Source organism: Arthrobacter sp. M4, assembly GCF_020251205.1.
Lineage (GTDB): Bacteria > Actinomycetota > Actinomycetes > Actinomycetales > Micrococcaceae > Arthrobacter.
In genome coordinates this window covers 1-56383 of sequence record NZ_JAIWYX010000011.1, presented here as the reverse complement: position 1 = coordinate 56383, position 56383 = coordinate 1, and the positions used below count along the sequence as shown (strand labels likewise).

56 protein-coding genes (1 of these 56 cut by a window edge) are annotated in these 56383 nt (G+C 64.4%); 11 read left to right on the top strand and 45 right to left on the bottom strand.

Annotation, left to right across the window (positions count from 1 at the left end; translation table 11 throughout):
• Positions 1–1054 carry the 5' portion of a histidinol-phosphate transaminase gene (locus LD110_RS17775; RefSeq protein WP_225500621.1) on the bottom strand. The gene continues 65 nt to the left of window position 1, outside the view, so the window shows 1054 of its 1119 coding nt (coding positions 1–1054); its start codon is at positions 1052–1054; its stop codon lies beyond the left edge, outside the window.
• A 75-nt stretch (positions 1055–1129) separates the two neighbouring features.
• Entirely contained in the window at positions 1130–1483 is a 354-nt protein-coding gene (locus LD110_RS17770; protein WP_225500711.1) for a LysM peptidoglycan-binding domain-containing protein, read from the bottom strand.
• 425 nt (positions 1484–1908) lie between these two features.
• On the opposite strand from LD110_RS17770, the gene lexA reads away from it, so the two are divergent.
• Positions 1909–2658, top strand: a complete 750-nt coding sequence (gene lexA, locus LD110_RS17765; RefSeq protein ID WP_225500619.1) for a transcriptional repressor LexA — start codon at positions 1909–1911, stop codon at positions 2656–2658.
• On the opposite strand, the gene LD110_RS17760 is transcribed toward lexA, so the two are convergent.
• Together LD110_RS17760 and hflX are read right to left on the bottom strand one after the other, a co-directional pair.
• Positions 2655–4715 carry an ATP-dependent DNA helicase gene (locus tag LD110_RS17760; RefSeq protein WP_225500709.1) on the bottom strand — a complete coding sequence of 687 codons (2061 nt, stop codon included), beginning with the start codon at positions 4713–4715 and terminating at the stop codon, positions 2655–2657. The genes lexA and LD110_RS17760 overlap by 4 nt on opposite strands.
• A gap of 10 nt (positions 4716–4725) precedes the next feature.
• Positions 4726–6282, bottom strand: a complete 1557-nt coding sequence (gene hflX / locus LD110_RS17755; RefSeq protein WP_225500617.1) for a GTPase HflX — start codon at positions 6280–6282, stop codon at positions 4726–4728.
• A gap of 559 nt (positions 6283–6841) precedes the next feature.
• Between hflX and LD110_RS17750 the strand changes: the two genes are divergently transcribed.
• On the top strand, positions 6842–7456 hold the full coding sequence (locus tag LD110_RS17750) for a class I SAM-dependent methyltransferase (RefSeq protein WP_225500615.1): 615 nt from the start codon (positions 6842–6844) through the stop codon (positions 7454–7456).
• Here the strand turns inward: LD110_RS17750 and dapF are convergent.
• From dapF to LD110_RS17720, 6 genes are all read right to left on the bottom strand, one after another.
• Positions 7437–8417: a diaminopimelate epimerase gene (gene dapF, locus LD110_RS17745; protein WP_225500613.1), complete on the bottom strand. Its 981-nt coding sequence runs from the start codon at positions 8415–8417 to the stop codon at positions 7437–7439. The two genes, LD110_RS17750 and dapF, sit on opposite strands and share 20 nt — an antisense overlap.
• A gap of 82 nt (positions 8418–8499) precedes the next feature.
• Complete coding sequence (miaA, locus tag LD110_RS17740; protein WP_225500707.1) at positions 8500–9408, bottom strand: tRNA (adenosine(37)-N6)-dimethylallyltransferase MiaA; 909 nt, start codon at positions 9406–9408, stop codon at positions 8500–8502.
• A 22-nt stretch (positions 9409–9430) separates the two neighbouring features.
• Positions 9431–10975, bottom strand: coding sequence for a tRNA (N6-isopentenyl adenosine(37)-C2)-methylthiotransferase MiaB (gene miaB, locus LD110_RS17735; RefSeq protein ID WP_225500610.1), 1545 nt, complete (start codon positions 10973–10975; stop codon positions 9431–9433).
• A complete protein-coding gene (locus tag LD110_RS17730; protein ID WP_225500608.1) occupies positions 10972–11538 on the bottom strand; it encodes a regulatory protein RecX in 567 nt (188 codons plus the stop codon). Before LD110_RS17730 ends, miaB begins: the two co-directional genes overlap by 4 nt.
• Positions 11539–11581: 43 nt before the next feature.
• Complete coding sequence (gene recA, locus LD110_RS17725; protein ID WP_225500606.1) at positions 11582–12628, bottom strand: recombinase RecA; 1047 nt, start codon at positions 12626–12628, stop codon at positions 11582–11584.
• Positions 12629–12894: 266 nt separating this feature from the next.
• Positions 12895–13128: a DUF3046 domain-containing protein gene (locus tag LD110_RS17720; RefSeq protein WP_225500604.1), complete on the bottom strand. Its 234-nt coding sequence runs from the start codon at positions 13126–13128 to the stop codon at positions 12895–12897.
• A gap of 73 nt (positions 13129–13201) precedes the next feature.
• Here LD110_RS17720 and LD110_RS17715 point away from each other — a divergent pair, with 73 nt between their 5' ends.
• Positions 13202–13723, top strand: coding sequence for a MarR family winged helix-turn-helix transcriptional regulator (locus LD110_RS17715; RefSeq protein ID WP_374200362.1), 522 nt, complete (start codon positions 13202–13204; stop codon positions 13721–13723).
• Between the two features lie 89 nt (positions 13724–13812).
• Here the strand turns inward: LD110_RS17715 and LD110_RS17710 are convergent, their stop codons facing one another.
• From LD110_RS17710 to LD110_RS17680, 7 genes are all read right to left on the bottom strand, one after another.
• The gene (locus tag LD110_RS17710) at positions 13813–14265 is read right to left on the bottom strand and encodes a helix-turn-helix transcriptional regulator (protein ID WP_308012455.1); all 453 of its coding nucleotides are present in this window, start codon (positions 14263–14265) and stop codon (positions 13813–13815) included.
• A gap of 136 nt (positions 14266–14401) precedes the next feature.
• Positions 14402–14899 (bottom strand): CinA family protein, encoded by a 498-nt coding sequence (locus LD110_RS17705; RefSeq protein WP_225500602.1) that lies wholly within the window; start codon positions 14897–14899, stop codon positions 14402–14404.
• Positions 14896–15489, bottom strand: a complete 594-nt coding sequence (pgsA, locus tag LD110_RS17700; protein ID WP_225500600.1) for a CDP-diacylglycerol--glycerol-3-phosphate 3-phosphatidyltransferase — start codon at positions 15487–15489, stop codon at positions 14896–14898. Before pgsA ends, LD110_RS17705 begins: the two co-directional genes overlap by 4 nt.
• Positions 15490–15562: 73 nt before the next feature.
• Complete coding sequence (locus tag LD110_RS17695; protein WP_225500598.1) at positions 15563–18415, bottom strand: DNA translocase FtsK; 2853 nt, start codon at positions 18413–18415, stop codon at positions 15563–15565.
• 81 nt (positions 18416–18496) lie between these two features.
• Positions 18497–20188 (bottom strand): ribonuclease J, encoded by a 1692-nt coding sequence (locus tag LD110_RS17690; protein WP_225500596.1) that lies wholly within the window; start codon positions 20186–20188, stop codon positions 18497–18499.
• A 28-nt stretch (positions 20189–20216) separates the two neighbouring features.
• Positions 20217–21128, bottom strand: coding sequence for a 4-hydroxy-tetrahydrodipicolinate synthase (gene dapA, locus LD110_RS17685; protein WP_225500594.1), 912 nt, complete (start codon positions 21126–21128; stop codon positions 20217–20219).
• A 58-nt stretch (positions 21129–21186) separates the two neighbouring features.
• A complete protein-coding gene (locus tag LD110_RS17680) occupies positions 21187–21567 on the bottom strand; it encodes a hypothetical protein (RefSeq protein WP_225500592.1) in 381 nt (126 codons plus the stop codon).
• Positions 21568–21660: 93 nt separating this feature from the next.
• On the opposite strand from LD110_RS17680, the gene LD110_RS17675 reads away from it, so the two are divergent.
• Positions 21661–22896 (top strand): heparan-alpha-glucosaminide N-acetyltransferase domain-containing protein, encoded by a 1236-nt coding sequence (locus LD110_RS17675; RefSeq protein ID WP_225500590.1) that lies wholly within the window; start codon positions 21661–21663, stop codon positions 22894–22896.
• 10 nt (positions 22897–22906) lie between these two features.
• On the opposite strand, the gene LD110_RS17670 is transcribed toward LD110_RS17675, so the two are convergent.
• From LD110_RS17670 to LD110_RS17630, 9 genes are all read right to left on the bottom strand, one after another.
• On the bottom strand, positions 22907–23404 hold the full coding sequence (locus LD110_RS17670; protein ID WP_374200361.1) for a hypothetical protein: 498 nt from the start codon (positions 23402–23404) through the stop codon (positions 22907–22909).
• Positions 23397–24155 carry a 4-hydroxy-tetrahydrodipicolinate reductase gene (gene dapB, locus LD110_RS17665; protein WP_225500588.1) on the bottom strand — a complete coding sequence of 253 codons (759 nt, stop codon included), beginning with the start codon at positions 24153–24155 and terminating at the stop codon, positions 23397–23399. The genes LD110_RS17670 and dapB overlap by 8 nt, the downstream gene beginning before the upstream one ends.
• A gap of 76 nt (positions 24156–24231) precedes the next feature.
• Positions 24232–24687, bottom strand: a complete 456-nt coding sequence (locus LD110_RS17660) for a molybdenum cofactor biosynthesis protein MoaE (RefSeq protein ID WP_225500586.1) — start codon at positions 24685–24687, stop codon at positions 24232–24234.
• Positions 24671–25177, bottom strand: coding sequence for a MogA/MoaB family molybdenum cofactor biosynthesis protein (locus tag LD110_RS17655; protein ID WP_225500584.1), 507 nt, complete (start codon positions 25175–25177; stop codon positions 24671–24673). The genes LD110_RS17660 and LD110_RS17655 overlap by 17 nt, the downstream gene beginning before the upstream one ends.
• The gene (moaC, locus tag LD110_RS17650; RefSeq protein ID WP_225500582.1) at positions 25174–25701 is read right to left on the bottom strand and encodes a cyclic pyranopterin monophosphate synthase MoaC; all 528 of its coding nucleotides are present in this window, start codon (positions 25699–25701) and stop codon (positions 25174–25176) included. Before moaC ends, LD110_RS17655 begins: the two co-directional genes overlap by 4 nt.
• Positions 25689–26897 carry a gephyrin-like molybdotransferase Glp gene (gene glp / locus LD110_RS17645; protein ID WP_225500581.1) on the bottom strand — a complete coding sequence of 403 codons (1209 nt, stop codon included), beginning with the start codon at positions 26895–26897 and terminating at the stop codon, positions 25689–25691. The genes moaC and glp overlap by 13 nt, the downstream gene beginning before the upstream one ends.
• An 80-nt stretch (positions 26898–26977) precedes the next feature.
• Positions 26978–28591, bottom strand: coding sequence for a molybdopterin-dependent oxidoreductase (locus tag LD110_RS17640; protein WP_225500699.1), 1614 nt, complete (start codon positions 28589–28591; stop codon positions 26978–26980).
• 23 nt (positions 28592–28614) lie between these two features.
• A complete protein-coding gene (locus LD110_RS17635; RefSeq protein WP_225500579.1) occupies positions 28615–29769 on the bottom strand; it encodes a sensor histidine kinase KdpD in 1155 nt (384 codons plus the stop codon).
• Entirely contained in the window at positions 29756–30505 is a 750-nt protein-coding gene (locus LD110_RS17630) for a response regulator transcription factor (protein ID WP_225500577.1), read from the bottom strand. The genes LD110_RS17635 and LD110_RS17630 overlap by 14 nt, the downstream gene beginning before the upstream one ends.
• A gap of 151 nt (positions 30506–30656) precedes the next feature.
• Here LD110_RS17630 and moaA point away from each other — a divergent pair, with 151 nt between their 5' ends.
• Both moaA and LD110_RS17620 read left to right on the top strand, forming a co-directional pair.
• On the top strand, positions 30657–31778 hold the full coding sequence (moaA, locus tag LD110_RS17625) for a GTP 3',8-cyclase MoaA (RefSeq protein WP_225500575.1): 1122 nt from the start codon (positions 30657–30659) through the stop codon (positions 31776–31778).
• A 6-nt stretch (positions 31779–31784) separates the two neighbouring features.
• On the top strand, positions 31785–32051 hold the full coding sequence (locus tag LD110_RS17620) for a MoaD/ThiS family protein (RefSeq protein WP_225500574.1): 267 nt from the start codon (positions 31785–31787) through the stop codon (positions 32049–32051).
• 26 nt (positions 32052–32077) lie between these two features.
• On the opposite strand, the gene LD110_RS17615 is transcribed toward LD110_RS17620, so the two are convergent.
• From LD110_RS17615 to truB, 9 genes are all read right to left on the bottom strand, one after another.
• On the bottom strand, positions 32078–32560 hold the full coding sequence (locus tag LD110_RS17615; RefSeq protein WP_308012457.1) for a DUF1579 family protein: 483 nt from the start codon (positions 32558–32560) through the stop codon (positions 32078–32080).
• A 2-nt stretch (positions 32561–32562) separates the two neighbouring features.
• On the bottom strand, positions 32563–33906 hold the full coding sequence (locus LD110_RS17610) for a pitrilysin family protein (RefSeq protein ID WP_225500573.1): 1344 nt from the start codon (positions 33904–33906) through the stop codon (positions 32563–32565).
• Between the two features lie 157 nt (positions 33907–34063).
• The gene (locus LD110_RS17605; protein ID WP_225500572.1) at positions 34064–36322 is read right to left on the bottom strand and encodes a polyribonucleotide nucleotidyltransferase; all 2259 of its coding nucleotides are present in this window, start codon (positions 36320–36322) and stop codon (positions 34064–34066) included.
• 253 nt (positions 36323–36575) lie between these two features.
• A complete protein-coding gene (rpsO, locus tag LD110_RS17600) occupies positions 36576–36845 on the bottom strand; it encodes a 30S ribosomal protein S15 (protein WP_225500571.1) in 270 nt (89 codons plus the stop codon).
• 259 nt (positions 36846–37104) lie between these two features.
• Positions 37105–37959 carry a tryptophan 2,3-dioxygenase gene (gene kynA / locus LD110_RS17595; RefSeq protein ID WP_225500569.1) on the bottom strand — a complete coding sequence of 285 codons (855 nt, stop codon included), beginning with the start codon at positions 37957–37959 and terminating at the stop codon, positions 37105–37107.
• 51 nt (positions 37960–38010) lie between these two features.
• A complete protein-coding gene (locus LD110_RS17590) occupies positions 38011–39042 on the bottom strand; it encodes a bifunctional riboflavin kinase/FAD synthetase (RefSeq protein WP_225500567.1) in 1032 nt (343 codons plus the stop codon).
• Between the two features lie 118 nt (positions 39043–39160).
• Positions 39161–39583, bottom strand: coding sequence for a hypothetical protein (locus LD110_RS17585; protein ID WP_225500565.1), 423 nt, complete (start codon positions 39581–39583; stop codon positions 39161–39163).
• A gap of 19 nt (positions 39584–39602) precedes the next feature.
• The gene (locus LD110_RS17580) at positions 39603–39956 is read right to left on the bottom strand and encodes a hypothetical protein (RefSeq protein WP_225500695.1); all 354 of its coding nucleotides are present in this window, start codon (positions 39954–39956) and stop codon (positions 39603–39605) included.
• A gap of 2 nt (positions 39957–39958) precedes the next feature.
• Complete coding sequence (truB, locus tag LD110_RS17575) at positions 39959–40915, bottom strand: tRNA pseudouridine(55) synthase TruB (RefSeq protein ID WP_225500563.1); 957 nt, start codon at positions 40913–40915, stop codon at positions 39959–39961.
• Positions 40916–40966: 51 nt separating this feature from the next.
• Between truB and LD110_RS17570 the strand changes: the two genes are divergently transcribed.
• Positions 40967–42127 carry a pyridoxal phosphate-dependent aminotransferase gene (locus LD110_RS17570; protein WP_225500561.1) on the top strand — a complete coding sequence of 387 codons (1161 nt, stop codon included), beginning with the start codon at positions 40967–40969 and terminating at the stop codon, positions 42125–42127.
• Between the two features lie 18 nt (positions 42128–42145).
• Here the strand turns inward: LD110_RS17570 and LD110_RS17565 are convergent, their stop codons facing one another.
• From LD110_RS17565 to LD110_RS17550, 4 genes are all read right to left on the bottom strand, one after another.
• Entirely contained in the window at positions 42146–42640 is a 495-nt protein-coding gene (locus tag LD110_RS17565; RefSeq protein WP_225500559.1) for a nucleoside deaminase, read from the bottom strand.
• 133 nt (positions 42641–42773) lie between these two features.
• Positions 42774–43274 carry a 30S ribosome-binding factor RbfA gene (rbfA, locus tag LD110_RS17560; protein WP_225500557.1) on the bottom strand — a complete coding sequence of 167 codons (501 nt, stop codon included), beginning with the start codon at positions 43272–43274 and terminating at the stop codon, positions 42774–42776.
• 82 nt (positions 43275–43356) lie between these two features.
• On the bottom strand, positions 43357–46248 hold the full coding sequence (infB, locus tag LD110_RS17555) for a translation initiation factor IF-2 (protein WP_225500555.1): 2892 nt from the start codon (positions 46246–46248) through the stop codon (positions 43357–43359).
• A 152-nt stretch (positions 46249–46400) separates the two neighbouring features.
• The gene (locus LD110_RS17550) at positions 46401–46667 is read right to left on the bottom strand and encodes a YlxR family protein (RefSeq protein WP_225500693.1); all 267 of its coding nucleotides are present in this window, start codon (positions 46665–46667) and stop codon (positions 46401–46403) included.
• Between LD110_RS17550 and LD110_RS23940 the strand changes: the two genes are divergently transcribed.
• A complete protein-coding gene (locus LD110_RS23940; protein WP_225500720.1) occupies positions 46575–46856 on the top strand; it encodes a hypothetical protein in 282 nt (93 codons plus the stop codon). The genes LD110_RS17550 and LD110_RS23940 overlap by 93 nt on opposite strands.
• Positions 46857–46937: 81 nt before the next feature.
• Here the strand turns inward: LD110_RS23940 and nusA are convergent, their stop codons facing one another.
• Positions 46938–47915, bottom strand: coding sequence for a transcription termination factor NusA (gene nusA, locus LD110_RS17540; protein ID WP_225500553.1), 978 nt, complete (start codon positions 47913–47915; stop codon positions 46938–46940).
• Positions 47915–48529 carry a ribosome maturation factor RimP gene (gene rimP / locus LD110_RS17535; RefSeq protein ID WP_225500551.1) on the bottom strand — a complete coding sequence of 205 codons (615 nt, stop codon included), beginning with the start codon at positions 48527–48529 and terminating at the stop codon, positions 47915–47917. Before rimP ends, nusA begins: the two co-directional genes overlap by 1 nt.
• A 108-nt stretch (positions 48530–48637) precedes the next feature.
• Here rimP and LD110_RS17530 point away from each other — a divergent pair, with 108 nt between their 5' ends.
• From LD110_RS17530 to LD110_RS17520, 3 genes are read left to right on the top strand one after another with little or no spacing between them, the layout of a single operon-like run.
• Positions 48638–49858 carry a DUF4439 domain-containing protein gene (locus LD110_RS17530; protein WP_225500549.1) on the top strand — a complete coding sequence of 407 codons (1221 nt, stop codon included), beginning with the start codon at positions 48638–48640 and terminating at the stop codon, positions 49856–49858.
• A 51-nt stretch (positions 49859–49909) separates the two neighbouring features.
• The gene (locus LD110_RS17525) at positions 49910–50638 is read left to right on the top strand and encodes a VIT family protein (RefSeq protein WP_225500546.1); all 729 of its coding nucleotides are present in this window, start codon (positions 49910–49912) and stop codon (positions 50636–50638) included.
• Positions 50639–50659: 21 nt separating this feature from the next.
• Entirely contained in the window at positions 50660–51688 is a 1029-nt protein-coding gene (locus LD110_RS17520) for an aminoglycoside phosphotransferase family protein (RefSeq protein WP_225500544.1), read from the top strand.
• Here the strand turns inward: LD110_RS17520 and LD110_RS17515 are convergent.
• The 4 genes from LD110_RS17515 to LD110_RS17500 form a co-directional block, all read right to left on the bottom strand.
• The gene (locus tag LD110_RS17515; RefSeq protein ID WP_225500542.1) at positions 51685–53070 is read right to left on the bottom strand and encodes a pyridoxal-dependent decarboxylase; all 1386 of its coding nucleotides are present in this window, start codon (positions 53068–53070) and stop codon (positions 51685–51687) included. The two genes, LD110_RS17520 and LD110_RS17515, sit on opposite strands and share 4 nt — an antisense overlap.
• 82 nt (positions 53071–53152) lie before the next feature.
• Positions 53153–53968: a TSUP family transporter gene (locus LD110_RS17510; RefSeq protein ID WP_225500540.1), complete on the bottom strand. Its 816-nt coding sequence runs from the start codon at positions 53966–53968 to the stop codon at positions 53153–53155.
• On the bottom strand, positions 53965–55776 hold the full coding sequence (locus LD110_RS17505) for a proline--tRNA ligase (RefSeq protein WP_225500538.1): 1812 nt from the start codon (positions 55774–55776) through the stop codon (positions 53965–53967). The genes LD110_RS17510 and LD110_RS17505 overlap by 4 nt, the downstream gene beginning before the upstream one ends.
• A 220-nt stretch (positions 55777–55996) precedes the next feature.
• Entirely contained in the window at positions 55997–56221 is a 225-nt protein-coding gene (locus LD110_RS17500; protein WP_225500536.1) for a hypothetical protein, read from the bottom strand.
• Positions 56222–56383 lie beyond the last annotated feature (162 nt).

Sequence of the window (56383 nt, the reverse complement as noted above, 5' to 3'; positions counted from 1 at the left end):
CGGCCTCGGTTCCGGCGGTGACACGCAGGTGGCCGGGGATTCCAACGTCCCTGATCAGGACCCCGGCGTCCAGCAGGCCACGCCAGATTTCGTGCGGGTTTTCGAGCCCGCCAAAGAACACGTAGTTCGAGTCCGAAGCAGCGGGCTTCAGGCCTAGGCGCGTCAGCCCGTCGACAATGCGGTCGCGCTGGACTTTGATGTCCTCGACATCAGCCATCAAGGCTTCCCGGTGCCGGAGGGCGGCCAGTGCTGTTGCCTGGGTTATGGCTGACAGGTGATAAGGCAGACGGACCAGGCGGATGGCATCGGTGACTTCCGGCGCTGCCGCCATGTAGCCGAGGCGCGCGCCTGCCAGGGCGAACGCCTTGCTCATGGTGCGGGAAACAATGAGCCTTTCACGACCGGGCAGCAAGGTGAGGGCACTCGGAGTGCCGTCGTGCGCGAATTCGTGGTACGCCTCATCAACGATCACTACAGTCTGGCTGTCCTCACCCGCCTCATAGACGGCTTCCACCACGTCGAGGCCCAGGCCTGTTCCCGTTGGATTGTTGGGCGAGCAGAGGAACACAATGTTGGGCTGCAGCTCACGGACTTGCGCTGCCGCGGATTCCGCGCTCAAGCCGTAGTCGCCTGCACGCACGCCGCGCAGGTACTCGGTGTCGGTGCCGCTGGCCAGCAGTGGATACATGGAATAGGTGGGAGGGAAACCAAGGGCAGTGCGTCCGGGGCCACCGAAAGCCTGGAGGATCTGCTGCAAAACTTCATTGGAACCGTTTGCTGCCCAGATGTTGTCTGCCGTCAACCCGTGACCCAGGTACTCCGCCAAAGCTTCCCGCAACTCAGTGAATTCGCGGTCAGGGTAGCGGTTCAAGCCCACTGCGGCTTCTGCAACGGCCTGGGTGATGGCAGCCTGCACATCGGCAGGCACCCCATGAGTGTTCTCATTGACGTTGAGCTGGATAGGGACGTCAATCTGCGGCGCACCGTAGGGCGTCAGGCCACGCAGGTTGTCCCTCAGGGGCAGTCGATTTAGTCGCTCAAGCTGATCACTCACCATGACAGTTTAAAGGTGCCTGTGGGATGCCCTGAAACTGTGACGGATTGGCCAGGGTGTCCACGGCGGGCGGCGCTATTTCTCCCTGGGCACAAAGAGCTGCTGACCGGGAAGGACGCGGCCGCCGTCGAGGTTGTTCAGGGCCGCAATGTCCGCCACTACATCCCTAACGTCCCGGTGCGGGACGGCCTCAGCCGCGATGGACCACAGAGTGTCCCCGGCCTGCACTGTAACGCTCACGGTAGGCGACTGATGCAGCTCGGAAGCGATGTCAGCAGCCTTGGCAGGAGAATTCAGGAAGCCCGCCATACCCAGCAGCACGGCAGCCAAGAGGATCACAGGAACACCGAAGAAGACCACGCGCCCACGCCGCGTCAATTTGAGGGGCGGCTGGCTGGCTCGACTTCCCGACACGGTGCAGTGCCGCATCCCATGTTGGCGCAGCCCACCGCTGTGTCCGGTTGCGAAGGCGGAAATTGTTGTCGCCATGTGCTGAACCTTTCCTACTAGCGCTCCTACAGGCGCTGTCCTCAAGCTGATGTGCGGTCCCGAAGTGGACGCATGTTCGAAGGAATCCCCAAGAGCAGCATCCATACCAAACAGTTTTCGAACAGATATTCGAACGAGCAGTTCCATTTTTAGCACCTATCACCGAACGGTGTCGAGACTCGCTAGAACAAATGTTTGATAAACGTTGGCGGCTGGCCTAGGTTGGAGTGAAGAACAAGCACTGAAAACAGGCATCTGAATCAAGACCGAAGCAAGCATGGAGACAGTGCATCAGGAGGGTCTGACATTTTCAGGCCCGGGCGCCGCCGGCTGGTGCCGCGGTGAAAGAAAGGGCGTTGGATCACATGGCAGCGAAGGCGACCGGAGGCAGGCCAACCCAGCGGGCGCAGTCGTCGCAAAAGGCCCCCAAGAGCCTGACCCTGCGCCAAAAGAAGATCCTGGAAACAATCCAAAGGTCGGTCAACGAGAACGGCTATCCGCCATCCATGCGTGAAATCGGTGACGTGGTGGGCTTGGCCAGCCTGTCCAGCGTCACCCATCAGTTGTCGCAGTTGGAAAAGCTGGGTTACCTCCGCCGCGATCCCAAGCGTCCGCGCGCCATGGAAGTGCTCATGCCCCTCACGTTGGACGAGGGGGAACTAAATATTCCAGGCCTTGAAGCACCCGCAGCACTCCGCAGCACGGGCGGACTCTCGGTAACAGAGTTGGCCAGTGCCAGCGACACCGCCATGGTGCCCCTCGTGGGCCGCATCGCAGCCGGTGGGCCAATCCTCGCCGATCAATCGGTTGAAGACGTTCTTCCGCTGCCGCGCCAGCTCGTGGGGCATGGCGAACTCTTTATGCTCAAGGTGGCGGGTGATTCCATGATCGACGCCGCCATCTGCGACGGCGACTGGGTGGTTGTACGACGCCAGAACGACGCCGTCAACGGCGACATCGTGGCTGCGCTCCTCGACGACGAGGCTACAGTCAAGACGTTCCGCCAACGCGACGGCCACACATGGCTGCTCCCCCAAAACACGCAGTACGAGCCGATACTTGGCGACCATGCCGTGATCATGGGCAAGGTAGTTTCCGTCCTGCGCTCGCTCTAGCTACGATGCCCGGCGGCGAGGCGTTGCAGCGCGGACCGCACTACCTTGCCGTCCTCGGTGGTCCAGAATGGCGGCAGGGCCGCCCGAAGGAACGAGCTGTAGCGTTCCGTTGCCAGGCGTGAATCCAGCACCGCGACTACACCCTTGTCTCCGGTGGACCTGATGAGCCTTCCCGCCCCCTGTGCCAGGCGAATCGCCGCATGGGTGGCTGACACCGACATAAATCCGTTGCCGCCGGCCTGCGCAACGGCGCGGGAGCGTGCGGTCATCAGGGGGTCGTCGGGACGTGGGAACGGGATTCGGTCGATGACAACCAAACGGCAAGAACCACCGGGAACATCGACGCCTTGCCACAGCGACATCGTCCCGAACAAGCAGGTGTCCGGTTCATCAGCGAACTGCTTCACCAGGGCCGCCATGGTGGATTCGCCCTGGCACAGAATAGTCACTTCGAGTCGTTCCCGCATGGCCTCGGCGGCTTCCTCGGCAGCGCGGCGCGAAGAGAACAGGCACAGTGCCCCACCTGCTGAGGACTTGATGAGTCCGTACAGTTCATCCAGGGCTTCCGGGGAAGTGCCACGGCCCGGTTTCGGCAGGTGGCGGGCCACGTACAACATACCCTGTTTCGGGTAGTCGAAGGGCGAGCCGACGTCGACGCCGGTCCAGCTGGGCGCACCGTCGCCCAGCAGCCCAAGGCCCCCGGCCGCCGGTTCGAACGCCGATCCGATAGCCAGCGTTGCCGACGTCAGGATGACCGTATGACCGTCGAACAGGCCATCCCGGAGCTTTCCGGCCACGCTGAGCGGAGCGATATTAACCAGGGCGGGAGCTGCGTCATCCGGCTGGCTGTACCCCTGCTGGGGGTCAAAGGAACCAGTGCGGGAAAACCACACCACCTCCCGGTTCTCCCGGGCGGCCAGCAGCCGTTCGCAGAGTTCCAAGATCAACATGGTGCGTGACCGCGCAAGCTGCCGCCCGCCGTCGGCCGCGTTGGAGGAATCACCCTTCGAATCGGACAGCGCGGCCCGGCAGGCTTCACGGAGCTGGTCGACGGCGTCAAGCTGTTCTTCATTGAGGCCGTTCGGTTGAAGGCCCGAGGGAACAGCCGTCAAAGCCAGTTCAAGGGCGGCGGCCGCCGCGTTGAGCGCGTCAACTGTGATCGCAGTACGTTTGCGCATGCTGGACGCCGCAGCGTGGACCATGGCGACGGACAGCTGGCCGGAGACCGCGCCGGTTACACGGTCCTGCAGTTCGTGCGCCTCGTCCACCACAACCACGTCGTACTCCGGAAGCACGGCCAGGCCCTCAAAAGCGCTGACTGCCAGCATGGCGTGGTTGGTGACTACAACGTCTGCCTCGGCAGCGTGCTGGCGGGCGCGTTCACTGAAACACTCCTCCGCCACAGGACATTTCTGCGCACCCAGGCATTCCATCGCAGTGACGGATACCTGCCGCCAGGCGCGGTCCGTCACGCCGGGCATTAGCTCGTCCCGGTCCCCCGTTGGACTGGTCTTGGCCCATTCCCGTAGCCGCAGGACCTCCTTGCCGAGCTGGGACGACGGTCCGCCCATGGCAGCAGCCAGATGGGGAACACTAGTGTCCTCACCCAGTGAGAAGAGCTGGCCCTCGGAGGGCTCCTCACTGGGGAACCCGCCGTCGAGCTTGTGCAGGCAAACGTAGTTCGCCCGGCCTTTGACCAGGGCAACGTCAATCGGCCTGTCGAGCGATGGATTGATCGTTTTCAGCAGCCGGGGCAGGTCACGGCCAACAATCTGCGTCTGCAGTGCCAGGGTGGCCGTGGAAACCAGCGCCGGCTTGTTGCTGTTGAGGGAGTGGGCAATGAGCGGAATCAGGTACGCGAGCGATTTCCCCGTTCCCGTTCCAGCCTGAACCAGCAGGTGGTTCCCGCTTTCGATAGCGCGAACCACCTGCCTGGTCATCTCGTGCTGGCCTGTTCGGCTTTGGCCACCCATGCCCTCTACCGCCTTGTCCAGGAGATCGAGGGCAAACTCCTCAGGATCAGGCTCGCTGGCAGGCCCGCTTTCCTGGGTGGCCATGGTTTGCGATTCAGCCATGATTCGCGAACGACTCGAGTTCCGCGGCAAGTCCTTCACGGACCTTTGCCACAACCCGCGTTCCGTGCTCCTCGTGTTCCAGGCTGAGGATCTCCGAATCGGAGTCGTGCAGCTTGCTGATGAGGTCGCCGCGGTTGTACGGAATGAGGAGCTCGAGCTTCACTCCTGGCCGCGGGATGGAAGCGCTGATTTGCGCCAGCAGTTCGCCGATTCCAAGCCCCGTCCGGGTGGAGACGACAGCATGGCGCGGCTCCCGCTGCTTCAGGCGTTCAACAACGTACGGGTCCGCAACGTCAACCTTGTTGAGGACGATGATCTCCGGGATCTTTCGCGCATCAACTTCGCTGAGCACGGTCCGCACGGCAGCGATCTGGCCCTCTGGGTCCGGGTGCGAGGCATCCACCACGTGCAGGATCAGGTCCGAGTCCGCCACTTCCTCCAAAGTGGACCGGAAGGCCTCCACCAGCTGCGTTGGCAGCGAACGGACGAAACCAACAGTGTCCGCAAGAGTGTAGGTGATTCCGTCGGGGGTTTCGGCCCGCCGGACTGTGGGATCCAGTGTGGCGAACAGGGCGTTCTCCACCAGCACACGCGCGTCGGTCAAGCGGTTCAGCAGCGACGACTTTCCAGCGTTGGTGTACCCGGTAATCGCCACTGAGGGGATTTCATTACGACGGCGATTGGCCCGCTTGGTCTCGCGGGCCGGCTTCATCGCGGCGATCTCACGCCGCAGCTTGGCCATGCGTGTGCGGATCCTGCGTCGGTCCAGTTCGATCTTTGTTTCACCGGGACCACGCGAACCCATGCCAGCTCCGGCGCCACCCACCTGGCCACCGGCCTGGCGGGACATCGACTCACCCCAACCACGCAGGCGCGGCAACAGGTACTCCAGCTGTGCCAGTTCCACCTGGGCTTTACCTTCGCGGCTCTTTGCGTGCTGGGCGAAGATGTCCAGGATCAGGGTGGTCCGATCGATGACCTTGACCTTGACGATGTCTTCAAGGCCACGGCGTTGGGAGGGAGAAAGCTCGGTGTCCACAACTACGGTGTCGGCGCCGGTGGACATCACGATCTCCTTGAGTTCCAGCGCTTTGCCGGATCCGAGGAACGTGCCGGGGTCCGGCTTCATGCGCCGCTGGACCATGCCATCCAGAACCTCCGAGCCGGCAGTCTCCGCGAGGGCCGCCAGCTCCCGGAGGGAGTTTTCGGCATCTGCCAGCGTTCCTTCAGTCCAGAGGCCCGCAAGCACTACGCGCTCCAGGCGCAGCTGCCGGTATTCAACCTCGGTGATGTCTTCGAGTTCTGTGGACAGGCCCGCGACACGACGCAGCGCACGGCGCTCGGCCAGGTCTTCCTGCTCGCCGTCGTAGATGCTGTGTTCTTCGTCCAGGCTGGAGATAGCCTGCGCCCTGCCCAACACACCGCGGGCGCCGTCGCCGTCGGGGTTCGACGGCTCCTTCGAAAGAATCCGGTCAATGACAGCCTGAATCTCTTCAGGACTCAGGTCCTGGGCTGGAGATTCGGCTCCGGTCTTCTTTTGCGTGGTCATGGTCTCCTTTGAATATTCGGCATTTCCAGAATAGTGCCGATTCGTTGACAATGGGGCGGTATTCGCGCTGGGCTGATCCGCTCCGATTGGGTCGGCGGAAGCGCTCGGTTGATTTCGTGCTGTGGGTTGGCTATGGGCAGTCAAGGGACACTCCTGGGCTGAAGAAAGCGAAGGCTGGGATGGATGAGAACCCTTCGGCCAGCTCGCACCGGGTCCCTGCGTCCGGTTACCGCGGAAAGTGGAGAGCCACTGCAGACCACGCAGATCCTGTGCGCCGGGGACATTGTCCCGGCGGAAAAGGACACTGACGGGGATTCAGGGGATGACCTTGGGAAGCAGTGACGCGCGCGGAAAGGCACCGGGATGACAGGGCCTGCGTCGCTGACGGCGTCGGCGGAAGGGCCTGCTACTCAAAGATCAAGAACATGCCCATCACCCTAGCATGCGTGTCAAATCGCCCCCGCACCTGTGGCTGCTGCCACGTCCCCCGCGCCATTGCCTTGTGCGCGGGAAGACCGCGGTTTCCCAAGCCGTCCACCGCCAACTACGCTGGCAAACTATGGAGTCTGCACACTATTTCAGCGCCCAGCCGGCCGGGCCGTTCACCCGCAAACCGCTTACTGTGGAGCTGGTTGGCAGGACTCGTCAGCTGCAGACGTCTTCCGGCATTTTTAGCCCCGACGGCATCGACAAAGGAACGGCAATCCTGCTTGCGGAAGTTCCGCCGCCCTCGCCCCAAGGGAACCTGCTGGACATCGGATGCGGCTGGGGTCCTCTGGCCCTAACGATGGCCTTGCGGGCCCCGCACGCGCATGTCTATGCCGTCGATGTCAACGAGCGTTGCGTGGCCCTCACCAACGAAAATGCCGCCCTGCTGGGCGCAAACAACGTCAAAGCCAGCCTGCCAGAGGAGGTGGACCCGGATCTGCGATTCGACACCATCTGGTCCAATCCGCCCATCCGCATCGGCAAGAATGAACTGCATTCACTCCTATTGCTGTGGTTGCCGAGGCTCGCGCCGGGCGGCTCAGCCTGGCTGGTGGTGCAGAAAAACCTGGGATCGGATTCGCTTCAGCGCTGGTTGGCGGAAGTGCTGGACAACACCTTCACGGTCACCCGGGAAAGCACATCCAAGTCCTTCCGGATCCTGCGGGTCAGGAAAGCGTTCCAGTAGCGACGACGACGGCCGGCCCACTGAGTTCGACATGCTCACGGCCGCCTTGTCCCGGGAAGAAACGGACGCCAACCACACCGCCTGGGACGTTGACGTGCCAGGAATTCGGTGCCCCCTGGCCTGCCCAGTGCCGGATGGCGACTGCCGCAGCACACGCTCCAGTGCCGCAGGACTGGGTTTCGCCCACTCCGCGTTCGTGGACGCGCATGGTGATGGTTCCGACGCCTTCGTGGACCAATGGCTCGGCGGGCACTACAAACTCCACGTTGGTCCCGTTGACAGGCTTGGGGTCAACGATGGGCGCCGTGAACAACTGCATTGCCGAGAGTTCGCCCAGTTCGGCCAGGGCGACCACGGTGTGGGGGTTGCCCATGCTGACGGACAAACCAGGCCGGGGAACATCAAGGCCGGTGGCGCTGACCAGCGAATCCATGGCTTTGGCTGTGGCGTCCTCCGGGAAGATGAACTCCCACGGACCCATGTCCACTGCATAGCCCCTAGGCGTGCGGGACACTTTCTTGATGCCGCCCCGAGTGCCGATAGTCAGGGTCTCCCCAGGCCCGAGGGCTACGAGACCTTGCGTGATGAGGAAGTGGACAAATACACGCACGCCGTTGCCGCACATCTCGGACAAGGAACCGTCGCCGTTGCGGTAGTCCATGAACCATTCAGCTTCGGGGTCCATTTCCAGCAACTCGCGGCCTTCTGGCAGGTAACGGGACGGCACAGCCCGGATCAGGCCATCAGCCCCAATGCCCAAGTGGCGGTCGCACAGGAAAGCGACCTGCTCGGCACCTACTTTGTGCAGATCTTCGGGATCGGCGATCAACACAAAGTCGTTGCCGGTTCCGTGGCCTTTTGAGAACGGCAGCCCTGCGAGGCCGGCCGGCACACCTGGTAGCGGGGCGCTGGGCACTGTTGAGGGGGCTTGGGCAGACGGTCCGGCAGAGGTCTCAACCATGCGTCAAAATGCTACCGGGCATGGTTCGTCCGCCGGAAATCCTGTCCCGGGTTCTAAGCAGAGCGTTCATAGCAGAGCGTTCTCAGCAGAGTTTTGCAGCGCGGGCCACCAACTGGCGGTCATCCCACGGAAGCCAGTTGATCCGCGGGTCAGCGCGGAACCATGTGAGTTGGCGCCGGGCGAACTGCCGTGTGGCCACGATGGTTTCCTCCGCGGCGGCGTCGACGTCGGATGCACCATCCAGGACCCGGAGGAACTGGGCGTAGCCGAGGGCCCTTGAGGCCGTCTTTCCCCGCCTCAGCCCGCGGGCGTCGAGCGCTCGGACTTCGTCCAGCAGGCCGGCGTCCACCATGGCGTGAACCCGGGTGGCGAGCCGCTGGTGGAGGACATCGCGCGGAACGTCCAGGCCTATCTGCACCGCCGGCTGGAAGTACTCGCGGCTGGGCATGAAGGAACTGAACGGCCGGCCCGTGAGTTCGTGGACTTCCAAAGCCCTGACTACCCGGCGGGCGTCACCGAGTCGCCCCGCGCTCACGGGGTCGACTGCCCGCAGGCGGGCCTGCATGCCTGTCAGGCCAACAGCAACGAGTTCCTTCTCCAGCCTGCGGCGGAGGGCAGGATCGGTTCCAGGGAATTCGAGGACATCCAGGGCCGCCCGCACGTAGAGTCCGGATCCGCCCACCACGATTGCCCGCTTACCGCGGCCGTGGATGTCCGCAATGATTTGGCGGCACTCAGCCTGGAACCTGGAGACGCTGGCTTCTTCAGCCACATCCAGGATGTCCAGCAGGTGGTGAGGCACCCCCCGCCGCTCGGATTCGCTGATCTTGGCCGTACCGATGTCCATGCCGCGGTAGAACTGCATGGAGTCGGCGTTTATGACTTCCCCTTGCAGTGCCAGCGCTAGTTCTACGCCAAGGTCCGACTTGCCTGAACCAGTAGGACCAACGACGGCAATGACGGGCAGTTCAGCGTCCGAACCCGTCGCCATATCAGCGTGGGAGGCCACGGCCCTAGGCGCGCCGAACCGGAAGCGACGGCATACCGAGCGATACGCCCTTGCTTGTGCCCTTGCCGCCGACGGCAGGAACGCCACAGGAGTCTGCCTGTGAACGATCCCACGCGTCCCCGGCCCGGGAACGGCGCAGAACGTAGTGGTCCACCGTGGCGGGATCCGCGATGAGGTGGAAGGCTGCGGCTTCCGTGATGGGGACCGTCACGAAATCACCGGGACGTGGAGTCGGCGCTCCCCCAGGCACGGAGAAGTGCACCAGGCGCTGGTCAGGTCCCCGTCCGGAAAGCCTGTGGGTCTCCTCGGCTTTGCGGCCGGACTGTGCAGTCACGAGGACTTCAACGCGGCGGCCGACCTGTTTGGCGTTCTCCTCCGAAGCGATTCGGTCCTGGAGGGCCACCAGCCTCTCGAAGCGTTCCTGCACCACCGCCTTGGGGAGTTGTTCCGGCAGTTCGGCAGCGGGCGTGCCCGGCCGCTTTGAATACTGGAAGGTGAAAGCATTGGCGAACCGGGACTTCTCAACAACGTCCAACGTGGCCTGGAAGTCTTCTTCAGTTTCGCCCGGGAAGCCCACGATGATGTCCGTGGAGATGGCAGCGTGCGGGATGCGTTCGCGGACCTTATCCAGGATGCCAAGGAATTTGGTGGAACGGTACGAACGCTTCATGTCCCGCAGGACCTTGTCCGAACCCGACTGCAGCGGCATGTGCAATTGCGGCATGACGTTCGGTGTTTCCGCCATCGCCTCAATCACATCGTCAGTGAAAGCAGCCGGGTGCGGGCTCGTGAAGCGAACACGCTCCAGCCCGTCGATCTCTCCGCAGGCCCGCAGCAACTTGGAGAAAGCCTGGCGGTCCCCGAACTCGACTCCGTACGAATTGACGTTCTGGCCGAGCAGCGTGACTTCCACGGCACCGTCATCCACCAGAGCCTGAATCTCGGCAAGGATCTCACCCGGACGGCGATCTTTTTCCTTGCCACGCAGGGAGGGAACGATGCAAAAAGTGCAGGTGTTGTTGCAGCCGACGGAGATGGATACCCACCCCGAGTAAACGGAATCACGCTTGGTGGGAAGCGTCGACGGGAAAACGTCCAGCGATTCCAAAATCTCGAGCTGGGCCTCATGGTTGTGCCGGGCGCGGTCCAGGAGTGCAGGAAGCGCTCCAACATTGTGCGTGCCGAAGACAGCATCCACCCACGGAGCCTTCCGCAGGATGGTGTCGCGGTCTTTCTGGGCCAAACAGCCGCCTACCGCGATCTGCATACCGGGGTTGGCGGCCTTGATAGGCGCCAACTGCCCCAGGTTTCCGTAGAGTTTGTTGTCCGCATTTTCCCGTACGGCGCACGTATTGAACACGACGACGTCTGCGTGGCCGTCCGCAGCAGGGACGTAACCGGCCTCTTCCAGTAGCCCGGCCATGCGCTCGGAATCGTGCACGTTCATCTGGCAGCCGAACGTGCGCACCTGATAGGTCCGTGGAGAAGCGTCAACAGATTCTGCGGCCGCGTCAGCCGCGCTGGCAGAAGAGGAAATGGTCAAACTCACTCATTAAGGGTACCGGCTTGGTCCAGCACCTCACTGACCACCCGGAAAGCAAGGGAGGGCTGGTACCCCTTGCGTGCGAGCATCGCTGCAAGCCTTCGTGTGTGCTTGTCCCGCGCTTCCCGCTCCGAGAGGTCCATCCCGGGCCGAATCTTGCGTTGGACCAGGCTCCGTGCAGCGCTCTCCTCATCGTCGGCGCTGATCTGGGCCAGCGCCGATTCTGCTGTTTCAGGATCAATTCCCTTGTCTGCCAGCTCCCGCCGCAGGGCGGCGGGAGCAAGTTTTCGGGACTCGGAGCGGCTGCGCACCCACATGCTGGCGAACTCGGAGTCGTCAATGAGCTGGACTTCCTCAAATCTGTCCAGTACGTGCTGCGCGATGTCTTCCGGCACGTTTCGCTCGGCCAATTTTCGGGCGAGCTGATGGCGGCTCTTAGGCGACTGGGTCAGCTGGCGAAGCACAATCGCCCGAGCCACGGACTCCGGATCAGCCTCCCGATCCTGTTCGGGTTGCCCGTGCGGGCCGGAAGGCTGCTTAGTGACGGCGAGGTCGACGTCAGGAACCATATCTTCCAGACCTGAGCGATCCCACCGGTGCTGACCGCCCCGCCTAGCCGTCAACGGCCTTCAGCTTAGGGGTTCCGTCACCGTCTTCCGGCTTTACGCCAACACCGAGCTTCTCCTTGATCAGCCGCTCGAGTTCGGCCGCGAGCTCAGGGTTGTCCCGAAGGAAGCGGCGAGAGTTTTCCATGCCCTGACCCAGTTGATCGCCGTCATAGGTGAACCACGAGCCCGACTTCTTGATGATGCCGTGTTCGACGCCCATGTCGATAATGCCGCCCTCACGGGATATTCCCTGGCCATAGATGATGTCGAATTCGGCCGTCTTGAAGGGCGGGGCCATCTTGTTCTTGACGATCTTGGCCTTGGTCCGGTTGCCGACGGAATCGGCACCTTCCTTCAATGTCTGAATCCGGCGGACGTCGATGCGGACGGATGCGTAGAACTTCAGCGCCTTACCACCAGTAGTGGTTTCCGGAGAGCCGAAGAACACACCGATCTTTTCACGGAGCTGGTTGATGAAGATTGCGGTGGTCTTGGTCTGGCTGAGGCGGCCGGTGATCTTGCGGAGTGCCTGGCTCATGAGTCGTGCCTGCAGACCGACGTGCGAGTCGCCCATTTCGCCCTCGATTTCGGCACGCGGCACAAGGGCAGCCACCGAGTCGATGACGATGATGTCCAGGGAGCCGGAGCCCACCAACATGTCCATGATTTCGAGGGCCTGTTCACCGGTGTCCGGCTGGGAAACCAGCAGTGCGTCGGTGTCCACGCCCAGTTTGGCGGCGTAGTCCGGGTCCAAGGCGTGTTCGGCGTCGATGAATGCCGCGATCCCGCCGTTTCGCTGGGCATTGGCCACCGCGTGCAGGGCAACCGTAGTTTTACCGGACGATTCAGGTCCGTAGATTTCCACGACTCGGCCACGCGGCAGGCCGCCAATGCCCAGTGCGACATCCAAGGCGATTGAGCCAGTGGGAATAACCTCGATAGGCGCCCGCGTATCGTCACCGAGACGCATGATGGAGCCCTTGCCAAATTGCTTGTCGATCTGGGCAAGCGCTGCGTCGAGCGCTTTCTGACGATCGGGGTTTACCGCCATGGTTTACACCTCTGATGCTTTCTCGCTGGATGCGGCACCTGAGCCGCCGTTTACTGTCACTACCGACGCTAGTCCCGGCCTCTGACACTTTTGCGTGGCAGCCGTCGCTATGTGGACAATTCGGGGCCTAAACAGAGACAGAAATTTCCCGGCTCAGGATCTATGTTCCTCTGCTAGGAGCATAGCCTCATCCGAACAGATATTCGAACAACCGCCGTTCGGCGTGTCAGCGGGAGCCGGCTTCCCCTGCTGGTTCCGGCCCAGTTTCAGCTTTCTGATGACCGCCGTGGCTTGATATCGCGGCCCAGCCTTCGCTCTTCCGGCACATCCTGGATGTCGCAGACTGCAAGCCATACGTCCTTGGCATCAACTCCTGCGGCCAGCGCTTCCTGGGCCGTCCGCCCGCCTACGCGCGTCAGAACAAGGGACTTAGCCAGGACACGGGAGTAGCCCGTTCCAAACTCGTCATCCATAAGGCGCCAAAAGTCACTGATTCGCACCACTAGAGTCTCTCACGGCATGACTTGACACACATGCCGCCCGAGCTACTGCAAGTTCCCTAGAATGGTTGCCATGAGCAATACTCCTGGCAGCGTTACTGCCGACGGTGTGCAGGCCCCCATGGAGGGCGTCCCCGGTGACACTGTGGATGCCGCGCTGCAACAGGTTGAACAGCAGCTGAGCATCCTTTGGCGCAGGGCCCGATCGGTTTCACACCAACTGTCCCGCCAGGTGCACCCTGACATGGAGCCCGCCGCCTATGGCCTGCTGGCAATCATCCGGAAAGACGGCCCCATCCGGTTGACGGAGCTGGCGTCCTGCATTGGCGTGGGCAAGCCCTCAGTCAGCCGCCAGATTGCTTTCCTGGAAAGCCTCGGCCTGGTGTATAAAGAGGCCGATCCGCAGGACGGTCGCGCCCAGTCCATCCGCCTCACGCCGAAGGGTGAAGAAAAGATGCACCAGGTCCAGGACGCTCGTCGCCAAGTGTTCCGGGACAGGCTGGGCGAATGGCCGCTCGAGGAGATCCAGACCTTGGCGCATTACATGACCAAGCTCAATGCGGCATACGAAAGCGTCGACTTCAGCCGTGAATGATTGAGGCTGCCGTTAACCAAAAAGTGCCCCCGGCCGGTGGATTCATCACCTAGCCGGGGGCACCCTTGTATACGCTTTGGTTTACTGCCTTAGCGGGCTGCGGAGAACATACCCGCTGACAGCTCGTCGCCCAACTCAGCGTTCAGCGCGCGATCAAGGTCACGCGCGTAGCGCTGGGAGAACTCCTGGGGCACGGTGTCTGGAACTGCCAGGCCTTCCGCCACGGCAACCCGGTCGCTGACCTCGCGGAGCATGCTGGAAAGCGGAACATCCAGGGCAGAGCAGATTGAGGACAGCAGCTCCGAAGAGGCTTCTTTCTGACCGCGCTCAACTTCGCTCAGGTAGCCGAGCGACACGCGAGCACTGTGCGAGACTTCACGGAGGGTGCGGCCTTGACGCTGGCGGACATCGCGCAGGACATCACCGATCTCGTGACGCAGTACAACCATCTTGCGCTCCTTTTGTTCGCTCTTTACCTGATCGGCCAAGCCCACATCCTTCCAGCGGACAACGCCGTTTACGGATACGGGCTGTTTTACCATCTGTATCGCCTTGCTCCCTTTCAAGTCGGCCCACTGTGGAAGTGAACCGGTTTGTCTCTACATCCTAGGCGCCCCGGTCGATCCGGGGCGACACAAAGTAACAACTATTGGGCATCGGTTTTTGTTCCCTGCAACTTTACTGGCGGTAATCTAAATCTTCGAGCCCTTCGAGCAGCCGCTCAAGCGCGGCGGCACAGGCCCCCACGCGGATCTCTGCCCGACTGCCGGAAAAGGCGTACTCGAAGGACTTGGCGCCAGCCGCCGTCGCGATGCCAATGAATACGGTGCCTACGGGCTTGCCGTCGTGCGGTTCCGGCCCTGCCACGCCGGTGGTGGCTACGCCGAAGTCGGCACCACACGCCGTCCGGGCTCCGTCAGCCATTGCCGCGGCGACCTGGCCGTCCACCGATCCAAGCGATTCCAAGAGCTCCCCGGGCACGCCGAGGACGTTCGATTTAACCGAGTTCTGGTAGGCGACAACACCGCCCTGAAGCATTCCGGAGGCACCGGGCGTGTCGGCCAGTGTGGCGGCCACCAAGCCGGCGGTCAAGGATTCGGCGGTAGCAACAGTGATCCCCAGGTCGATGGCCTTCACCACGGCTGCCGACGCGGTTGCGGCAATACTGCGGCTCATGAGCGCCGTCCTGCCGCCCGCAGGCGGAGGGCCTGCACAACGTATTCGACGCCGGTCCACACCGTGACCGCAACCGCTGCCATCATGACCCAGAACGCCACAACGCCAAGCCACGGAGCGAAGGAGGCCAGGGGAACGATGTACAGGAAGATGGCGACCGTCTGGACGGCTGTCTTCAGCTTGCCGCCACGGGACGCCGGAATCACGCCGTACCGGATCACAAGGAAGCGGAGCGCCGTGATGCCCCACTCGCGGACGAGGATGACCACGGTGACCCACCACGGGAGCTCACCCAGCACGGACAGCAGGACCAGTGCCGAGCCGGTCAACAGCTTGTCTGCGATAGGGTCTGCGATTTTGCCGAAATTGGTGACCAGACCGCGGCTGCGGGCGATGTCGCCGTCGAGCTTGTCCGTATAAATCGCGACGGCGAACGCGGCCACGGCTGCCCAGCGCCAGGGGCCGTGGCTGGAAGCGTCGGCGAGCAGGAACCAGACGAAGAACGGCACCAGGGCGATGCGCAGCATCGTCAGGATGTTCGGCAGGTTCCACACAGTAGAGCCGGCGCGGCCGGCATCGGTGCTTGTCACCCCACTAGGCTACCGGTCTGCCGCGCTCGAGTGCTGGTCATCCGCCAGCGAGGGCATTACCGATCGGTGGGTGTCACCGGCCCGTGAGCGACCAGGCGTCCTCGCCGCCGTCGTCGTCGGACCCGTCAGCGCCGTCGTGGTAGTCGACGGCCTGGGTCCGATTGTCCAGGTCAGCGGCCACAAGGTCTTCCGCGTAACCGCCGGAGGCGATGTTGGCGTTGGCATTGTCGCTGAGGGCTGCCGTGTGCGCGTCCGGTGTAGCCGGGCCGTCCTGGCCCTTGATCGCGGCAAGGACGGCGGCGAGGTCGTCGGGCTTGACCAGGACGTCACGCGCCTTGGAACCCTCGGAGGGACCAACAACACCTCGGGACTCCAGGAGGTCCATGAGGCGGCCCGCCTTGGCGAAACCGACACGCAGCTTCCGTTGCAGCATGGATGTCGAGCCAAACTGCGTGGTCACTACGAGCTCGGTAGCCTGCAGCAGCACCTCGAGGTCGTCTCCGATGTCGTCATCGATTTGTTTCTTGGGCGCGTCGGCGGCCACGTCCTCGCGATAGACAGCCTGCAACTGGCCCTTCACGTGCTCCACCACGCGGTGGATCTCGGACTCGCTGACCCAGGCGCCCTGGACGCGCATCGCCTTGGAAGCGCCCATCGGCAGAAACAGGGCGTCACCCTGGCCGATGAGCTTCTCGGCACCGGGCTGGTCCAGGACCACCCTTGAGTCGGTGACGGACGATGTGGCAAAGGCCATACGGGACGGCACGTTGGCCTTGATAAGGCCGGTGACGACGTCCACGGACGGACGCTGCGTGGCGAGCACCAGATGGATACCTGCCGCGCGGGCGAGCTGAGTGATGCGCACAATGGAGTCTTCAACGTCGCGGGGAGCCACCATCATCAGGTCGGCGAGCTCGTCCACGATCACCAGCAGGTAGGGGTAGGGCTTGATGACGCGCTTAGAGTCCGGTGGCGGGACCACCTTCCCTGCGCGGACAGCCTTATTGAAGTCGTCGATGTGCTTGTAGCCGTAGTTGGCCAGGTCGTCGTAGCGGGCGTCCATCTCCCGCACCACCCATTGCAGCGCCTCGGCGGCCTTCTTCGGATTGGTGATGATTGGGGTGATCAGGTGCGGCACGCCCTCGTAGGCAGTCAGCTCCACGCGCTTGGGGTCCACCATGACCATGCGCACCTCGTCCGGCGTGGCGCGCATCAGGATGGAGGTGATCATCGAGTTCACGAAGGATGACTTACCTGCACCGGTGGCACCAGCCACCAACATGTGGGGCATCTTGGCCAGGTTCGCGACGACGAATCCGCCCTCGACGTCCTTGCCAACACCCATGACCATCGGGTGATCCGTGCGGCGGGCGTTCTGGCTGCGGAGCACATCGCCCAGCGACACGGTCTCACGGTCCGCATTGGGGATCTCGATACCAATCGCCGATTTACCCGGAATAGGGCTCAGGATGCGCACGTCGCTGGACGCGACGGCGTAGGAAATATTCTTGGACAGCGCCGTGACGCGTTCCACCTTGGTGCCCGGTGCCAGCTCGATTTCGTACCGGGTCACCGTGGGACCGCGGCTGAAGCCGGTCACAGAGGCGTCGACATTGAACTGCTGGAGCGTGTCCGTCAGGGCAGCAACGACAGCGTCATTCGCTTCCGTTCGTTCCTTGGGGACAGAGCCGGGAGTAAGGAAGTCCGACGACGGGAGCGTATAGGTGACGTCGCCCGCCAGTGAGAGCTGCTCCGTGCGCTGCGGAATGGGGGTGGGCAGCGGTGGGGCGACCGGCGTCGAGGGGACTTTGGGTACGGCGGCAGCCGCACTTGGGCCGCCCGGGCCGTCCAGTACCGGAATGGCTTCCGTGGGACTCTCCCCGCCCTGCGCGAGGCCCTGCGCGGCCTTGATCTTCTCGACGGCGAGTTCTGCCTGCGTGGGCCGGCGGACTCCCGGCGGGACGGCCGGCGCCTTGTCCGTGCCGTCTGGCGCATGGCCATCGTTCCCGGCGTCGTCGTCCACGAGGGCGTGCTCGAAGGCCTCGTCACCAACGTAACCCTCCAGGCCCTTGCCGGATTCCTCGTCCTTGCCGAACAAGCGGCGCTTCTTTTTCCTGGGCGCTGCCTTTTCTTCTTCGCCGTAGAGATAGCTGCGATCGTGGGCGTCATGCTGCTCACGATCCGCCAGGTCAAGGCCAATAAGATGCTCATACGCCGAACGGATGCGGCGCGGAATGGCCGTAAACGGTGTAGCCGTGATGATCAGCACTGACACAAAAGCCAGCGCACTGTAGAGCAATGCTGGCACCACCGGATGGATGGCCGCCAGCGGCGAGGCGGCCAGGAAGCCAACCATGCCGCCGGCCTTGCGCAAGCCGTCGAAGCCGTCCGCCACCGTGGGCGAGCCACCGATGAGGTGCGCAAGGCCGCAACCGGCGAAGGTCATGATGAGGAAGCCGATTCCCACCCGATTGTTGCCCCGACTGTCCTGGGGCTCCCGGAAGAGCCGGAACGCGCAGACAAAAAGCATGAGCGGCAACACCAGTGACATCCAGCCGAAGGTTCCGTTAACGACGGCGTAGACGGCGTCGGGCAGCCAGCCCGAGAAACCCCACCAGGCGAATGTGGCGATGAAGATTCCCAGGGCGAGGTTGAAGAGGGCCGCGCCGTCGCGCCGATCCTCCGGCGGCAGGTCGCTGACATCGTGCCCGATCCGGCGGACTCCGGCGCCAACGAGGTGCCCGATCCCCTGCCAGGCACCACTCAGGACACGCTGGATCCACGGCTGGCCATGACCGGCCGCGGGGAGTTGGCGCGTACGGGACGAGCTGCCGGGCTTGCCGGACCGGCCAGTGGAGGCACGGCCGGATCCTCCGGTTTTGCTGCTGGAACTGCCCCTAGGCGCGGAGGAAGTACGAGTCGCCATATTCGCCACGTTACCGCGAAGGGCCGGAAATCCGCGGATTTCCGGCCCTTCGCAAGCAGCATGTTGCCTGTGGCGATGGTCTCAGGCTTCCAGGACCACCGGGATGATCATGGGACGGCGGCGCAGCTTCCGATTGACCCATGTGCCGATAACGCGACGGACCACCTGCTGGAGCTGATGGTTCGTGTGGTCGGTGTGGTTGACGATGGCTTCCTCGAGGGCAGCGTTGATCTTTGGAATGATCTCGTCGAACACCGCATCGTCTTCGGCCACGCCGCGGGCGTGGATCTCAGGGCCGGAAACGATCTTGCCCGTAGTCCGGTTGACGACGGTGATGACCGAAATGAATCCCTCGTCGCCGAGGATGCGGCGGTCCTTGAGGTCGGCGTCGGTAATCTCGCCGACGCTGGAGCCGTCGACGTATACGAAACCGGCTTCAACCTGGCCAACGATGTTGGCCTCATGGTCACGGAGGTCGATGACTGAGCCATTATCACCCTGGATGACCCGCTCCCCCGGAACACCGGCAGACTCGGCGATACGGCCGTTGGCGATCAGGTGCCTGGTCTCGCCATGCACGGGCATGGCATTGAGGGGCTTGAGGATGTTGTAGCAGTACAGCAGCTCCCCCGCCGCGGCATGGCCGGAGACGTGAACCTTTGCGTTGCCCTTGTGGACTACTTCGGCGCCAAGCTTCAGGAGTCCGTTGATGACACGGAACACGGCGTTTTCGTTGCCCGGTATCAGGCTGGAGGCGAGGATGACGGTGTCACCCTCACCCACGACGACGCGGTGGTCGCCGCTGGCCATGCGGGACAGGGCGGCCATCGGCTCCCCTTGGGAACCGGTGGACATCAACACGACCCTATGGTCTGGAAGCTCGTCAACGTTCTTGATGTCAACCAGGATGCCCGGAGGTACGTCCAGGTAGCCGAGCTTGGCAGCGATGGCCATGTTTCGAACCATGGAACGGCCGACGAAGGCAACGTTCCGGCCGTGCTTGGCTGCCGCGTCCAGGACCTGCTGGACGCGATGGACGTGCGAGGAGAACGATGCCACGATAATGCGTTTGGCGGCCTGGCCGAACAGGCGGTCCAGGGTCGGCCCGATCTCCTTTTCCGCGGTGGTGAAACCCGGAACGTCCGCATTGGTGGAATCGGCCATGAACAAGTCCACCCCTTCTTCGCCAAGCCGGGCGAAGTGGCGCAGGTCGGTGATCCTGCCGTCCAAGGGGAGCTGGTCCATTTTGAAGTCGCCGGTGTGCAGTACGGTGCCGCCCTCGGTACGGATGAAAACCGCGAGTGCGTCCGGAATTGAGTGGTTCACGGCAACGAATTCACAACCGAATGGGCCGAATTGCTCGGCCTGGCCTTCGGTGACGGCAAGTGTGTAGGGCTTGATCCGGTGTTCCTGCAACTTGGCCTCGACCAGCGCCAAGGTCAGCTGCGAGCCAACCAGCGGGATGTCTTCGCGAAGGCGGAGAAGATAGGGAACGGCACCGATGTGATCCTCGTGGCCGTGCGTCAACACGACAGCGACGACGTCATCCAGCCTGTCCTCGATGTACGAGAAATCAGGCAGGATGAGGTCCACGCCCGGCTGTGTCTCTTCGGGAAAGAGCACGCCACAGTCAACGACAAGGAGCTTGCCGTCTACCTCGAAGACCGTCATGTTGCGGCCGATTTCCCCCAACCCACCGAGCGGCACAATCCGAAGCGTTCCTTTGGGCAGCTTCGGCGGAGTTGCTAGTCCGGGAAGGGCGGTTTGGGTCATATTCTTGCTACTTTCCGGCGGCAGGCGGTTAGACGGTCAAGTCCATTCCGGCCTCCGCCAAATCCTCGCGGATGATTGCGATCTCAGCGTCGTCCGGCTCCACGAGGGGCAAACGGACAACCGAGTTGGGCAGGACTCCCTGCCACTTAAGAATCTGCTTGGCGGCCACGGCGCCCTGGACGCGCGTCATGGTGGCGCGCACCACGGGTTCCAGCGCGAAGTTGATCCTGCGGGCCGTCGCGAAGTCGTTCCCGTTGACAGCGTCGATAAGGTCGCGGAACTGGCGGGTGGCCACATGCGTGGTGACGCCCACGAGGCCAACTGCGCCAAGTGCCATCCACTCGAGGGTCAGGCCGTCGTCGCCCGAGTAGAAAAGGAGGTCAGTGGACGCCATAACGCGGGTGGCTGCGGCGAAGTCGGCTTTGGCGTCCTTGACCGCGATGATGTTGGGGTGCTCCGCCAGCCGGATCATGGTGTCCGGGGCGATCTGGATCGAGGAGCGTCCCGGGATGTCATAGAGCATAACGGGGACGTCAGTGGCAGACGCGATGGTCTCGAAGTGGGCGCGGACGCCGGCCTGGCTGGGCTTGTTGTAGTAAGGCGTGACGATGAGCAAACCGTCGACGCCGATTTCGGCCGCACGCTGGGAAAGGTGGACTGAGTGGGCGGTGTCGTTGGTGCCGGTTCCCGCAATGATTTTTGCGCGGCCGCCAACGGCCTCCTTGACGGCACGGAACATGCCCAGGTTTTCATCATCGGTCAGCGTGGACGTCTCGCCGGTAGTGCCGGTAACGACCAGGCCGTCGCAACCATCGTCAACGAGCTTGGTGGCCAGTTCCGCGGCCTGCTGGTAATCGACCTTGCCATCCTTCGAGAAGGGCGTGACCATCGCGGTCAGGAGGGTACCGAATGCAGGAATGTTCGCGGGAGTTTCAGCCATACGAAAAACGTTACCTTGTTACGGGCTTGTTAGGACAATGGGCACCGCCTGACGGACATCAAAACGCCGCGGCGCCGGGATTGGTCTGTGAGTTGGCACAGTAGCTGTTAACAGCACGACGACGCAGGCCCTCCGCCCAGTCCACGAGGGACTGGGCAGCCCGGACATACTCGAACAGTTCCGTAGGCGTCAGGGCGTCCACATCACTCTCTGCCAGGCGGCGCGCCAACTCGGCTCCGGGCTCCTGTTGGGTCATCAGGATCCCCTCGTCACGCCATTCCGTGTCTTCGGCAGGCCGGCCGGTTACCAGTTGACGGAAGAGGAATTCCACCACGCCGGGACTCAGTGCCTTGAGGGGCAGCTCACACGGAGATCGCCCGGCGGAGGGGCGGATTGGCCGCTGAAGTGGCTGTTGGAGGCGGCTCGACTGATCGTCCATAACGCCATGGTATTCGAACATATATTCGAACACAACGCTCCTCTGACAGAGAGTTCATCCGATTGCCACAGCCAGATATGAGACGATCGGCTCATGACTGGCCCCGGAACGGCACCCGCGCGCGGGCGGACGCGCAGCAGCCAGGCACCGGCTCGGCTACAAGGAATTGATGGCGCGCGCGGACTGGCCCTGCTGGGAATGATGGCCACGCATCTCATGGCAACCTTCAGCGCGGACAGCACCCTGACACCCACGTGGGTAGGGCTTACGTTCTCCGGCCGATCTGCTGCCCTGTTCGCTGTCCTCGCCGGCGTCGGCCTGGCACTGTCAACGGGAAGGACGCGACCGCCGTCGGGACCTGAACTTTGGGCGCACCGACGCGGCATCGCGGCACGCGCCGCGGTGATCGGCGCCGTCGGGCTCCTGCTGGGCGGTCTGGAAGTCAACGTCGCCGTCATTCTGGTCCACTATGCGGTGTTATTCCTGTGCGTGCTGCCGTTCATCGGGCTGCGGTTGCCGGTGCTCTGCGCCTGGGCGGCTGGCTGGGTGCTGTTGTCCCCGGTCCTGGGCTACCTGATCCGGCCTTGGTTCCTGGACCCATTACCGCCCCTGCAGTTGGGACACAACCCCTCCATCGAAGACTTCCAAACGCCTGCTGCCTTGGTGGCCGACATCTTCGTGACCGGCTACTACCCCGTACTGCAGTGGCTCTCCTACCTACTGATCGGCCTAGCCATAGGCCGGCTGGCGCTCACGACGGCGGGCGTTCAGCTGCTGCTGGTGACAGGCGGGGCCGCTGTGGCAGCCACGGCCAAGGTCATGGGGGTGCTGGCCATCGACGAATGGGGCGGCCGGGAGGCCCTGCTGGCCACGAGGGACAGCCATTCGTACCCGCTGGACAGCCTCCTCCAAGTGAACCTGGCAGGCGTGGACCAGACGGGGTCGTGGTGGTGGCTGGCCACCAGCGCACCGCACTCCGGCACCACCCTGGACCTGTTGCACACCTCGGGGGTGGCCGCGGCGGTGATCGGCTTATGCCTGTTGGTGGGACGCTTGAGTGACTGGCTTGGCTTGAGGCTTCTGCTGCCGTTCAGCGGCCCCGGAGCCATGACATTGACGCTGTATTCGGTGCATGTGTGGGCCGTAGCAGCCACGTACAAACGGCCGCTGCCAAGCGGTTGGACGCCTGAGGGCCTGTACCTTGCCCATGCGTTCCTGGCCATCGGAATTGGAATGCTGTTCAGCGTGCTTGGCTGGCGTGGGCCGCTCGAATGGCTGGCCCATGCTGCCTCCAGCCTGGCCCGCAATCCGCGCGGCGGAGTTCGCTAGCAGCGGTTGGCTAACGGCCGCCGACCGACTCGGCCCGAAACAGCCGAACGGCGTCCCGCATGGACGATCGCGCCCGCTTGCGGTCCCCCGCAGCGTCATAGGCGCAACTCAGCCTGAACCACGACCGCCAGTCATCGGGGGCAGCCTCCGCTTCAAGCCGATACTTTTCGAACTCGGCGTCTGCCGCGGAGCGGACAATGCGGCCGCCCGGCGTGCGCGGAAGATTGTCTTCGGGAAGGCCTCCCTCGGCGTCGAGGACCTTGGCCATCTGTTCCGTCCTGGCCCCGAACAGCAATTCGCGAATCAGGGCCCAAGCGCCCACGGCGGGCAGCACCAGATATGCGGCACCAATGCCCTTTGCCGTCCAGTTGGCATCCCCCAACAGCAGCAGGGATCGTTGAAAGGACACCACCAGATACAGCACCAGCAGGGCCGTGATGGCGCCCACCCAGATCTTGGTACGGTTCCTCTTCAGAACTGCCCACACCCCGCCCACGCGGCTAGACACCCAGGTCCAGGTAGCCGTCCAGGCCAACGGTAAGGCCCGGGTGCGCGGCAACGTTGCGCAGGCCAAGGAGGACACCCGGCATAAACGAAGCGCGGTCGAAGGAATCGTGGCGCAAGGTCAGCTGCTCGCCGGGACCGCCAAGGAGGACTTCCTGGTGTGCCACGAGGCCACGGAGCCGCACGCTGTGGACGCGCACACCATCCACTTCGCAACCACGGGCACCATCGAGGGACGTCTCGGTGGCATCGGGGCTGGGGCCAACGCCGGCGTCGGCTCGCGAGGCAGCGATCAGCTGGGCAGTACGAACGGCGGTGCCGGACGGCGCATCCACCTTGTTCGGGTGGTGGAGTTCGATGATCTCGACCGACTCGAAATAGCGGGACGCCTTGGCTGCGAAGGCAGAGGCAAGGACGGAACCAAGGGCAAAGTTCGGTGCGATGAGCACTCCCGTCCCCGGATGCGAGGAGAGGAGGCCCTTCAGGGAATCGAGGCGGGAGGCGTCCCATCCTGTGGTGCCCACAACGGCGTGCATGCCATGTTCGACTGCGAACCTGACATTGGCTTCCGTGCTGTCCGGAACGGTGAGGTCGACAATGTAGCGGGCGCCGGCGTCGACCAAGGTATCCAGCGAGTCCGCGCGGCCGAGTGCGGCCACGAGCTTCATGTCGGCCGCGGCTTCGATGGCCTTGACGGCCTCGGTTCCCATGCGCCCGTGGGCGCCCAGCACGGCGACAGCAAGTTGTTCGGTCATGCCCTTAACCCTACCGGCCAGCTGATGGCCGGATTTCCACGCGGGACGCGATGTACGCGCTGTACGCGCGACGTCCTTAGTCCCCCGCCCCGACCCACTCGACGGTTCCGTCGCTGAAGAACTGTTCCTTCCAGATGGGCACACGCGCCTTGATCCGATCCACGAGCTCGGAGCAGACGGCGAAGGCCTGGCCGCGGTGTGCCGCGGACACAGCGCAAACCAGGGCGGGGTCACCGATTTCCAGCATGCCGACGCGGTGGGCGGCCCAGATCCGGACAGGCTGTTGTGCCTCGCCGGAATGTTCGGCCACCAGTTCGGCAACAACGTCGGACATTACCTGGTGGGCTGTGGGATGGGCACTGTAGCTGAGCCGGTTTACGGCCTTGCCGTCGTCGTGGTTGCGGACGACGCCGCTAAAGCTGACCACGGCCCCTGCCGTATCGGATTCGACGGCGGTAATCGCCTGGTCGACGGAAATGGGTTCCGAGCTGAGGACGGCGCGGACCACTTCGAAGTCAGTGGTTGTGGCCATGGCTTCCTTCCAGTTGTTCACAAAGGTGACCGATCACCGGGTCCAGCACGGCCAAGCCGTCCATGACGCCCTTGGGTGATCCGGGCAGGTTGATGATAAAGGTCTGGCCCGCCGCGCCCGCATGTCCGCGGCTGAGCATGGCCAGGGGTGTCTTGGCGGCTCCTGCACGGCGGATGCCCTCCATGATTCCCGGTATCTCGCGGTCCAGGAACGGCAGGGTCATTTCCGGGGTGCGGTCATCCGGGTTGAGCCCGGTCCCGCCGCTGGTGATGACGACGGCGGGCTGCTGGGTCAGCAGGGCGCGAAGGGCCGCCCCGACAGGCTCGCCATCGGGCACTACCATCACAGGGAAAGGCTCGAACCCGTGCTCCGTCAGCCAGTCGCTGATTACGGGACCGGTCTCGTCCGTGTAGACGCCCGCGGCCGCGCGCGTGGAAGCTATCACGACGCCGGCCTTGCGAGGTCCGTTGCTTGGCTCGCAGCCGCTCACGGGGCCCCTTCCGCGAGGCTCCAGTCGCCGCTCTTGCCACCGCTCTTGGCCAGGACGCGGACGCCGCTGATGACTGCATGCTTATCCACTGCCTTGATCATGTCGTAGACGCTCAGGGCTGCCACTGACGCGGCCGTGAGGGCCTCCATCTCGACACCGGTAACGCCCCGGGTCTTGACAGTGGCCAGGATGGCGACGGTGTCCAGGCCAAGCTCGAAGTCGACGGTGACTTTCGATATGGGCAGCGGGTGGCAGAGCGGAATCAACTCGGGAGTTTTCTTCGCTGCCATAATGCCCGCCACCCTTGCGACGGCCAGCGCATCGCCCTTGGGAAGGTCACCGGCCCCGAGGAGCGCCAAGACGTCCTTGGTGGTGTGGACGACGGCGGATGCGGACGCCTCGCGCGTAGTGACGTCCTTGGCGGACACATCAACCATGTGGGCGGTCCCGTCGAGGCGCAGGTGCGTCAGGCCGTCCGAACTGGGAAGTGTATTGTCCGGGTCTGTATCTCTCACAACATCCATATTTCCACGTCCTGGCCAGCCGGGAGATCCGTGACGCCGACAGGGACGTGGACCAGGCAGTTCGAGTTGGCCAGGGCATGGACCAGGTGGGATCCTGACCCTCCTTCTAGCCGCACGGTGCCAAGCTCAGGCAGGTAGGTACCACGGCGGATCTGGTGTTTGCCGGCTGGCGAGCTGAGTGGCTCGGCGAGTCGCGCGGTCAACGCCGTTCGGGCCGGCGGGGCCCCCACGAGGGCTGTGAGGACCGGTCGAAGAAACATCTCAAAGGAAACCAGGCAGCTCACCGGGTTGCCTGGAAACCCAAGGAAGGGAACGCCGTCGAACCTGCCGATACCCTGCGGCCCGCCGGGCTGCATGGCAACCGAAAGGAATTCGACGGGCTGGGCGTGAAGTGCCTGGCGAACTACCTCGTAGGCGCCTTTGCTGACTCCGCCGGTGCTGACGATGAGGTCGGCCTCGGCCGCGCGGCTGCGCAGGAGGGCAAGCAGCGCTCCTGGGTCGTCCACCGTGATGCCTGAACGGTGAACCGTCAGTCCGGCCTGGACCATGGCTGCCTCCAGCAGGGTCCCGTTGGCATCGTAGATTTTCCCGGGGGTCAGGCTGGTTCCTGGCTCAACGACTTCGTCACCTGTGGTGATCAGGAGGACCCGCAGCGGCGATCGGACGACGACGGATGTCAGGCCAAGTGCGGCCAGGAGCCCCAGTTGCGCCGGGCCAAGGGCAGTTCCGGCCACAAGCGCCGTGGCACCGACGGTTATGTCGCTGCCAATTGGACGGACGAAGTCGCCTGGCGCCACCTCCGGCAGGATGACAGTGGCTTCAGCTCCGGGCAGCGGGAAGCTGTCAGGCACCGCACGCTCAATGGGGACGACGGCGTCAGCCCCTTCGGGCAGCATGGCTCCTGTCATGATCGGTGCAGCGGTTCCCGGCTCCAGCGCGCGGGGCGCGGCACCCGCGGGGACGGGATCAGCAACGCGGAGCGTGGCGCCCTGGGCCCCGAAATCGGCACTCCTCACGGCGTATCCATCCATTTGGGAGTTGTCGAAAGGCGGGAGGCTCAATGGCGCGGCGACATCTGTGGCCAGGACCCGGCCCAGCCCCGCGGACAAAGGAAGCTGTTCGCTGCGCCTGGCGGCGGCGGCATCGGCCAGCAGCTCCAGCACGGCCTGGCGGTGGTCAGCAACGGATCGGGCCACGTTTGTCCTCCTCGAAGGTCGGTGTCATTCCCAGCCTAGGATGCGTTACGCCGCCCCGTGACCACACAGCCCCGATGTGACTATCCCACCTTGATGCTCAGCGTGTGATAGCCGGTGGCGCCGTCCGGGGCGGGCGCCCTCCGTTCCTCAGCCTGCGGCGTACCTGTGGAGTCCGTGGCACGAACCTGCACCTCGTAGTCTCCACGGCCAAGGTCCGTGCTGAATTGCCACTGGTACCACGTATCCTGTGAGATTCCCGGTGCCAGGACGGCCTGCTGCCATGGACCCCGGTTGATGCGCAGTTCAACACGGGCAATTCCCCTGTGTTGTGCCCACGCTATGCCGCCAAAGTGGACTGTACCGGCGGATAATGCCCGCCCGGCACGCGGGACGTCGATGCGGGACTGCGTTTTGATGGGTCCGTGGTCGCTCCAGCCACGCGGTGTCCAGTATGCGACGTCGTCGGCGAAACGAGTGACCTTGAGCGTGGTCAGCCATTTTGTTGCCGACACGAAGCCGTACAAGCCGGGTACCACCAGGCGAACGGGGAAGCCGTGCTCCAATGGCAGGGGTTCTCCGTTCATGCCGATAGCCAGCAGCGCGTCGCGCGAGTCCGTCAGCGCCTCCAAGGGCGTCCCCGCTGTGAACCCGTCGCTGGACGTGGAGAGCACCATGTCCGCCCCCGGCTTTGGGCCAGCCTGCTGCAACAACTCGCGGACCGGCCAACCGAGCCAGCGGGCGTTGCCGATCAATTGGCCGCCCACCTCGTTGGAAACGCAGGCAATCGTGACGTAGCGCTCAACGAGGGGCTTTCCCAACAGCGTCGCGAAGTCGATGGTGACCTCACGGTCCACCATCCCCGTCACCTTGAGGGTCCATTCATCCGGATTCAGCGTAGGAACGGCAAGGGCGGTATCGATCCGGTAAAACTCGCCGTTCGGGGTGACGAGCGGCGGCATCCCCTCGAGGCCAAGCTCGGCACCGGCCGGTATAGGTGTGGCGGGTGAGGCCGGGGTTGGCAGGGACAGCCTGCCACGCACTTCCGCGGCAACGCTCGCGGCGCGATGGACGACGGCGGCTACTGCCCCGCCCGCGGCAGCAAGGACGGCGGCGAGTCCAAACGCCCGGGCAAAGCTCCGGCGGGACGTTGTGGGCGGCACGGCATCGCGCGCCTCGTTTTCGTCGCTTCCAGCGTTCCCGGAAGGCACGTTTTGAGCCATCGCTTCGGCGGTCTGGACCCGAAGACGCCCAATGAGTGCCCGCAGCACCGCGATGGTGACAACTGTGGCGGCCACAGGAGCCACGGGAGCGATCATCGTCGCCTGGGCCCGCGTCAACACCGCTGCAAGTCCGAGCGCACCCGCTGCAGCTACCAGCCACGAACCCCCGCCCGCCCACCGGTACTCCACCAAGCCGGCGACGGCGGCGAGCAAAGTAATGACCAAGGCCATGCCAACCAGAAGGGCGGCTTTGTCGGCGGTGCCGAAAAGTGCGATCGCCCAATCCTTGACGCCGGGGGGCACCAGGTCGATCACCCAGCCGCCCACCGCAGTCACCGGCGTCAGCGTCGGACTCAGGAAACCTGCCACCAGCTCACCAGCGGCGACTCCTGAGCCAGCCGCGACAACTCCTGACGCCGCAGCCGCGATTCGTGTCTTCGTGCCGCCCACTGTCGTTGCGCCACCTGTACCCATGTCCCCTACCTTTATGCCCCTGCTCATGACGCACCTGCCGGGAGTCGAAGCTCAAAGCGGCAGCCGCCGTCGTTGTTTTCAACGGTGACGGTTCCGCCGTGTGCCCGGACGATTCCGGACACCATGCTCAGGCCGACCCCAGCCCCGCTGTAACGGCCGCTGGACCCGCCTTCGGACCCTGGCTGCGGGGCAGCCCCCGCGCGGTCCTTGTGCCAGCCGGCCTCGAAAAGGTGCGGCAGGTCGTCGTCGGCGATGCCGCCGCAACTGTCCTGAACGGCGACGACGGCGTCCCCTCCTTCATGGCCGACGTCCAAGTGAACGCTGGAGTCCGGCGGGCTGTAGAGAATCGCGTTGTGCACGACGTTCCGCACGGCCCGGCCAAGGCTCGGTCCGTCCGCGGCTGCAAGGGTCTGCCGCTCTCCGCCGCCGTCGAGGCTGATGTTCCGGCGGCGGGCAAGTGGCGAAAGGTCCGCGATGGCATCGCTGACCAGGTCGTAAAGGTCCACGGGTTCGGTGCTGAGCCGCATGGTTCCGGCCTGGATCCTGGACAGTTCGAGGAGATCGTTCACCATCGCGGCCATCTGGTCAGTCTGGCCGATAATCCCCCGATAGTAGGCTGCAACGTCTGTGGCCATGCCATCCTCAAGTGCCTCGGCCATGGCGCGCATGCTGGCCAGCGGCGTCCGGAGATCGTGCGAAATCCAAGCCACAAGTTCCCGGCGGGCGCCCTCGATGGCGGCCTCCCGCCGTCGGGATTCTTCCAGGCTCCGGCTGCTGGAGGCGAGTTCCTCCGCCAAGCGGGCGAGTTCCGCGTTCATCGCCGGCGTCTCTTCATCCAACTCCTCGCCCCTCCCGATCCGCTGTGCGGCGGCAACAAGCCTCCGCGCATTGGCAGAGACGCCGGCACCGAGCATCAGCGCGATTCCGGCCGCCACCGCCGACGCGATGCCCAGGATGTACCACATCACTTCCAGGTCACGCGCTGAGATGAACATGGCGTTGAAGGCGCTGACCATGCCCGCCACCAGGACCGCCACTGTGGCAATCACCACCAGGAAAATCTGGACAAGGATCGATGCTCCACGCAGGAGCCTCAGCAGCACAACGGTGAGGACGCCAACCACTGCGGCCCACAGCAGGATCCAGCCGAGGATGGTGAAGAGCTCAGGCACCTGCATGGCGAGCTCCCGATTCGAAGCGGTAGCCAACGCCCCACACGGTTTTCAGCAAGACGGGTTTATTGGGGTCGTCCTCGATCTTCTCCCGCAACCGCCGGACGTGGACGGTCACAGTGGAAAGATCGCCAAAGTCCCAGCCCCAAACGGCCTTGATCAGTTCCTCGCGGCTGAAAACCTGGTTGGGACGGCGCAGGAAAAAGGCCAGCAGGTCGAATTCGCGGAGCGTCAGCGGCAATTGCCTGCCCTGGTGCAGCACCGTTCGGGACGCCGGGTCCAGGTGGAATCCTGCTGTCTCCACGACGGGCTCGGGCGTGAATTCCTTAATGCTCCGCCGCAGGACCGATTTAACCCGAAGCACAAGCTCCCGCGGGGAGAAAGGCTTGGTGACATAGTCGTCAGCGCCGCTTTCCAGGCCCAGGATCCGGTCATCCTCCGTGCCGAGGGCGGTCACCATGATCACGGGAACACTCATTGTCTGGCGGATGCGCCTGCAGACCTCCACGCCGTCGAGCCCGGGAAGGAGACGGTCCAGGACAATCAGGTCCGGGCTTCGGCTGGCAGCCAGTTGGAGGGCCGTAAACCCGTCTTTCGCGTAATCCACTTGGAAGCCGGCCTGATGGAGGTAGTCCCGGACAACATCGGCAATGGTTTGCTCATCCTCGACAAGGAGGATGCGCCGGTTGCCGAGTCCTGGAGGCCTGGTGGCGGGAGTTGCCTGCGGCCGCTGGCTATTCACAACATCAGCATAGATTCGCGCCGCCGCAGCAGCAGCGGCAAAAGCGGTATGGACCAAAAGCGTAGGGAATCCGTAAGAACTCCCACCAAGGTGCTGACATAAAAGTCGCCTCGGTGAGGCCCCAACGGGAACAGTGGCGTAGCCTGAAAACATGAGTGTTCAGCTGGGCGTACCGCAATGGCGCGGTGTTGATGGGGGTGGGTTGGTGCCACCGCCGCGGCCAGCCGGCCTGCCCGGCGGATTGCTGGACCGCTTTGGCCGGCAGGCCACGGACATGCGCTTGTCCCTGACCGACAAATGCAACCTTCGCTGCACCTACTGCATGCCTGCCGAGGGGCTGGAATGGTTGTCGAAACAGGCCGTAATGACCGCCGAGGAAATCGTGCGGATCGTCAGCCTGGGTGTGGAGCGCTTGGGCGTACGGGAGCTGCGGCTGACCGGAGGTGAACCCCTTGTCCGGGGCGACCTGGTGGACATCATCGGGGCATTGCGGCAAAAGTTTCCGGAACTGCCCATTTCCATGACCACCAACGGAGTAGGCCTCGACAAGAAGGCACAAGCCCTCAAGCAGGCTGGACTGACGCGCATCAACGTGTCCCTGGACTCCCTGCATGAAGAGACTTTCGCGAAGCTGACCCGCCGGCCTTTCCTGGACCGCGTCCTGGCCGGCGTGGAAGCAGCCCACGATGCCGGCTTGGGGCCCGTCAAACTCAATGCTGTGCTGATGCGTGGCATCAACGAAACCGAATCCCCAGGACTGCTGGCCTGGGCCCTGGAGCGCGGGTACGAACTGCGGTTCATCGAGCAAATGCCCCTCGACGCGGACCATGGCTGGACGCGCAGGGACATGATTACCGCGGCAGAAATCCGGGACCTGTTGTCTTCCGAATTTGTCCTGGGACCGGATCCGCGCGCCCGTGACGGCGCCCCCGCTGAACGATTCCAGGTCCGTCACAGGGACCCTGCCTCGGGCGAAGCACAGGGTCCGGTCCTCGGCACAGTGGGCATCATCGCCTCCGTCACCGAGCCCTTCTGCGCTGACTGCCGCCGGACGCGCATCACCGCGGAAGGCAAGATCATGAGCTGCCTGTTTTCAAGGGAAGAATTCGACCTGCTGGGACTGTTGCGCGCAGGGGCAGACGACGAGCAGCTTACGCAACGCTGGCAGGACGCCATGTGGGCCAAACCCAAAGCCCACGGCATGGACCACACAGGTTTGGGTGCGGCGGACTTCGTTCAGCCGGACCGCAGCATGAGCGCCATCGGAGGCTAGGCAAGAGTGTTGGTAAGGTACTTTGCTGCCGCGCGTGCCGCGGCGGGCGTCGATGAAGAACGCCATGAACTTGGCGAGGGAGCCACGCTGGAGGAACTGCTCGACGCCGTGCTGGCGGTAGTCCGGCCCGCACCGCCCTCAGGAACACCGTCGCTCGCCCGCATCATCGGCCGCAGCAGCTTCCTGTGCAACGAAATAGCGATCAGGGACAGGTCTGTTGCACTGCGTTCCGGCGACGTTGTGGACGTCCTCCCACCCTTCGCCGGCGGCTAGCAGCGGCGGCCAGAGGGAAGCGACACTCAGGTCTTCCGGCAGACAGACGTGAAAAAGGGTGTGAACGCTGTCGCGCCGCCATGCCGCAGCTCGGCAATTTGGGTGAGGACGCCGTCGTCAACGCGGAAGGTGTGCCTCGACGTGCCCTCGGCGGTGCGGCGCTCAATCACCAGCGTGTCGCCGTGCCAAGTGCCGCGGGCGGGGGCCTCCGGGGCACTCCCGGCGTTATCCACGAAATACCACAGCGTGTCCCCTTGGTCGGGGTCCACGGTGAAAATCCCGTGACCTTCAAAGTGGCTGCCGTCCGGCTCCGTGTGGCGATAGCTCTGTATTACGGCGTAGCCGCCGGCCGCAAGGGTAAAGGTGACCTCGGCATCAGCCAACCGTACCGGCCCGCCGGGCGAAGGCAAGATCTCCGTGGTCCCCCGCCAGCGACCCAAAAGCGCCGCCAGTTGCTCCCTGGCGTGGCCGGAGCTTTGCGGGCGCGCCCCGCCGGAGGCTGGCGGGATGTTCAGAACCCGAACCTCTCCGTCTCCTGGAAGGGGCCGACGACGGTCACGGTGCGCGGGGCTGCCGCCAGTTCGCGAGCCAACTTCTGCACTTGCCCGGCAGTGACAGCCTTGATTTGGGCCAGCGTCTCGTCAATGTCCTGGAATTCGCCCGACACCAGCTCGGCGCGCCCCAGACGCGACATCCGGGACCCTGTGTCCTCCAGTGCCAGGACGATCCCTCCGCACAACTGCCCAACGGCCTTGCGAAGCTCGTCATCCGTGATGCCATCGGCCGCGAGCTTGTCCAGTTCAGAACCGAGGAGGTCCAGCACCTGGCGGACCTTCGACGGCGTGCAGCCTGCGTACATGCCAAAGTAGCCCGCATCGGCATAAGACGAAGCGAAGGAATACGTGGAGTAGACCAGGCCACGCTTCTCCCGGATTTCCTGGAAGAGCCTCGAAGACATGCCTCCGCCCAGCACAGCGTTGAGCACGCTCATGACGTACCGGCGGTCATCCGTGGCCACGATTGTGGGACATCCCATGATGATGTTGGCCTGCTCCACGGGGCGGGTGACCACGTGGAGGCCGGCCGTACCCGCGATGTCGGCCCTCACGGTGGACCGCCTGTCCACGGGAGAGGCGCCATCCACGAGCTCCCAGCCTGCGCTCCGGAGGGCCTCAAGCACACGGCGGCAGACGTCGTCGTGATCCAATCCACCCGCGGCGGTGACTACCAGCTCCTGGGGGCGGTAGTAGCGGCGGTAGTGCTCCCAGACGGAGTCCCGGGCTACCGCTTTGATGGCGGCCGGAGTGCCGCCGATAGGACGGCCCAGCGGATGGGCACCCAGGACGGCGGCAACGAAATGTTCGTGGGCAACGTCCGTGGGATCGTCGCTGTCCATGGCGATTTCCTCGAGGATCACATCGCGCTCCTGCTCCAGCTCGGCAGGATCAAGGACGGCGCCGGTGATCATGTCGGCAATGACGTCGATGGCCATCGGGAGGTCGGAATCGAGGACGCGGGCAAAATAGCAGGTGCTTTCCTTGGCCGTGGCCGCGTTGGATTCGCCACCTACCTCATCGAAGGCTGAGGCAATCTCGAGAGCCGTCCTGCGCTTGGTCCCCTTGAAGAGCAGGTGCTCCAGGAAGTGGGTGGAACCGTGCTGTCCCTCGGCCTCGTCGCGGGACCCCACACCGACCCAAAAGCCGATGGTAGCCGAACGCTGTCCGGGCATGGACTCCGTAAGGACCCGAACACCGCCGGGCAAAACTGATCGCCGGACCACCGATCCGCCTTCGGCTCCGTGGATGAGGTCTCCTCCGGGAGTGGTCTGCTCCAACGGCAGGGGTACGACTGTCATCAAGACCTTTCAGGTCGGGGCCGGAATCTGGGTGCAATGCTACCAGCGGCCGGGAATGCGAAAGCGACGGCGGGGCAGCTGAAAGTGAGAGTTAAGTGCGGGCGGGGCCGGTGGGACTATGCCACCGGCCCCGCTCAGCGAAGTGGAACTGCTCTTGCTACTCGGCCGATTCCGCGGTCTGTGCGGCTTCGTCGGCGTCAGCGGCTTCCGAGGAACCCTCGTCCTCGGCAATTACCGGGGCGAGGGACAGCTTGCCGCGGTCGTCGATCTTGGTGATCTCGACCTGGAGCTTCTGGCCCACGGTGACGACGTCTTCGACGTTGTCCACACGCTTTCCGTTGGCCAGCTTGCGCAGCTCCGAGATGTGGAGCAGGCCGTCCTTGCCCGGCGTCAGGGAGACGAATGCGCCGAACGTGGTGGTCTTGACGACGGTGCCGAGGTAGCGTTCACCGACTTCCGGAACCTGCGGGTTGGCGATCGCGTTGATCGCGGAACGGGCAGCCTCGGCGGACGGGCCGTCCGTTGCGCCGATGTACACGGTGCCGTCGTCCTCGATGGAGATGTCGGCGCCGGTGTCTTCCTGGATCTGGTTGATCATCTTGCCCTTGGGGCCAATGACCTCGCCGATCTTGTCCACGGGGATCTTGATGGCGATAACGCGCGGAGCGAACTCGGACAGCTCGTCCGGGGTGTCGATCGCGGCGTTGATGACGTCCAGGATGTGCAGGCGGGCTTCGCGGGCCTGCTTGAGGGCTGCCGCGAGCACGGAGGCAGGGATGCCGTCGAGCTTGGTGTCCAGCTGGATCGCCGTGACGAACTCGGAGGTACCGGCAACCTTGAAGTCCATGTCACCGAAGGCGTCTTCGGCTCCGAGGATGTCGGTCAGGGCTGCGTAGCGGGTCTGGCCGTCCACCTCGTCGGAAACCAGGCCCATGGCAATACCGGCAACCGGAGCCTTCAGCGGGACACCGGCGTTCAGCAGCGACAGCGTGGATGCACAAACCGAACCCATGGACGTAGAGCCGTTGGAGCCGAGCGCCTCGGAGACCTGGCGGATGGCGTACGGGAATTCCTCGCGGGACGGCAGCACCGGCACCAGGGCGCGCTCGGCCAAGGCGCCGTGGCCGATTTCGCGGCGCTTGGGCGAACCAACACGACCGGTCTCGCCCGTGGAGTACGGCGGGAAGTTGTAGTTGTGCATGTAGCGCTTGGTCTTCTCCGGCGACAGGGAGTCGATCTGCTGCTCCATCTTCAGCATGTTCAGCGTGGTGACACCCATGATCTGGGTTTCGCCGCGCTCGAAGATCGCAGAACCGTGAACTCGCGGCAGGACCTCAACCTCGGCGGTGAGCTGGCGGATGTCCGTCAGGCCGCGGCCGTCGATGCGGACCTGGTCGCGGAGGATGCGCTGCCGGACAACCTTCTTGGTCACGGAGCGGAAGGCCGCGGAGACTTCCTTTTCGCGACCTTGGAACTGCTCGGCAAGACCGGCAAGGACCTCGTCCTTTAGCTCGTCGGCTGCGTTCTCACGGGCCTGCTTGTCAGCGATCTGGAAGACAGCAGCCAGCTTCTCCGCAGCAGCGGATTCGACGGCGGCGTAGGCGTCTTCCTCATAGTCGAGGAAGATCGGGAACTCGACGGTCGGCTTGGCAGCGCGGGCAGCCAGGTCGGCCTGGGCTTCGCACAGTGCGCGGATAAACGGCTTGGCAGCCTCAAGGCCCTCAGCCACAACCTCTTCGGTGGGGGCGGTGGCGCCCTCTCCCTTGATGAGGCTCCAGGAGTTGTCTGTGGCTTCGGCCTCGACCATCATGATGGCGACGTCGTCGCCCGCGATGCGGCCAGCGACCACCATGTCGAAGACAGCGTTCTCGAGCTGGGAGTGCTTGGGGAAGGCAACCCACTGGGAACCCTGCTCGTCAGCAATGAGGGCGACGCGCACGCCACCGATGGGGCCGGAGAACGGCAGGCCGGAGAGCTGCGTGGAGATGGAGGACGCGTTGATCGCCACAACGTCGTACAGTTCGTCCGGGTTGATTGCCAGGACGGTCACCACGATCTGGACTTCGTTGCGCAGGCCCTTCACGAAGGCAGGGCGCAGCGGTCGGTCCATCAGGCGGCAGGCGAGGATGGCCTCCGTGGACGGACGTCCCTCGCGGCGGAAGAAGGAGCCGGGGATGCGGCCGGCGGCGTACATGCGCTCCTCGACGTCCACCGTGAGCGGGAAGAAGTCGAAGCCTTCGCGCGGCTGCTTGCCAGCCGTCGTTGCGGACAGCAGGGCGGTGTCTTCGTCGATGTACACCATCGCGGCACCCGCAGCCTGCTTGGCCAGACGGCCGGTTTCGAAGCGGATGACGCGCTTGCCGAAGCGGCCGTTGTCGATGATCGCTTCTGAGAACTGGATTTCGGGACCCTCCATGAGAGCCACCTCCGTTTCATTTTTACGGAAATCCAGCCGCATCAACTCAGGCTGTCTCTGTCCACGAGCCTGTACGAACACCCGGTCATCGATCGAGGCCCTCGGGCCGGTCCGCCGTGGCGAAACCTCCCGGGAACCACTACCGAGGACCGCGAATGCGCGATGCGGTTGAATCCCTGATGTTGGTCTTTGAATTTAGTTGTGCTGAAGAAGGCGGCCCGGTCCACGCGGAACCAGGCCGCCCGAAGTCAAACTAGCGACGCAGGCCGAGGCGCTCGATGAGCGAACGGTAGCGGGCAATGTCAACCTTCTTGAGGTAGGTCAGCATGCGCTTGCGACGACCAACCAGGGCGAGCAGGCCGCGCTGGGTGTGGAAGTCGTGCTTGTGCTCCTTCATGTGCTCAGTCAGATCCTTGATCCGCTGAGTAAGAACTGCAATCTGGACCTCGGGCGAACCGGTGTCGCCTTCGGAGGTTGCGAATTCCTTGATGATGGACTGCTTGACAGCGGCTTCAAGTGCCACATGAACTCCTAGAGTTGTGCCGTGTGTCCCGAAACAGCACTTCACTGACGGGTTGTCGAGTACGCGTCTCCGCACACAAAACAGGCCCAGCAACCACGGACTGCAGCCGGGACCAACGATTATTTTAGCCGGAGCCGCGCAATGTTGTCGAAAAGGCCGCCCGCGCGTCCCGGCTACAGCTGCTCCCAGCACGGCGCGGCCCCGCTGGTCCCCGAGCAGCTCCGGCAGTTCCAGTCGGAGGAGGAGTCAGTGGCCACCCTCATGCGCCGATCTCCGTGCGGACCGCGAACAGCTCCGGGAAGAACGTCAGGTCCAGGGCCTTGCGGAGAAATGCCGCGCCGGTGGAACCGCCCGTGCCCGTCTTCATGCCGATGGTTCTCTGGACGGTCCGGAGATGGCGGAACCGCCACAACTGGAAGTTGTCCTCCAGGTCCACCAGTTCCTCACAGGCCTCGTAGGCGCCCCAATACTTCCCCGCATTTTCGTAGATGTCCTTAAAGACGGGGACAAGCTCGGGGACGAGTTCATGGGCCTTGGTGACGTCACGGTCCAGCACAGACTGCGGGATCGGATGACCTTGCCTCTTCAGGTAGGCCAGGAACTCGTCATAAATACTGGGGGCGTGGAGCAGGTCCTCCAGCATGCTGCGCGCCTCCGGTTCCGCGTCGAAGACCTGGAGCATCCCGCTGTTCTTGTTCCCAAGGATGAACTCGACCGCGCGGTACTGGCTGGACTGGAAGCCTGACGAGTGGCCCAGGAAGCCGCGGAACTGCGCGTATTCGGTGGGAGTCAAAGTGGCCAGGACAGACCATTGTTCCGTCAGCGTCTTTTGAATGTGCTTCACGCGCGCAATCGCCTTCAGCGCTGCGCCAAGGTCGTCGTTGTGAAGCCAATCCGCCGCGCTCCGCAGCTCATGGAGGACCAGCTTTAGCCAGAGTTCGGTGGTCTGGTGCTGGATGATGAACAGCAGTTCGTCATGATGGACCGGCCTGCTCACCGGCTGCTGTGCGCTCAACAGCACAGGAAGCTGGAGGTAGGAGGAGTAGCTCATTCTGGAGCTGAAATCCTTGACGATGCCCTCATCCAGCTCGCGAGTGTTCTTGTTGATCACCACAGTTTTGCCTTCCTCGCCAATGACCGTGGTCCGCTGACCGATGTGTGGGAGCTAGCGGCCCAGCAACAAGCCGTGCGCCTGCACCACGTCCAGCCGCATCTGCTCCACCAGGGCCTCCGGACCACGGTAGGCCACCATTCCGCGCAGGCGTGCGGTGAATTCAACAATTACCGTCTGACCGTACAGATTGAAGTCTTCAACGTCCTCATCCGGGCGGTCGATGACGTGGGCCTCAACCTGGCGGCTCACGCCGTCAAACGTGGGGTTGGAACCAACAGAGATCGCCGCGGGCCAGCGGGTGCCTGCCTCGTCCACAAGCCACCCGGCGTAGATCCCGTCGGCCGGAATGTATCCGGTGGCGTCGTGGGAAAGATTCGCCGTTGGGAAGCCCAGGGCTCGGCCACGGGCCGCACCGTGCACCACCTCGCCCCGCATCCGGTGCGGTCTCCCCAAGACGGCCGCCGCGGTGCTGACATCACCTTCGGCGAGGGCCTCACGAACCCAGGTGGACGAGCAGCGGCGGCCCGTGCCGTCGTCGTCGACTCCCTGGCCGGCCTGATCGCTGCCCGAAGGGCCGGCGTCGGGCGCTCCGAGTGGGAAGCCGCTGGCGCCGAACTCGCTGATCACCTGGACCTCGAAGCCAAAAGTCCTGCCGAGCTCCTGCATGGTGGATACGTCGCCGGAATTGCCTTTGCCAAAGCGCAGATCGTGACCGATAACCACGTGCGCGGCGTGTAGGCAATCAACCAGCACACCGCCGACGAACTCCGCCGGGCTCATTGCGGCCAGTTCATGCGTGTACTTCAGGACCAGGACTGCATCCACGCCGGTCTCTGCCAGGGCATCCATCTTGTCCTGCAGGCCCATGATGAGTTCCGGGGCAGAGTCAGGTCGGTGCAACTGGGCCGGATGTGGATCGAACGTCACGGCGACGGCGCGGGCTGAGTGCTGACGTGCTGTCCGCACCAGGCGGGACAGCACCTGCTGGTGCCCACGATGAACGCCGTCGAAGTTCCCAATGGTGACCACGGACGGGCCAAAGTCCGCCGGGACCTCGGTGGGATCGTTCCAGATGTGGACCATCAACCTCGCCTCTTGCTGCCTGTGTTCAAACGTCCCGCCCGCAGGGTTATCCGGCGCCGGAACTCTCTAAGGGTACCCGTATTCCGCCAGTCAACCTGTCCAGGCGGTGCTGCCCAATTCAGGCCGCCGCGGGACGGCGGCGGTAAAGCCAGATCAATCCAAGGACCGGCAGCACCAGCGGAACAAAGCCGTATCCGCGGCCAAACACACTCCACACGGTGTCGTGGGGCAGCGCGATTGGTTCGAAGATGCTGATGGCGCCCACCACCAACACGCCGATGAGTTCCACGAGCACGGCCGCCAGCGAGATCCTGAACCACGTCCGTCCAGCCTTGGCCAGGGAAACTGTGGCCAGGATGTAGACCAGTGCGGCGAAGGCCGACAGTGCGTACGCCAATGGCGCCTCACCGAACTTGGTGGCAATCTGGAAGCCGGCGCGGGCGGTGGCGGAGATCGCGAAGATTGCGTAGACGGCGATCAGCAGGCGCCCGGGCCCGGTGTTGCGGGTATCGCGCGGTTGTCCGGTGGTCTTTGTGGTCACCTTGGGTTCTTCCTTCACATCAGTACCAGATCTGGTTCATTCGGGCGGCCATAACCAATGCCGTCACACCGACCGCCCCCAGCACGAAGTTGCTCCACCGCGTGCGCTCCAGGACTGACCAGTAGACCGCGGCGGGCGGCAGGAGCAGGGCGGTGGCGAGGTAGCCCCAAAATTCCCATGCTTCACCGGCGATCTTTTCACCGATGATGACGCGCACGATCGAGCCCACGAGGTACACCAGCAGGACGAGCTCCACGAGCGCGACGGAGAAGATGGTGACGTCGTTGGGCGACTTCTTCAGGATCCCCGCGCCAACACACAGGACCGTAGACAGGACGCCTACCGCCAGCACCGCGTAAAAATAGCCGTCCATCATCAGCGTCCCTCCTGCGGGGAATTGAGGCCCGGCGACCCGATGGCGCCGGAAGGTGAGTCCGGGGCAAACACGAGAACCGGGCGGGCATGGTTTCCTGCATCGGCGAGGAGGGCCACCAGCTCTCCTTCGGGCGAAAAAGCGGCGGCCGGCTTTTCCGGCGTCGCGGCGTTGGCGGTACCGGCTCCAGGTCCCGCGGCAATCCGACGGCCAAAAGACAACTCCGCGGTTTCCTCGGCTGTCAGTTCCCTGTTGGGCATCAGCGCCCTCGCCGCCGCAGACATTTCAAGGACTTCGAGGTTCTCCGCCAGCTGTTCCAGCGTGCGCGCCTGCCCTATTGTGTATGGGCCCACGTGAGTGCGACGCAGCGCGGTCAGGTGCCCGCCGACGCCCAGTGAAACCCCCAGATCACGGGCCAAAGCGCGGATGTAGGTTCCCGAAGAGCACTCGACCGTAACGTCCACGTCCACCAGGCGGCCGCCGTCAACGCGCCGAATAGCGTGAACTTCAAAGCGTCGGATGGTCACCGGACGGGCCTCCAGCTGGACGTCTTTGCCAGCGCGGACACGGGCGTAGGACCGTTCGCCGTTCACCTTGATGGCACTCACGCTGCTGGGCACTTGGAGGATATCGCCGGTGAGGTCCTCGATGCCTGCTGCGATGGCCGCCTCGTCGACGCCGGCCGCCCCGGTTTCGGAGGTGACCTCGCCATCCGCGTCGTCGGTGTTGGTGGATTGGCCCAGCCGAATGGTGGCCTCATACGTCTTGGAAGTGCCAACGATGTACGTCAACAGGCGGGTCGCCTTGTTGATCCCAAGCACCAGGACGCCGGTGGCCATCGGATCCAATGTACCGGCATGGCCAACCTTGCGGGTACCAGCCAGCCGCCGCATCCTGGCCACCACGTCATGGCTGGTCCATCCCTGCGGTTTGTCCACGATCACCAGTCCCGAAAGCACGCTTTTCAGTATATCCGGGCGCGCCGTGCCACCCCGGCTAGTATGGCTGGCATGCCCGAGCTTGCCGCCCACATCCATGACGTCCCCGTGAACCAAATCCGGGAAATCACCGAAGCCGCCTGGCGGACGCCGGGAGCCGTGATTCTCAGCATCGGCGAACCGGGATTCCCACTCCCCCGCCATATCCTCGACGCCGGAATAGCCTGCCTGGACCGGGACGAGACGAACTACACACCCAATGCGGGGATTCATGCCCTCCGGGAAGCCTTCGCTGAACGATTCCGGATGACCAACGGCGTGGACGTCGGAGCGGAACGCGTGTACGTGGTGGATGGCGCCCAGCAGGGCCTGCATTTTGTGATGAGCATGCTGCTCTCCCCCGGCGACGAAATCCTCATCCCCAACCCCGGCTATCCGACCTTCGCAATGACCAGCAAGCTTCTGAATGCTGTTCCGGTGGGCTACCCGCTCTACCCGGAGCAGAACTTCCAGCCGCAGATCGCCGACATCGAGGCCCTCATCACGGAACGGACGCGCGTACTGGTCATCAACTCGCCGTCCAACCCCCTGGGCGCGGTGATCAGCGAGTCCCTGACCCGGGACTTGGTGGCACTTGCCCGGCGCAGGGACCTGTGGATCATCTCCGACGAATGCTACGAAGCCTTCACGTTCGACGTCCCGCACGTCAGCCCGGCCCGCTTTGACAGCACAGCGCCGGGCGAGGCCAGGGTTTTCACCTCACTGACTTTGTCCAAAACGTTCGGCCTGACCGGCCTGCGCATCGGCGCGCTTGTCTGCCCTCCGGGCCTGGAGCGCACCATGAACAATGTTATGGAGGCGATCGTGTCCTGCGTTGCCTCGCCCTCCCAGTACGCCGCCCTGGCCGCGTTGACGGGACCGCAGGACTATGTGGAGCAGGCCCGGCAGCATTATCGGACCAACCGGGACGCGGCTTCAGAAGTACTTGCTGGGAAGGGCATCCGTCACCTCGATGCGCAGGGCGCCTTCTACCTCTGGGCCGATGTGTCCCACCTCAGCGACGGGAATGTGCGTGCGTGGGTTCACCAGTTCCTGGCTGAATCCGGTGTTGCTTTCGCGCCGGGAACGGCTTTCGGTTCCATCGGCGAGGGTTGGATCAGGATTGCCTTGTGCGGGCCAACGGAGGAACTGCTCGACGGCGTGAAGCGGCTGCCGTCGAAGAACGGCGCCTAGCGTCCGCCAACGTCTCGCCTAATACTCGACGCGTTCCTCGTTGGCGCGCCACGCTTCGAAGGGTGCCGCGGAGGAAGGGACCGGCGAGTGCCGCACCGGCAGCAATTCGGGCCGGTTCCCTGCAAAATACTCGTAGAAAACGGCGTCGTCGAAGCCTGCCGCCGCTGCGCCGTGCCTGTCGGCGGCGTAGAACACTCTGTCGATGCGCGCCCAGAGCGCCGCCGCCAAGCACAACGGACAGGGTTCGCAGCTGGTGTACAGCACCGCGCCGCCCAGATCGAAATTCGCGGTGGCCTCCGCAGCGCGGCGGATCGCCACCACTTCGGCGTGCGCAGTGGGGTCGTTGTCGCGCGTCACCCGGTTGACGCCCTCATGGACGGAACCGTCCTTGGTGACCACGACGGCGCCAAACGGTCCACCGCCGTCGTTGACGTTCCGGACCGCAAGCCTGACGGCATGCTCCAAATACCCTTCCGGTGAATTCGCCAACCGAGACTCATTTTCCGCAGCCATGGTCCGATACTAGCGACGTAAGTAGTTTCCGTGGCTGCTGCAACTCGCCGAAGGGCAACGTAGCTCCGAAAGGGACAGGGCCTGGACCGTTTGGTCCAGGCCCTGTCCATGCCAACGGGCGTCTAAAACCCGCTCAGCGGTTGGCGTCCTCGTCGATGTCGTCATCGTCGCCGAGTTCGATGTCCTCTTCGTCGAAGTCGTCTTCGTCGATGTCAGCGGCGTCCGTCTTATATGGGTCCGGATCACCGGCGTGTTTGGCGCCGGCGGCCAGTGCCGCAACCTCGGCGTCACGCTGCTTCGCCACGCGCAGGAGTTCCTCCAGGTTCGAGGCATTGACGGGGATCTGGTCCGCGACGAACTCCAGGGTAGGCGTCAGGCGTACCGTGATGTTTCGGCCGACTTCCTGCCGGAGCACTCCCCGGGCCTTGTCCAGTGCTTTGGCGGCATCGGCCTTGGCCGCGTCGTCACCGAACACTGTGTAGTAGACGGTTGCGTGCTGAAGGTCATTCGTGACTCGGGCATCGGTGATGGTGATTGCCTCGACGCGGGGGTCCTTGACCCTGCGGCCGAGAGCTTCGGCGACGACCACCTTGATGCGCTGCGCCAGCTTGGCGGCGCGTGCCGGATCAGCCATGGAATTTTCTCCTGTGATGTTGATCGAATGGTGCGGGCGGGGCAGCCGGTAGCCGGCCGCCCCGCCCGCGGAGCCACAGAGACTAGACGCGCGGCTTTTCGCGCATCTCGAACGTCTCGATGATGTCGCCTTCAGCCAGGTCGTTGTAGGACCCCAGGCCGATACCGCACTCGAATCCTTCGCGGACCTCGGTGGCGTCGTCCTTGAAGCGCTTGAGCGAGTCCACGGAGAGGTTCTCTCCGATGGTCTTGCGGTCGCGGATGACGCGGGCCTTGGAGTTGCGGCGGATGGTGCCGGAGCGGACAAGCGAACCGGCGATGTTGCCGAACTTGGACGAACGGAAGATCTCGCGAACCTCCGCTGTACCCAGCTGGACTTCCTCGTACTCCGGCTTCAGCATGCCCTTGAGCGCCAGTTCGATGTCGTCGATAGCGGCGTAAATGACCGAGTAGAAGCGCATGTCCACGCCCTCGCGCTCGGCCAGTTCAGCAACGCGCTCAGCCGGCTTGACGTTGAAGCCGATGATGATGGCGTTGTCCACCGTGGCCAGGTTGACGTCGTTCTGCGTGATGGCACCCACACCACGGTGGATGACACGGAGCTGAACGTCCTCGTCTCCAACATCGATCTTGAGCAGGGCGTCCTCGAGGGCTTCAACGGCACCGGACACGTCACCCTTGAGGATGAGGTTGAGGGTGTCGATCTTGCCTTCGGCCACTGCCTGGTCGAAGTCTTCCAGGCTGATCCGCTTGCGGCGCTTGGCCAGCTGGGCGTTGCGCTCGGCAGCCTCACGCTTTTCAGCGATCTGGCGGGCGGTGCGCTCGTCCGTCGTGACCAGGAAGGTGTCGCCTGCACGGGGCACGTTGGACAGGCCGAGGACCTGGACCGGACGTGACGGCAGGGCGATGTCCAGGGCGTTGCCGTCCTCGTCGAACATTGCGCGGACACGGCCGTGCGCCGTACCGGCCACGATCGTATCGCCGACAGCCAGGGTTCCGGACTGCACCAGGACGGTAGCCACGGAACCGCGGCCCTTGTCCAGGTTGGCTTCGATCGCGATGCCTCGGGCGTCCTTGTCAGGGTTGGCCCGGAGGTCAAGCGCGGCGTCAGCCGTCAGGAGCACTGCGTCAATGAGCCCATCGATGTTGATGTTCTGGCGGGCGGAAACTTCGACGAACATGGTGTCGCCACCGTATTCCTCGGGCACCAGGCCGTACTCGGTGAGCTGGCCCCTGACCTTGTCCGGGTTGGCGCCTTCCTTGTCGATCTTGTTGACGGCAACCACAATCGGTACGCCGGCAGCCTGTGCGTGGTTCAGCGCTTCAACCGTTTGCGGCATCACGCCGTCGTCAGCTGCGACCACCAGGATGGCGATGTCGGTGACCTTCGCACCACGGGCACGCATGGCCGTGAAGGCCTCGTGACCCGGGGTGTCGATGAAGGTGATGTCCCGCACGGCACCTTCGTGCTCGTGGCTGATCTGGTACGCACCGATGTGCTGGGTGATGCCACCATGCTCGCCAGCCACAACGTTGGAGTTGCGGATGGCGTCGAGGAGGCGGGTCTTACCGTGGTCGACGTGACCCATAACCGTGACTACCGGCGGACGTGCTTCGAGGACGTCGTCGCCTTCGGCCTCCAGCTCAGCCTCAAGGTCGATGTCGAACGAGTCGAGGAGTTCGCGTTCCTCGTCCTCCGGGGACACGACCTGGAGCTTGTAGCCAAGTTCCGCACCGAGCAGCGCGAAGGTGTCCTCATCGAGGGACTGCGTAGCCGTGGCCATTTCACCGAGGTGGAACAGCACGGTCACGAGCGAAGCCGGGTTGGCATCGATCTTCTCGGCGAAATCGGTGATGGACGAGCCGCGACGCAGACGGATGACCGTCTCGCCGTCGCCGCGCGGAACCGTTACGCCACCCAGGGACGGAGCACTCATCTGCTCCAATTCCTGGCGCTTTGCACGCTTCGACTTGCGCTGCTTGCCACGTCCGGCGCCGCCCTTGCCGAAGGCACCCTGGGTACCGCCGCGACCGCGACCGCCCTTGCCGAAGCCACCGCCGGCAGGAGCACCTCCGCCACCGCCGGGTCCACCGGCGCCGCCGGGACGTCCGGGACCACGGCCGCCGCCGGGGCGTGCAGCCGTTCCGGGAGTGGGGCGCTCAGTACGGTTAGGCATCATGCCGGGAGTCGGACGGGGGCCGCCTGCACCACCAGGACGCGGGGCGCCCGGACGGGCAGCACCGGGACGCGGAGCACCCGGACGGGGACCACCGGAACCGGCCGCGGGACGCGGACCACCTGCACCCGGCGCCGGACGGGGACCGCCAGGACGCTCGGACTCTGTGCGGCCACCGGGCCGCGGCATACCCTGCGAGGTTGCAAAGGGGTTGTTGCCCGGACGCGGCGGACGTTCTGCGTCACCGCGACCGCGGGGCATGCCCTGCGACGTAGCAAAGGGGTTGTTCCCGGGACGCGGGCCACCGGGGCGCGGTCCCTGTCCGGCCGGGCGTCCCGACGTGGCACCGGGACGGGCAGGAGTGGCGCCTGGACGGCCAGGCGCAGCGCCCGGACGTGACGGGGCCTCGGACCGCGGCGCAGGACGCGCGCCGGGCTTGGGACCCGACGACGCAGCGGGCGTTGCGGGGGACGGTGCCTGGGCCTGCGCCGGACGGGCAGCAGGGGTAGGTGCGGCCGGAGCCGGTGCTGCGGGCGCGGGAGGCTTGGGGGCCGCGGGGCCGGGGGTCGGCGCAGGGCGGCTTTCGACCGGGCGGGCCGGTGCCTTGGGGGCTGCCGGGGCTTCCGCCTTGGCGGCGCCGGCGGCGGGGTAAGCGTCGCGAAGCTTCCTCACGACGGGGGCCTCGATGGTGGAAGAAGCCGAGCGGACGAATTCGCCCAGCTCCTGCAGTTTGGTTACTGCTTCCTTCGAGGTGATTCCGAGCTCTTTCGCGAGCTCGTGAACGCGGTACTTGGCCACATTTCTCCTGTCTCGGTCCGCACCGAGCCAGGCACGAACCGTCTACTTCTTACTGCAGGCCTTCCCCACGGGCGTGGCGGAAGAGCCCATTGCAGAGCGCAACAGAGTTGTCATCGCTGCGCACTCATAGCTGGTAGCTCATCGGGTTTCCATCAGATATCTGACCCGCTTTCAGGTTTGGACGGTTTTCCTGCGGTTGCCGAAGCGTCCGCAGAGGTCATGCTTGCCGCGATGTAACGTTCGACGTCGGCGAATCCGGTAGTGCCCGGAAGGGCCCTGCCGAATGCACGCCGCTTGATTGCCAGCGCCAGGCACGTTTCACTGGGGTGCAGCCATGCACCCCGGCCAGCCATCCGGCGTCGAACATCCACCACAACGGCGGACGAGCCGCCGCGTTCGGCGACGAGCCGGACAAGCACCGACCGGGAATCCGGCTGACGGCATCCGATGCAGGTACGCACAGGCTGGTGCCCGCTATTGAGCAGTCCAGCCACTATTTACCTGCCTCTGTCATACAGTTCGCCCTGGACCGCCTGCCCGCTGACTCCAGCGATCAGGGTTCCAAGGCGCACGGATACCGGCCGCAAACCCGGTCCATTCCATTCTAGCCCTCCGACACGCACGCTCCGAATCGGGGGCACGCAAAAGCCGGGCTCCGGAGGCCTTCCCCCGGAGCCCGGCTTCCAGGCCTACGACTCCTTGCCCGCGGCGTCCGAGACGATGTCGATCCGCCAGCCGGTCAGCTTGGCCGCCAGACGGGCGTTCTGTCCTTCTTTGCCGATGGCAAGCGACAACTGGTAGTCCGGAACGACAACCCGCGCGGAGCGGCTCCCAGCGTCGACAATGGTGACGGAATTCACACGCGACGGCGACAAGGAGTTCGCGATGAAGGTCGCCGGGTCGTCGCTGTAGTCAACGATGTCGATCTTCTCATCGTTCAGTTCAGTCATAACGGCGCGGACGCGCGAACCCATCTCACCGATGCAGGCCCCCTTGGCGTTGACGCCCGGGACGTTGGCCTTGACGGCGATCTTGGTCCGGTGGCCGGCTTCACGGGCCAGCGCCACGATCTCCACGGACTTGTCCGCGATCTCCGGAACCTCCAGCTCAAACAGCTTGCGCACCAGGCCGGGGTGGGATCGGGAAAGCGTGATGGAGGGACCCTTTGCGCCGCGGTGCACGTCCACAACGTAAGCGCGCACACGGTTGCCGTGCAGGTACCTCTCCCCCGGAACTTGCTCGGGTGGAGGCAGCAACGCTTCTACTGAGCCAAGGTTCACCTGGATCATGTGGGGGTTGTTGCCCTGCTGGATCATGCCAGACACGAGCTCGCCTTCACGGCCCTTGAATTCGCCCAGGACGTTGTCGTCCTCGACGTCGCGAAGTCGCTGGAGGATGATCTGCCGCGCGGTGCTGGCAGCGATCCGGCCGAAGCCTTCCGGCGTATCCTCAAACTCACCAATCGCCTGGCCGTCGTCGTCGAGCTCCGTGGCCCAAATGGTCACGTGGCCGCTCTTGCGGTCCAGCTCTGCGCGCGCCCTTTCGAAAGCGCCGGGGGTCTTGTGATAGGCCACCAGCAATGCCTGCTCGATGGTGGGGATCAGGAGGTCCAGCGGGATTTCACGCTCACGCTCCAAGAGCCTTAGTGCGCTCATGTCAATGTCCATTAGGCCTCCTCGGAAGGTCCGTTGTGCTCGTCTTCCAGCCCAACCTCGTCGAGGTGGCTGAACTCAATTTCGACTTTTCCGGAACGGATCTTGTCGAAGGGAAGTTTGATCGGATCGCCGTGGCGGGGCTTCATGCCCTTCTTGACCTCAATTTCGGGGACGAGCGTGACGCCCTCATCGTCGACGGACTGGATCCGCCCCTTGAGGTTCTCGCCCTGGATCACATTGACCTTGGCGAGGCGCCCGCGGGCCCTCTGCCAGTGGCGGGGCTCGGTCAACGGACGTCCAACGCCCGGTGAAGATACCTCAAGGTCGTACGGACGCGTGTCGGCATAGGGATCGTTGTCAAGCACAGTGGACAGCTCGCGGGAAATATCGGCGATGACGTCCAGGCTGACGCCACCGGTTTCCTCCTCGGGGAGATCCACGACTACGTGGACCGTCCGGTGGGAGCCGGCAACGTGGATGGCAACATCCTCCAAATACAGTCTGCGTGCCTGAACCGTGGGTTCCAGCAGTGCCCTCAGCCTGGCAGCTTCCGGATTGTTTGGCGCGGACGCCGAAGCGTCAGTTCCGGTCCGTGCCGTTGAAGTCGTGGCTTCCGAAGTGCTCATGATGCCAGCCGCCTCCCGGTAGATGATGTTGTGACTCTAAGCCTATCGACATTCAGGGCGGCCTGCTGCACGGACTTTGGCCAGCGCGTGACACCATGGACTGTTGTGATGAGCGAGGGCAAGGATTCAGCGGACCGTACGGACGGGTTGGCATCGACGGCGCCGCCTACCGGGCAGAAGGTTCGCATGGCGCTGGCCGGCGTGACTGCGGCGGTGGTGCTGGGTCTCGGTGCCACCCTGATTCCGGCACAGGTGCCCCCGCCGGAACCGTCGTTCTCCGACACAGCGCGCAAGGCCGCGTTCACCGACACGCTGTCGCTCCTCGAGGACGCCGGCCGCCTGACTGAATCCCGGCCATCGGAATCCGCGGCCGACATGCTTTCGCTCCATGCCCGTGCCCTCCAACGCCCGGGCGTCGCGCCGTCGGCAACGAGCTCCGCACCGGCCAGTTCGACGGCGACGGAGGCCGGCGGCTCGGCGGCGACTGGTACCGCCAGCCGTTCGACGGCGGCTGCTTCGGCCACCGGCTCGACGACGGCGGGCACGACCGTGGCCGACCCGACCGGTTTTGTGAGTCGGCTGGCTACGAGCGCTATGCGTCGTCTGGCTGACGCCGCGCGCAGCGACGGTGGCACGGGACGCCTGCTCGCCGCCGTCGGAACGGCACAATTCCTGAAGGCAAGCGACCTTGCCGCCAGCTGGCGGCTCCCAGCCCCCAGCTCGCCTGAAGGAAGCCTGGCCGCCCCACCTACTCCGAGCTCGCCGACGCAGGTACCAACAGCTGACAACAGTCCCACTGCCACAGGCTCCGGAGTGCCAGGCTGTGGGGCACTCCAACGCCAAAACGACAGCCATAGCGACCCCGCCCCGAGTGCCAACCTGGCGGGCGCGCTTGCGATGGCGGCCCGCAGCGAAGCAGAGGCCGTCTATGTCTACCAGGTGGCACAGACCCGGCTGGACCCCGACGGCGGCAAAGCGGCAGCTGCCCTTCTGGCCGCCCACCAGTCGAACGTCCGCCGTGCGGAAGAGCTCAGCCGCACGAATTGTGTTCCTGCCCCGCCCCGGGAAGCCGGCTACCAACTGCCTGCCGCCCTGGCGGCAAAACCCTCCACTGCCCTGGCAGAACTCGAAACGGGACTGATGGATGTGTATGCCGACGTGGTCGCCTTCGGTTCCAGCGATGCCAAGGCCTGGGGAGTCAGCCAACTGCTGGCCTCCGGACAGCGCGCCCGGTCCTGGGGCGGGACACCTGGATCGTTCCCGGGACTTGCCCTCAACAAAGCGGAATTGCCCCAACTGGAACCAGGGGCCGGAGCTGCCACACCTTAGTTGAGCCTCACTTTGCTGGCAGTGCCACGTCCATGGTGGTTGGGTGGAATCATGGCATCCATTGAAGCTGCAGGGCTCCACGAGAATGAGCCGCACGGCAACGACCTGGCGCATCGCCTCAACTGGCTGCGCGCCGGTGTCCTCGGCGCCAACGACGGCATTGTGTCGGTGGCCGCTATCGTAGTGGGCGTCGCCGGCGCAACGTCCCAAACCGGTCCCATCCTCGCCGCGGGTGCAGCTGGCCTGGTGGGCGGCGCTGTATCCATGGCGCTTGGCGAGTATGTTTCCGTCAGCAGCCAGAGCGACAGCCAAAAGGCCTTGATCACCAAGGAAAAGCGCGAACTCGAAGAGGACCCGCACGCCGAGCTGGCCGAGCTGGCAGCGATCTACGAAGGAAAGGGCCTCAGCCCCGCCACGGCCCGCACCGTCGCGGAAGAACTGACAGCCCACGATGTGCTCGCGGCGCACCTTTCAGCCGAGCTGAACATCGACGAAAACGACATCGTCAACCCGTGGCATGCCGCCTTCGCGTCAGCCGTGGCATTCGTGGCCGGGGCTGTCCTGCCTCTCCTGGCCATCCTGCTTCCGCCGGTTCCACTGCGTGTCCCGGTCACGTTCTTGGCGGTTTTGCTGGCCTTGGGACTGACCGGAGCCGTGGGCGCCTGGATCGGGGGCGGTTCACGGACACGGGCCGCGTTGCGCGTAGTTGTTGGTGGTGCCCTTGCCTTGGCCGCGACGTTCGGCATCGGCAGCCTGCTTGGTTCCACGGGGATCGTCTGATGCTTGAGTAGTCTGGAGGGAATGAGCAGTACAACCGAGGTCCCTATTCCGGCTGACCTGGCGGCGCGGTACGTCCGAACCCCCGGCGGGCGGAATTGGCTCGCCCGCCTGCCGGAGCTAATCCGCGGGAATGTGGAGCGGTGGGGCCTGGACGTGGACCTGGTGCCCGGAGAAATACCCTGGAATGGCCACGGAGCAATCGTCATTCCGGTGGTCCGGGGCCAGGAACCCGCGGTGCTGAAGGTCGCCTACCCGCATGACGAGGCGCGCGTCGAACGTCAAGCACTGACGCTCTGGAACGGGCGCGGGGCTGTTCGGCTCCTGGAGTCGGATGAAGACAGCTGCTCCATGTTGCTGCAGAGACTGGACGCTTTCCGTTCCCTGCAGACCGTCCCGATGGATGAGGCACGCGAGGCGTGGGCCGCCGTCGTTGGCCGTTTGTCGCTGACCCCGGACCTGAGGTCCGAGTGGTTTGAACTGAACCACATCGCCGCGCGTGCAGAGCAGTGGAGCGACGACCTGCCAGCCGAATGGGAGCGGCTCGGCCGGCCGTTTCCACGCTGGTTGCTCGAGGCGGCGTTGGAGGTATGCCAGGTCCGCGGCGCCGTCGGTCGCCGCGCAGGGCACGATGTCCTGGTTCACACGGACCTGCACTACTTGAACATCCTGGCCGTTCCCGGAGCAAACAGCACCGACCATGGCACGCGCTATGCGGCGATAGATCCGCAGCCGATGATTGGGGAGGCTGAATTCGCGGTTGCGCCGCTGCTGTGGAACCGAATCCGCGACCTTCCAGCCAGCGACCCTGAATCAGCGTTGCGCCAGCGTTGCACGGATTTCAGCCTCACCGCAGGACTCGATCCCGAGGCCGCCCGGCAATGGAGCCTGACCCGCGAAGTCGACAATGCCCTGTCCTATGCGGCTACCCCGGGACACGAAGGTGATATGGCCCGCTCGCTGTGGGTGGCCAGCACGCTGGCCGGACAGACCCTCGGCAACCTGCCACACGCCCATGGACTCCCCGAGCCCGGAGACGATGTCAGGTCCTAGCGTGTGGCAGCGAGGGCGTCGGTGATAACCTCGACGGCGGCTTCAAGGTCTGTTTGGTCTGTTGCCCAATTGGTCACCGATACGCGCAATACGTCGCGGTCCTTCCAACGGGATCCGGACATCCACACGCGGCCATCGGCCATAACGTGCCGGGTCACCGCCCTGGTCCGCCCATCGTTGCCGAAGGCGAGAACGAGTTGGGTGAAGACGACGTCGTTGAGCACCTCGACGTCGGGAACTTCCCTAAGCCTGCGCGCGAGTTCCGCAGCCATCGCCGCCCGACCGGAAACGAGGTCGTCGACACCTTGGCGCCCCAGGTTCCGCAGTGCGGCCCAGACAGGCACTCCCCTTGCGCGACGGGACAATTCAGGGACCTTTTCCATGGGGTCGCCGGGGCCGTGATCTTCCTGCGGAAGGTACTCTGCGTGCATGCCGATGGCCGAGCGCAGGGCAGGAATGTCCCGGACGATGACCACGCCGGCGTCGTACGGGACGTTCAGGGTCTTGTGGGCGTCAGTGCCCCAGGAGTCGGCGAGTTCTACGCCCTCCACCAAGTGCCGCAGCTCTTTTGACGCGGCCGCCCACAAGCCGAAGGCACCATCCACGTGCACCCAGGCTCCGGCGTCGCGGGCTGCCGCCACGCACTCAGGGAAGGGGTCAAAGGCGCCGGAGTGAAGGTTTCCCGCCTGGAGGCAGACAATCGTAGGTCCGGAGCCCCTTCCCAGCACGTCCAGCAGGGCGCCGGGTTGCATTCTTCCCTCACCGTCCACCGGGACAACTTCCGGGGAGCCGAGTCCCAGGTAGCGCAGCACCATGTCCACTGTCTCGTGGCGCTCAGCGCCCACCACTACCCGAACAGAAGGACCGCCAGCCAGGCCTTGGATGTTGCTGTCCCAGCCGGCGTCGGCCAGTACGCGCCAGCGTGCAGCGCAGAGCGCAGTGAAGTTGGCCATGCTGGCGCCGGTGGTGAAGCCGGCATCCGAGTTCCTTGGCAGGCCCAACAACTCGACGATCCATTGCCCCGCCCCGTGCTCGATGGCCGCCGTCGCCGGCGTGGCGAAGAGAAGTCCGGTGTTCTGGTCCCACGCGGTCACCAACCAGTCGGCGGCCATTGCAGCCGGTAGGGTTCCGCCGATGACCCAGCCGAAGAATCGGCCTGATTGCATGGCCATCAGGCCCGGCTCGGCATGCGCGGCCAGGAAGTCGACCACTTCCGCCGGGGGCATTCCTTCTGTCGGCAAGGGTCCGCCAAAGTCCGCCTCGAAGTCGTCGGCTGTTCGCCGGGGCTTGACCTGCCGGCCAGGCAAGCTGCCCAACCAGTCTTTGGCATGCTGCGCGGCGCGGTCTAGGGCGCCCTCAAACTCACTGGAATCGGCCCACATGGATGCATGCTACGCCGCAGCCGCGGGGCCAACCAGAGCCCGGGCGGCGCTTTGACTGTGGTGCCGGAACCGCTTGGTTGGGTTAGCGGCCGAAGTTGTCCTGCCACACGTCGGCGGCCAGCTTCACTATGAGCGCTCCCACGACTATCAGGAACACGATCCGCACAAACTTGCTTCCCTTGCTTACCGCTGTCCTGGCGCCTAGGTACCCGCCGAGCATATTGGACAAGCCCAGCACCAAGCCCAGCCCCCAGAGCAGGGATCCGTGCGGCAGGAAGAAAATCAGCGCGCCGGCGTTGGTGGCCATGTTGACGATCTTCGCTTTGGCACTGGCCTCCAGGAAGGCGTAACCCATTGCCGACACCAGTGCGATCACCAGGAAGGAACCCGTGCCTGGTCCAATCAGTCCGTCGTAGAAACCGATGACTGCGCCGATGAGGCAGGCCACCACGTAGTGCGTCCGGCCGTCATGCCTCAAGGCCGTGATTTCACCGGCATTTGGCTTCAGTGCGGTGAACACAGCCACCACAACCAGCGCCACGACGATGATGGGCTTGAACACGCTGGCTGGCAGGTTTGCAGCCAGCACGGCGCCGCCGAAGCTCCCCGCCAAGGCGATCACGGCCATCGGAACTGCCGTCTTGAGGTCCGGCTGGACTCGCCTGTAGTAGGTTGCCGTGCTGGCGGTGGTTCCGAATATGGACCCCATCTTGTTGGTGGCAAGCGCCTGAACAGGCGCGATGTTGGGAACCAGCAGCAGCGCGGGCAACTGAATCAGGCCGCCGCCGCCAACGACGGCGTCCACCCAACCTGCCGCGAATCCGGCCACCACGATCAGGAGGACAGTGGTGGCCTCAATCGATTCGAACCCGGAGATACCCTCGAGTCCGGCGATCACCGGGAACGAACGGCGTTCACGACGTAGTCGACGGCCTTTTCGACTGGGACGTTCTCAGCGTTGCCGGACCGGCGGTCCTTGATCTCAACTATGCCGTCGACGAGGCCCTTGCCAACGGCAAGGATGGTGGGCACACCAATCAGTTCCGCGTCACCGAACTTGACCCCAGGTGAAACCTTGGGGCGGTCGTCGTACATCACGTCCAGCCCGGCAGCTTCCAGCTCAAGGGCAAGCTTCTCGGCAGTCTGGAAGATCTCGTCGCCGCGGCCGACTGCTACGACGTGGATGTCCGCCGGGGCCACAGCACGGGGCCACACAAGTCCCTTCTCGTCGTGGTTGGACTCGGCGAGTGCGGCCACCGCACGAGTGACACCAACACCGTAGGAACCCATGGTGACCACCACCTGCTTGCCGTTCTGGTCAAGGACCTTGAGGTCAAGGGCTTCGGCGTACTTGCGGCCGAGCTGGAAAATGTGGCCCATCTCGATGCCGCGAGCCGTCTCCAGCGGACCGGAGCCGTCCGGCGCCTCGTCCCCCGCACGGACCTCGGTGCACTCGATGACGCCGTCCCAGCCGAAGTCCCGGCCGGCCACAAGGCCGTAGACGTGCTTTCCAGGCAGGTTGGCGCCCGTGATCCAGGCAGTACCGGAGACCACGCGGGGATCCACCAGGTAGAGCAGCTTGGTGGAGCCCTCGAGTCCGAGGAGCGGCTCGTCCAGGGTAAGGCCCGGCCCGATGTAGCCCTTGACCAGGCCCGGGTGCTTCCGGAGGTCTTCCTCGCCGGCAGCCTCCAGAACCACCTCGCCGGCTATGGGAAGGAAAGCACCGATGTTGGCTTCTACCCGCTTGAGGTCCACCGCGCGGTCACCGGGGACGCCAAGAACCACGATTTGGCGTTCACCCGTGGGCAGCGTGACGGCAAGGACCACATTCTTGAGGGTATCGGCGGCAGTCCACGCACCGCCGTCGGCCTCGCTGCGCGGTGCAATCTGGTTGGAAGCTTCCACCAGAGTTTCAATAGTGGGCGTGTTGGGCGTGTTGCGAACGTGGGCCGGAGGGGCGTTGCTGAAGTCAATTTCCTCGGGAACCACCGTAGTGACAGCTTCCACGTTGGCGGCGTAGCCACCGGGCGAGCGAACGAACGTGTCCTCGCCGATGTCCGTGGGGTGCAGGAACTCCTCGCTCTTTGAACCACCCATGGCGCCTGCAGTGGCGGCAACGGGGACCACTTCGAGGCCGAGGCGGGCGAAGATCTTCAGGTATGCCTCACGGTGGGCGGCGTAGCTGGCATCCAGGCCTTCGTCGTCGACGTCGAAGGAGTAGGAATCCTTCATGATGAACTCGCGGCCACGCAGCAGGCCGGCCCGTGGCCGTGCCTCGTCACGGTACTTGGTCTGAATCTGGTAAAGACTCAGCGGAAGGTCCTTGTACGAGGAGTAGAGGTCCTTCACCAGGAGTGTGAACACTTCTTCGTGCGTGGGTGCCAGCAAGTAGTCGGCTTCCTTGCGGTCCTTCAGCCGGAAGATCCCTTCGCCGTATTCGGTCCAGCGGTTGGTGGCCTCGTAGGGCTCTTTGGGGAGCAGCGCAGGGAAGTGGACCTCCTGCCCGCCGATGGCAGACATTTCCTGGCGGATGATCTCCTCAACCTTCCGCAGGACGCTGAGGCCGAGTGGCAGCCAGGTGTAGATTCCGGGGGCCGCGCGGCGGATGTAACCGGCGCGCACCAACAGTTTGTGGCTGGCTACCTCGGCATCGGCGGGGTCTTCACGCAAAGTGCGCAGGAAAAGCTGGGAGAGGCGAATCACCACGGGACAGGATCCGTTTCTATAACACCACTGGGGCAAAAAACTGGCAAAAGGTACTGCCTACTAATCTACCGGCTGGGCGGGCGACTTCCCGCCGCGCACATCCGACGCCGAAAAGCGGAAAGCCACGTCCGTGCTGAAGGAAGCCCCTGGCCGTCTCTGGCTGGTCATCCTGCACTGACGTGGCTCCGCGGCCGTGGCCGCAATCTCCGCGTGGGAACGGCTACGTGGTGGTGCCGTCCGATGCCACGGGAACGCCTTTGGCAGCGAAATCAACGCTGCTGCCGAGTTCACCACCGGTTTTGAGGCCGAAACGATCGTTCAATGGCTTCCCACTACCAACCGCTGCACCTGCTAGGGCGCACGACAAAGCGTCCAGGATCTGCTGGCTTGGCCTGTTCTCCGGGGCATTGAAATTGCCCCGTACGCGGTTGGCACCGTCAGCCACTGTTTGATCCCCCCTGCAAACCGGCAGTGCCCCATCGACACGGCTAGGAAGAACCTATGTGATGACTGGCACATTTTCAAGGAACCGCATTGACTCATAGAAAACCTCCGCGCAGCCCGATACGTTGCCTCATTTGAAAACCTCCGCGTAGCGGCGTGGTTG

Coding starts and splice junctions, on each gene's coding strand:
- LD110_RS17770 (WP_225500711.1), bottom strand. CDS start 1,483: ATGCGGCACTGCACCGTGTCGGGAAGTCGAGCCAGCCAGCCGCCCCTC.
- lexA (WP_225500619.1), top strand. CDS start 1,909: ATGGCAGCGAAGGCGACCGGAGGCAGGCCAACCCAGCGGGCGCAGTCG.
- LD110_RS17760 (WP_225500709.1), bottom strand. CDS start 4,715: ATGGCCACCCAGGAAAGCGGGCCTGCCAGCGAGCCTGATCCTGAGGAG.
- hflX (WP_225500617.1), bottom strand. CDS start 6,282: ATGACCACGCAAAAGAAGACCGGAGCCGAATCTCCAGCCCAGGACCTG.
- LD110_RS17750 (WP_225500615.1), top strand. CDS start 6,842: ATGGAGTCTGCACACTATTTCAGCGCCCAGCCGGCCGGGCCGTTCACC.
- dapF (WP_225500613.1), bottom strand. CDS start 8,417: ATGGTTGAGACCTCTGCCGGACCGTCTGCCCAAGCCCCCTCAACAGTG.
- miaA (WP_225500707.1), bottom strand. CDS start 9,408: ATGGCGACGGGTTCGGACGCTGAACTGCCCGTCATTGCCGTCGTTGGT.
- LD110_RS17730 (WP_225500608.1), bottom strand. CDS start 11,538: ATGGTTCCTGACGTCGACCTCGCCGTCACTAAGCAGCCTTCCGGCCCG.
- recA (WP_225500606.1), bottom strand. CDS start 12,628: ATGGCGGTAAACCCCGATCGTCAGAAAGCGCTCGACGCAGCGCTTGCC.
- LD110_RS17715 (WP_374200362.1), top strand. CDS start 13,202: ATGAGCAATACTCCTGGCAGCGTTACTGCCGACGGTGTGCAGGCCCCC.
- LD110_RS17710 (WP_308012455.1), bottom strand. CDS start 14,265: ATGGTAAAACAGCCCGTATCCGTAAACGGCGTTGTCCGCTGGAAGGAT.
- LD110_RS17705 (WP_225500602.1), bottom strand. CDS start 14,899: ATGAGCCGCAGTATTGCCGCAACCGCGTCGGCAGCCGTGGTGAAGGCC.
- LD110_RS17695 (WP_225500598.1), bottom strand. CDS start 18,415: ATGGCGACTCGTACTTCCTCCGCGCCTAGGGGCAGTTCCAGCAGCAAA.
- LD110_RS17690 (WP_225500596.1), bottom strand. CDS start 20,188: ATGACCCAAACCGCCCTTCCCGGACTAGCAACTCCGCCGAAGCTGCCC.
- dapA (WP_225500594.1), bottom strand. CDS start 21,128: ATGGCTGAAACTCCCGCGAACATTCCTGCATTCGGTACCCTCCTGACC.
- LD110_RS17680 (WP_225500592.1), bottom strand. CDS start 21,567: ATGGACGATCAGTCGAGCCGCCTCCAACAGCCACTTCAGCGGCCAATC.
- LD110_RS17675 (WP_225500590.1), top strand. CDS start 21,661: ATGACTGGCCCCGGAACGGCACCCGCGCGCGGGCGGACGCGCAGCAGC.
- dapB (WP_225500588.1), bottom strand. CDS start 24,155: ATGACCGAACAACTTGCTGTCGCCGTGCTGGGCGCCCACGGGCGCATG.
- LD110_RS17660 (WP_225500586.1), bottom strand. CDS start 24,687: ATGGCCACAACCACTGACTTCGAAGTGGTCCGCGCCGTCCTCAGCTCG.
- moaC (WP_225500582.1), bottom strand. CDS start 25,701: ATGGATGTTGTGAGAGATACAGACCCGGACAATACACTTCCCAGTTCG.
- LD110_RS17640 (WP_225500699.1), bottom strand. CDS start 28,591: ATGGGTACAGGTGGCGCAACGACAGTGGGCGGCACGAAGACACGAATC.
- LD110_RS17635 (WP_225500579.1), bottom strand. CDS start 29,769: ATGCAGGTGCCTGAGCTCTTCACCATCCTCGGCTGGATCCTGCTGTGG.
- moaA (WP_225500575.1), top strand. CDS start 30,657: ATGAGTGTTCAGCTGGGCGTACCGCAATGGCGCGGTGTTGATGGGGGT.
- LD110_RS17610 (WP_225500573.1), bottom strand. CDS start 33,906: ATGACAGTCGTACCCCTGCCGTTGGAGCAGACCACTCCCGGAGGAGAC.
- LD110_RS17605 (WP_225500572.1), bottom strand. CDS start 36,322: ATGGAGGGTCCCGAAATCCAGTTCTCAGAAGCGATCATCGACAACGGC.
- LD110_RS17590 (WP_225500567.1), bottom strand. CDS start 39,042: ATGGTCCACATCTGGAACGATCCCACCGAGGTCCCGGCGGACTTTGGC.
- LD110_RS17580 (WP_225500695.1), bottom strand. CDS start 39,956: ATGGACGGCTATTTTTACGCGGTGCTGGCGGTAGGCGTCCTGTCTACG.
- LD110_RS17570 (WP_225500561.1), top strand. CDS start 40,967: ATGCCCGAGCTTGCCGCCCACATCCATGACGTCCCCGTGAACCAAATC.
- LD110_RS17565 (WP_225500559.1), bottom strand. CDS start 42,640: ATGGCTGCGGAAAATGAGTCTCGGTTGGCGAATTCACCGGAAGGGTAT.
- rbfA (WP_225500557.1), bottom strand. CDS start 43,274: ATGGCTGATCCGGCACGCGCCGCCAAGCTGGCGCAGCGCATCAAGGTG.
- nusA (WP_225500553.1), bottom strand. CDS start 47,915: ATGGACATTGACATGAGCGCACTAAGGCTCTTGGAGCGTGAGCGTGAA.
- rimP (WP_225500551.1), bottom strand. CDS start 48,529: ATGAGCACTTCGGAAGCCACGACTTCAACGGCACGGACCGGAACTGAC.
- LD110_RS17530 (WP_225500549.1), top strand. CDS start 48,638: ATGAGCGAGGGCAAGGATTCAGCGGACCGTACGGACGGGTTGGCATCG.
- LD110_RS17525 (WP_225500546.1), top strand. CDS start 49,910: ATGGCATCCATTGAAGCTGCAGGGCTCCACGAGAATGAGCCGCACGGC.
- LD110_RS17520 (WP_225500544.1), top strand. CDS start 50,660: ATGAGCAGTACAACCGAGGTCCCTATTCCGGCTGACCTGGCGGCGCGG.
- LD110_RS17515 (WP_225500542.1), bottom strand. CDS start 53,070: ATGTGGGCCGATTCCAGTGAGTTTGAGGGCGCCCTAGACCGCGCCGCG.